The organism is Nocardioides sp. YIM 152588, from assembly GCF_040191335.1.
Lineage (GTDB): Bacteria > Actinomycetota > Actinomycetes > Propionibacteriales > Nocardioidaceae > Nocardioides.
In genome coordinates, this window is sequence record NZ_JBEGDJ010000032.1 from 1 (window position 1) to 47736 (window position 47736).

A 47736-nucleotide genomic window follows, 5' to 3' on the forward strand; every position below is an offset into this window, starting at 1 on the left:
CCTGAAATCACGAGCGGGCTACCAGTCAGCCAACCCCCGCGGTAGGAAAGTGTCCGCGATGTCTTGAGACATATGTGTCCGCGATGTCCCGAGACACAACACATCGGGATACGGGTGCGTGGGGCACACGACTCGCCCGCGGGTCGGGTCGTGTGCCCGACACCCCGGCATAGCGGTGCCTGGGGCACACGACCCCCATCACACGCGGCCCTCAGCACCCACCCCCGCAGACAGCACGACGCCGCCGCCCCGGATGACCCGGGGACGGCGGCGTTCGTCGCTACGCGGTGGGCGTCAGCTCGCGGCGCGCGCGGCCTCGGCCTCGGTGCGGGCACCGGTGGTCGACAGGTTGCCGCCCTTGTCCTCCAGGTGCGCGCGGATGAACCAGTGGAACAGCTCGAGCTGGTCGGTCTGGGAGATGAACATGTCCTCCGTGACCGGGTCGAGCTCACCGAGCTCCTTGATCCCGGCGCGGTAGGACTCGATCACGCCCTGGTAGACGAGGTCGAGCGCGCCCAGGTGCTCCTGGGTCGTGGCGCGACCGATCGAGTACTCGTCCCAGGTCCGGTCCGCGACCAGCGCGCCGGGCGTGCCCACCGGGCTGCCGCCCAGGGTGGCGATCCGCTCGGCGAGGTCGTCGGAGAACCCGCGCACGGCGTCGACCTGCGGGTCGAGCATCTCGTGGACGGCGATGAAGTGGGGACCGACCACGTTCCAGTGGACGTGCTTGAGCGTCAGGTGCAGGTCGGTCGTGGCGTTCAGCCGGTCCTGCAGGAGCTCGACGACGCGGACCGCGTCGGACTCGCTGAGGCCGGGGGTCGTGTAGTGCAGCTTCGTCTTCTTGGCCATGACCCACTCCTACCCGCGCGGCCCGACCTCAAACCCCCGCGCGGTCTGGTTTCCACGTCACCCACCTGCCCGAGCCCCGGTTCGGCGCGGCCCGAGCCCCGGTTCGGCGCGGCCCAAGCCCCGGTTCGGCGGGTCAGGAGCCGGAGGCGCGGCGGACGACCTCGCCCTTCGCGTGCGCGGCGGCCTTGAGGTCGGCCTGGAAGGCGGTCATCCGCGCCTGCAGGTCCGGGTCGCCGGCGCCCAGGATCCGTACGGCGAGCAGGCCGGCGTTGCGGGCGCCGCCCACCGCCACGGTCGCGACCGGCACGCCGGCCGGCATCTGCACGATGGAGAGCAGCGAGTCCATGCCGTCGAGGTACTTCAACGGCACCGGCACGCCGATCACCGGCAGCGGCGTCACCGAGGCGAGCATGCCGGGCAGGTGGGCCGCGCCGCCCGCGCCGGCGATGATCACCTCGAGGCCGCGGCCGTGCGCCTGCTTGCCGTAGTCGAGCATCTCCTCGGGCATCCGGTGCGCCGAGACGACGTCGGCCTCGAAGGCGATGTCGAACTCCGCCAGCGCCTGCGCCGCGGCCTCCATCACCGGCCAGTCGGAGTCCGAGCCCATCACGATGCCCACGCGCGCAGTCATGGTCCGCACCCTAGCCAGCGGCCTACTCGCTGTGGTTGCCGAGGTCGCCGCGGAACCAGGCGGCGGCGTGCCGCGCCCGCTCCAGGCAGTCCTCGAGGTCCTCGCCGTAGACGTTGACGTGCCCGACCTTGCGGCCGGGGCGCAGGCCCTTGCCGTACAGGTGCACCCGCAGCTTCGGGTCGCGGGCGAGGGCGTGCGGGTAGCCGTCGTAGAGGCGGCCCACGTCGGGGTTGTCGCCGCCGAGGATGTTGACCATCACCGACCACGTCGCCCGTGGCTCCGGCGAGCCGAGCGGCAGGTCCAGCACCGCGCGCAGGTGGTTCTCGAACTGCGAGGTGACCGCGCCGTCCTGGGTCCAGTGGCCGGTGTTGTGCGGGCGCATCGCCAGTTCGTTGACGAGCACCACCGTCTCGCCGGCGGCGTCGCGGGCCTCGAACAGCTCCACGGCCAGGATGCCGGTGACGCCGAGCTCGCCGGCGATCCGCAGCGCCAGCTGCTGCGCCCTCGCGGCCAGCTCGGGGGCGAGGTCGGGCGCGGGGGCGATCACCTCGTTGCAGACGCCGTCGACCTGGAGCGACGCGGCGACCGGGTACGCCGCGGCCTGGCCGCTCGGCGCGCGGGCGACCAGCGCCGACAGCTCGCGGCTGAAGTCGACGAGCTCCTCGGCCAGCAGCCGGACGCCGGTGCGCCCCGCGGCCGCCAGCGGCTCGTCGATGTCGTCGGCGGTACGGACCACCCACACGCCCTTGCCGTCATACCCGCCGCGGCTGACCTTGAGCACGCAGGGCAGCCCGAACGCCTCGACGTCGGCGTGCGTGGCGACCTCGGCCCACCGCGGCTGCGGCGCGCCGAGCCGGCTCATCGCCTCGCGCATCACGATCTTGTCCTGGGCGTGGACCAGCGCCTCGGGGCCCGGCCGGACGGCGAGCCCGTCCTCCTCCAGCGCGTGCAGGTGCTCGGTGGGCACGTGCTCGTGGTCGAAGGTCACCGCGGCGCAGCCCTCGGTGATCCGGCGCAGGGCGTCCAGGTCGCGGTAGTCGCCCACCTCGTGGTCGCCGATCACCTGGGCGGCGCTGACACCCTCGGCCTCCGCGAGGAGACGGAGCGGTACGCCGAGGGCGACCGCCGGCTGGGCCATCATGCGGGCGAGTTGTCCGCCGCCGATCACGGCGACGCGGGGGGCATGCTCGGACACGCCCGGAGACGCTACTAGAGCGAGGCCCCCACACCACGATCGGCGCCGCGGTCGGTCTCGAACCGCAGCCCGCGGCCCCGGATGGTGGTGATCAGCCGCGGGTCGCGGGTGTCGTCGCCGAGCTTGCGGCGGACCCAGCCGAGGTGCACGTCGATGGTCTTCGACGACGTCCAGAAGTTGACCTGCCAGACGTTGCGCATGAGCTCGTCGCGGGTGACCACGTCACCGGCTCGCTCGATCAGCGCCTGCAGCAGGTCGAACTCCTTGCGGGACAGGTCGAGCTCCCGGTCCGCACGCCACGCCCGGCGGGCGACCGGGTCGAGCCGGACGTCCTGGACCTCGATCACAGCCCACAAGGTAGGCATCGAGACAGCGTGTCGCGGGCGATTTGCAGAAAAGGTCGGCGCAGCAACAACTCACGGACGCCGTACGGCCACCGGCTCGACCACGCCGAAGCCCCGGACCGGCCGGGGCGGCAGCGGGCGGGACTCGATCTGGTCCCGCGGCAGCGCGGCGGCCGTCGCGGCGTCGACGATGATCCGGTTCCGCCGCGCCACGGCGGTCAGCCGCGAGGCCATGTTGACCGGCGGGCCGAAGACGTCGCCGAGCCGCAGCACCACCGAGCCGGTGGCCAGGCCGACCCGCACCTCGGGCATCCGCTTGTCGCGGCCGATCACGTTGATGATCCCCTCGGCGGTGGTGAAGGAACGCATCGGGTCGTCGTTGACGAAGAGCACCGCGTCGCCCATCGACTTGATCAGCCGGCCGTGGTGGCTGCTGATCACGTCGGCGCAGCGGGACTCGAACTTCTCGACGATGTCGCCGATGGCGTCGCGGCTCACCTCGTTGGACAGCGCGGTGAAGCCGACGATGTCGGCGAACCCGACCGTCAGGTGCGTGGTCCCCGGGTCCGCGTCCATCGCGCGGGTCGACTCCATCCGGGTGACCGCGGCCGCCAGGTGCCGCCGCCACGCGTAGGCCATCAGCATCTCGAACCGCGGCCCGTAGCGGGCGAACAGCAGGGACGCGGGCGTCTCGCCGTGGGTGGCCTCCGGGCCGGCCTCGCGGAACAGGTCGTCGGCGCGCCCGGTCAGGGCGCCGACCTCCCAGTCGGCCAGCCGGGCCATCGTGAGCCCGACGCCGCGGGCCACGTTGAGCGCGATGTCCAGGTCCAGCAGGCCCTCGTCGATCACCTCGCCGAGGGTCTGCAGCGCGACGACGTCGGCCTCGGTGTAGGCGCGCACCTCACCGCGGTCGGCGAAGCCGAGCGTGCGCCACAGCCGGCGCGCCTTCTCCACCGGCAGGCCGGCGCGCTCGGCCACCTCCTCCGCGGTGTAGACCGGCGCGGAGCCGAGGAACGTCGCGTCGATGTCCTCCTGGGACGGCCGGGGCACCTCCGTCACGCCGGGCCCCCGGCCCTTGCCGACCGCCGCATCGCCGCTCACACGCCCTCGCTGCCACCGCGGCCGGTGTGGAGCTGGTGCAGCAGCTCGTTGAGCTGGCGCTGGGTCGCCTCCACGTCGGGGATGTCGTTGAGCCGGACCAGCCCGTTCGTCGAGGCGTCGGCGACCAGCAGGCTGCCGCAGCCGAACGGGCGGTCGAGCAGGTGGATCTCGATGGACACGTCGCTGATCCGCGCGAGCGGGATGTCGTGGCCGCGGCGGGTCAGGATCCCGCGCCGGGTGATCAGCCGCCGGTCGGTGAAGGCGTGCACGCTGGTGAGCCAGGTCAGCAACGGCCGCACCGACCACCACAGGATGCCGAGCAGGCAGAGCACCCACACGGTCCTGCTCAGCCACGACTGGTCGACGCGCACCTGGACGAAGACGCCCAGGGCCAGGAACAGCACGAGCACCACGCCCGGCCAGATCAGGGCCTTCGGGTGCTGCCGGGTGCTGATCAGGAGCCGTTCGCCCGGGTTCAGCAGCTTCTTGGAGATCGCCACGGTGCTGATCATCCCACCTCGGCGAAGCCGCCGGCGGCTTCGCCGCCCTAAAGGCACGAAGCGGCTTCGCCGCCCCCAAAAGGCATGGAGCGGCTTCGCCGCGCTCATTGGGTGTTCCGCCCAACCAGGCTCGCTTCGCTCGCGGTGGGGCGGGCAAACGCTCGCAGGCTCGCGTTTGCTTGTCCGACTGGGCTCGGCCGGGCGGGCTCAGCCCCCGGGGCGAACGTGGATCACGTCCCCCGCTCCGACCCGCTCCACCCCTCCGGCGGTCTCCACGACCAGCCGCCCGTCGGGGTCGACGTCGGTGGCGCGACCGGTCAGCGCGCCGCCGCCGGGGAGCTCGACGCGTACGTCGGCGCCGACCGTCGCGCAGCGCCGCACGTAGGAGGCGCGCAGCCCCGCGGTGGCGATCTCGCCGCCGGCCTGCCACGCGTCGAAGCCCTCCCGGATCGCGAGGACCACGGCGGTGAGCACCCGGGTCCGGTCGGGGGCCGCGGCGGGCGCGCCGGCCTCGGCGCGGGCCAGTGCGAGGCTGGTCGCGGTCTCGACGGGCAGCTCCTCGGCGGCCGTCAGCACGTTGATCCCGACGCCGACCACGGCCGCCGCGCCGGACGGCGTCTCGACCCGCTCGACCAGGATGCCGGCGACCTTCCGGGTGCCGATCAGCACGTCGTTGGGCCACTTCACGGCGGCGTCGTACCCGAGCGAGACCAGCGCCTTCGCCACGTTGTGCCCGACCAGCAGCGGCAGCCAGGGCCAGGACGCCGGCGGCACGGTGGGGCGCAGCAGCAGGGAGAAGGTGACCGCGACCCCCGGCGGCGTCTGCCAGGTGCGGTCCAGGCGCCCGCGCCCGGCCGACTGGTGGTCGGCGACGACGAGCAGGCCCTCCGCGGCGCCCTCCCGGGCCCGGGCGGTGGCCACCGCGTTGGTCGACGGCGCCTCGGCGAGGAGCTCGACCTCGAGGTCGGGGTGCGTCGCGAACGCCGCCGCCACCCCCGCGGACTCGAACGGTGGGCGCGCGATCGGCTCGTCGGTCACGGGGACTACCCTGGCGCACGACCACTGAGGAGGCCAAGTGACTGCGCAGCCCGAAGCGACCGGGAACCCGAGCGAGATCGACATCCACACCACCGCCGGCAAGCTCGCCGACCTGGACCGACGTATCGACGAGGCGGTCCACGCGGGCTCGGCCAAGGCTGTCGAGAAGCAGCACGCGAAGGGGCGCCACACCGCTCGCGAGCGGATCGAGATGCTCTTCGACGAGGGTTCGTTCGTCGAGCTCGACGAGCTGGCGCGGCACCGCTCCACGGCGTTCGGGCTGGAGAAGAACCGCCCCTACGGCGACGGCGTGGTGACCGGCTACGGCACCGTCAACGGCCGCCAGGTGTGCGTCTTCTCCCAGGACTTCACCGTCTTCGGCGGCTCGCTGGGCGAGGTGTACGGCGAGAAGATCACCAAGGTCATGGACCTGGCGATCAAGACCGGCTCCCCGATCATCGGCATCAACGAGGGCGCCGGCGCGCGGATCCAGGAGGGCGTCGTCTCCCTGGGCCTGTACGGCGAGATCTTCAAGCGCAACGTGCACGCCTCCGGCGTGATCCCGCAGATCAGCATGATCATGGGCAACTGCGCCGGCGGCCACGTCTACTCCCCCGCGGTCACCGACTTCACGATCATGGTCGACCAGACCTCGGCGATGTTCATCACCGGCCCGGACGTCATCAAGACGGTCACCGGCGAGGACGTCTCCATGGAGGAGCTGGGCGGCGCGCGGACCCACAACACCAAGTCGGGCAACGCGCACTACATGGCCAGCGACGAGGCCGACGCCTTCGAGTACGTCAAGGCGCTGCTGAGCTTCCTGCCGCAGAACAACCTCGACGAGGCGCCGTCCTTCGACGACGTCGCCAACACCGCGGTCAACGACCTGGACCGGGCGCTCGACACGATCATCCCGGACTCGCCGAACCAGCCCTACGACATGCACGACGTGATCACCTCCGTCGTCGACGACGAGGACTTCGTCGAGGTCCAGGAGCTGTTCGCGCCCAACATCATCGTCGGCTTCGGCCGGGTCGAGGGCCAGTCGGTCGGCGTGGTCGCGAACCAGCCGATGCAGTTCGCCGGCACCCTGGACATCGACGCCTCGGAGAAGGCGGCCCGCTTCGTCCGCTTCTGCGACGCCTTCAACATCCCGGTGCTGACGTTCGTGGACGTCCCCGGCTTCCTCCCGGGCACCGACCAGGAGTGGACCGGCATCATCCGGCGCGGCGCGAAGCTGATCTACGCCTACGCCGAGGCCACCGTCCCGCTGGTCACGATCATCACCCGCAAGGCCTACGGCGGCGCCTACGACGTGATGGGCTCCAAGCACCTCGGCGCCGACATCAACCTGGCGTGGCCGACCGCGCAGATCGCGGTGATGGGCGCGCAGGGCGCGGCCAACATCGTGCACCGCAAGACGCTGGCCGCCGTCGAGGCCGAGGGCGGCGACGTCGAGGCCAAGCGCGCCGAGCTGATCGACGAGTACGAGACCACGCTGGCCAACCCCTACATCGCGGCCGAGCGGGGCTACGTCGACGCGGTCATCCAGCCGCACGAGACCCGGGTCGAGGTCGTCCGCGCGCTGCGCCTGCTGCGCACCAAGCGGGAGACCCTGCCGCCGAAGAAGCACGGGAACATCCCGCTGTGACCGACCATTCGCCGACGAAGGAGGCCTGAATGGTCGGAACAGAGGACAGCGCTCGCGAAGCGAGCCCGAAGCCCTTCCTGCACGTGGTGCAGCCCGACGCGACGCCGGAGGAGATCGCCGCCCTCGTCGCGGTCTTCTCCGCGATCGGCGGCGGCACCGTCGAGCCGCCGGCCCCGCGCTCGCTGTGGGCCTCCCCGGCCCGGCGGGTGCGGACGGCGCCCGGCGCCGGCATCGCGGCCGGGCGCGGCGCCTGGCGCGCCAGCGGCCTGCCCCGCTGACCCGGTCCGGCCACGTGGGACGGGGGTCCCGACCCCCTGGTCCGACGTGACCATCCGGACACCGTCGACCGAGCGGACTTGAGGCCACGGCCTCAAGTCCGTTCGTCGTCGCGCCGAAGTCTCCCCCGAGCACCATGGGGGGACTGCTGTGGCCGGACGCCGACTGACCTGCGCGATCGCGACGATCGCCGTGGCGTCGTACCCGCTGCTCTCCGCCGGCACCCCCGCCACCGCGCGCCCCAGCGAGGGGTTCTCCGCGCGGTTGGAGCGCGCCGCGCTGCTCACCGGGATCGACGTCACCGAGCTGCGGCGGCGCATGTCCGCCGACGTCACCCTCGGCGTCACCGAGGAGGGGCGGCTCCACTACACCGAGCCCGCGGCGAACGCCGCCGAGGCCGAGGCGCCCGCACCGGAGCCGCAGGCCGTGACCAGCCTGGCTTCCACCTTCACCCTGCACAGCAACCCCGGGGCGACCTACACGATCCTGCTCGACTTCGACGGCGAGCGGGTCGCCGGGACCGGGTGGAACTCCGCGGCGAAGCTGCCCGCGATGACGCACCCCGCCTGGGACCCGGCCGGCGACGGCCCGGCCTTCAGCGCCTCCGAGCGCACCCTCGTCCAGGACGTGTGGCGCCGGGTGGCCGAGGACTACGCCCCCTTCGACGTCGACGTCACCACCGAGGACCCCGGCGCGGCCGGGCTCGAGCGCGGCAGCAGCGCCGACACGACGTACGGCGTGCGGATGCTGATCTCGCCGTCGGACACCGCGGTGGAGACGCTGTGCACCTATTGCGGCGGCATCGCGTTCATGGACGTCTTCGACATGCTCAACAACGCCTACCGGATCGGCTGGGTCTTCCCGCAGGCCCTCTACGACAACCCGAAGTACATCGCCGACGCCGCCGCCCACGAGGCCGGCCACACCCTGGGCCTGGCCCACGACGGGCACGGCAGCGACGCGTACTACGAGGGCCACGACGCGTGGGGGCCGATCATGGGCGCGGGCTACCTGCGGCCGGTCACGCAGTTCAGCAAGGGCGACTACGCGAAGGCCACCAACACCGAGGACGACCTCGCGATCCTGACCGGGCTGCTCGGCCAGCGCCCCGACGAGGCCGGCACCGGCATCGCCGACGCCGCGCCGCTCGGCTCCGGCGCGGGCATCATCACGAACCGCAAGGACAAGGACACCTACGCGCTCGGCACCTGCACCGGCCCGCTGACGGTGACCGCGGTCCCCGGCGAGACCGGGGCCAACCTCGACATCGAGCTCACCCTGCTCGACGCCGCCGGGGCGGTCGTCGACTCCGACGACCCCGCCGTGGTGCGCCGCAGCACCGCCCAGGCGACCGGGCTGGACGCCGAGGTGGGCGTCGGCAGCGCGACCGGCGCCTACTACGTCCGCGTCGACGGCGTCGGCCACGGCACCGCGACCACCGGCTACAACGACTACGGCAGCATCGGCGCCTACCAGCTCACGGTCGACGGCACCTGCGCCGACTCCACCGACCCGGTCGACCCGACCGACCCGGGCGTCGAGGAGCCCGCGGAGGAGACCGACGGCACCGGCACGGCCGCCACCACGCAGGAGGTTGCCGGCGCGACGATCACCCTGAGCGCTCCGCGGCGGGCCCGGGCCGGGACGCGGCCGCGGGTGGTCGTCGAGGTCGAGCGGACCGCCACCGACGGCGTCGAGGACGCGCGGGGTCAGGTCCGGTTCCGGCTCGGCAAGCGCACGGTGCGCACGGTCCGGCTCTCCGACGGCACCGCCCGGATCCGGCTCCCCCGCCTGGCCCGCAGCCGCCCCACCCAGGTGCTGCGCGCGACCTACCGGGGCAACGCGCTGACCGAGTCGGCGCGGGCCCACCAGCGCCTCCGGATCCTGCGGCGACGCTGACGGCACGGCGCCCCTGGGACCTGTCGGCGGGGTCTCCTAGGCTGGCGCCATGACGCGACCAGTCGACGCCCGTAGCGACCAGTTCGTCGAGGACCTCTGCGCCCTCGACCCCGTGGCGGCGACCTTCGCCGGGATCCCCGGCAGCGACCACCTCCTGCCCGACCTCTCCCCCGACGGGTACGACGCGCGCGACGAGCTGCACCGCCGGGCGCTGGCCGACGTCGCCGCCCTGACCGCCACCGACGCCCGGGAGAAGGTCGCCCAGGACGCGTTCACCGAGCGCGTCGGGCTGACCGTGGAGCGCGCCGACCAGAAGGTCGACCGCAGCGAGGTCTCGGTGATCAGCAGCGCGCTGCACGAGATCCGCGAGGTCTTCGACCTGATGCCCACCGAGACCGCCGAGCAGTGGGACGCGATCGGCGAGCGGCTGGCCGCGATCCCGGCGGCGCTGGACGGCTACCGGACCACGCTCTCCGCCGAGGCGGACGCCGGCCGCGTCTCGGCGCGCCGCCAGTACCTGAAGGTGGCCGACCAGATCCGCGGCTGGACCGGGCAGCAGGGTGCCGGCGGCGACTTCTTCAAGAACCTCGTGGCGCCCGCCCCCGACGCTCAGCGCGAGCGGCTGCTCGCCGCCGCCGAGCAGGCCTCGGCGGCCTGCGCGGAGCTCGGCCGCTTCACCGAGACCGACCTGGCCCCGCGGGGCCGGGAGGTCGACGGCGTCGGCCGCGACCACTACGCGCTCGCCTCCCGCTACTTCCTCGGCGCCGAGGTCGACCTGGAGGAGACCTACCGCTGGGGCTGGGAGGAGCTCAAGCGGATCGAGGACGACATGGCCGCCACCGCCGGGCGGATCGTCACCGGCGGCTCGATCGACGACGCGGTCAAGGCGCTCGACGCCGACCCAGCCCGCGACCTGGGCAGCCGCGAGGCCTTCGAGGCCTGGATGCAGCGGAAGGCCGACGACATCCTGGCCAGCTTCGACGGCGTCCACTTCGACATCGCCGACCCGATCCGGACCATCGCCTGCAAGGTGGCCCCGATCAACGACGGCGGCGCCTGGTACACGCCGCCCTCGGAGGACTTCTCCCGGCCCGGCACCATGTGGTTCTCCTTCACCGACGACCACAAGATCTACTCGACGTGGCGCGAGACGACGACCGTGTTCCACGAGGGCGTCCCCGGCCACCACCTGCAGTGCGCGCAGGTGGTGCACCGCGCCGACCTGCTCAACCGCTGGCAGCGGCTGATGTGCTGGGTCAGCGGCCACGGCGAGGGCTGGGCGCTCTACTCCGAGCGCCTGATGGACGAGCTCGGCTACTTCGCCGACCCGGGCGACCGGCTCGGCTTCCTCGACATGCAGGGCTTCCGCGCCGCCCGGGTGGTCGTCGACATCGGCGTCCACCTCGGGCTGACCATCCCGACCGACAACCCGTTCGGCTGGCGCGGCGGCGAGACCTGGGACGCCGACCTGGTCTACGAGTTCATGCGCGCCCACTCCCGGATGGACGACGGCTCGCTGCGGTTCGAGGTGAACCGGTACCTCGGCTGGCCGGGCCAGGCGCCGTCGTACAAGGTCGGCGAGCGGATCTGGCTGCAGGCCCGCGACGAGGTGCGGGCCCGCAAGGGCGACGCGTTCGACCTCAAGCAGTTCCACACGGACGCGCTGAACCTCGGCTCGATCGGCCTGGACCCGCTCAAGGCCGCGCTCGCCCGCCTGTGAGCGGGGCGCCGTCACGATGGGCTCCGGACCGCGACGCCTGAGCCGCGCCGAGGCGCGCCGGGTCGCGGTCCGGGCCCAGCTGCTCGACGAGCCGCGGCCGGAGTCGCTGGTCGCGGTCGTCGACCACCTCACCGGGCTGCAGGTCGACCCCACCGCGGCGATCGCGCCCAACGTCGACCTGGTGGCGTGGAGCAGGCTCGGCGACGCCTACGCGCCCTCGGACCTCCGCTTCGCCCTGGAGGAGGAGCGCTCCCTGGCCGAGCACTTCTCGTTCGTCCGCCCGATGGCGGACGTCGGGCTGCTGCTGGCCACCGCCGACGACATCGTCCACCCCCGCGCCCGGGAGTGGCTGGCGGCCAACGCCGGCTTCCGCGCCGACGTGCTGGCGCTGCTGGCCGACGAGGGGCCGCTGACCGCGGCGCAGGTCCCCGACACCTGCCAGGTGCCGTGGGAGTCGTCGGGCTGGAACGACACGAAGAACGTCAACCGCCTCCTCGACCTGCTCTGCCGCACCGGCGAGGTGGCGGTCAGCGGCCGGCGCGGGCGGCTGCGCACCTGGGACCTGCCGGACCGGGTCTACCCGTCCGACCTGGTCGTCCCGCCGTACGACGTCGCGCGGGCCGAGCTGGACCGCCGCCGCCTCACCGCGACCGGGATCGCGCGGGAGCGGTCCGCGGGCAACACCGGCGAGGAGCTCGGGTCCGGCGGGCTCGGCGTGCCGTGCCTGGTCGAGGGCGCCTCGGGTGAGTGGCGGGTCGACCCGGAGGCCCTCGACGCGCTCGACGACCCCCACGACCCGTTCACCGGGCGCACCGCGCTGCTCTCCCCCTTCGACCGGCTGGTCTACGACCGGGACCGGGCGCTGGAGCTGTTCGACTTCGAGTACGTGCTGGAGATGTACAAGCCCGCGGCGAAGCGCCGCTGGGGCTACTTCGCGCTGCCCATCCTCGCCGGCGACCGCCTGGTCGGGAAGCTCGACGCCAAGGCGGACCGCAAGGCCGGGGTGCTGCGGGTCAACGCCGTGCACCAGGACGGGCCGTGGTCGCCGGAGACCGCCGATGCCGTGGACGCCGAGATCGCGGCGCTCGCGGAGTGGCTGGGCGCCGAGGTCGTCACCGGCTGATCCCGCCTACCTCGCCGGCCAGCTGCCCCACCCGCCACCGCCGAACATGCTGCGCCACAGGGTCGCGGGGTGGGTGTCGTCGACCAGCCAGACCGCAGGCATGCCGGAGCCGGGGTCCTCGAACCCGACGACCCGGGGCCCGACGCTGTCGGCGCTGCCGGTCGGCGAGCGGTGGGGGCGACCCAGGCTGTCCCCGTCGAGGACGTACACCCCCGTCTCGGTCTCGGTGCCGTCCGGCCCCAGCCGGCTCCCCTGGATCCGCAGCTCGCCCTCCCAGACGAAGCCGGCGCTGGCGTTCGCCGCCGCCGGGTACACCGTGACGGGGTCGCCGACCGGATCGACGGTCGCCCACGTCGTACCGCCCGGCTCCCAGCGGTGCACGGACAGGAGACGGTTGTCGACCACGTCGGTCTCCAGGACCACCAGCGGCTCCGACCCGCCGGTCGGGACCATCGAGAGACTGGTCAGCACGCCGGCCTCGACGGTCTCGGGGACCGCGGGCGTCCACGACCACTCCCCGCCACCGTCCTCCGACCAGGCGTAGCGCGTCCCCGCGCTGTCGGCGCTCCGCACCAGCGCACTGATCCGGCCCTCGCCGATCGCCACGGACTGGGCGCCCAGGCCCAGCGGCTCGTCCTCGCCCGGCAGGCTCACGGGGTGGCCGACGCCGGCGCCCGGGTCGACGGCCCACAGCACCTGACGCCCGTCGGCGACGCCCGCGACGGCCACCTCTCCGGCCTCGGCCGGGCCCGGCTCGTCCGCCAGGCCGACCTCCCGCACCGACCCGTCGACCTCGAGCAGCCAGGGGCCCCGACCTTCGTCGTCGGCGAAGGCGGGGCTGACCACGAAGGGCCCGTCGTCGCCGGCCGCGGTGACGTCCACCGTGGTCGGGAAGGCCACGACGGCCCGTGACTCGAACTCGTCGGCGGTCACCGCGACCACCATCGCCGAGCGGCCCTGCCACGCCACGGCGAGCGTGGACGGGGCCCCCGCCCCCGCGGCCACGGAGCGGACCCACGACCCGTCGGGCACCGTCCGCACGGCCCGGACCCCGTCGGCGTGTCCGGGCGCCGGCATCTGCGCCGGGGGCGGCATGGCACCGATCGTGCCCGAGAGCAGCTGCGCGACGCCGACGGCGCCGGCCACCACGAGTGCGGCCGCGCCCAGGGCCGCGGCTCGGCGGCGGATCCGCCGGCGATCGCCGCGAGCACGGACCGCGTCGAACGACGGGACGCGGGCCGCCCGAGCCGCCTCGGAGGCGGTCGCGCCGCCGTCGTCCGCGAGGCGCGCGTCGAGATCAGACATGGGTTCCTCCCACCGCGTCGGACTGCGGGCCGTTCTCGTTCTCGCCCGGTGTTCCCGGTCGGTCGCCCGGATCGTGGCCGGACGCGTCGAGCAGCGCGCCGAGCGCCGCGCGGCCCCGGCTCAGCCGGGCCTTGACGGTGCCTTCCGCGACCCCCAGCGTCGCGGCCACCTCCCGCACCGGGAGGTCGGCCAGGTAGTGCAGGGCGAGCGCCTCCCGCTGCCCTGCGGGCAGCCGGCGGAGCGCGGCGACCAGCGCCATCCGGTCGTCGCTGAGGCCGTCGCGGTGCTCGGCCGGCGGTGGCGGCGTGCGGCGCAGGATCCTGTCGCCGAGCTCGCGCCGCCGGTGCCGGCTGCGGGCGACGTTGACCGCGACGGTGCGCAGCCACGCCTCCGGGTTGTCCAGCCGCTCGAACGCCCGCCGTCGGTCCACGGCGCGCGCGAACGCCTCCGCCACCGCCTCCTCCGCCTCGCCCAGGTCCCCACAGACGCCGTACAGCTGGCCGACCAGGCGTCGGTAGCAGGCGTCGAAGCAGGTCCGGATCGGGTCGGGAGCACTCCCCGGTCCACCCTTCACACGTCCTCCTCGGCTCGTCCTCACCCCGTACGACCCACGGCGCCGCTGGGAGGTTGCACCGGGCTAACCGGGATCTCGGACACGGGTCACGCGGGCAGGTGCCGGGGCGGGACCGGCCGTGCGTAGGCTCGGCGCGTGCCGACCTTCGTCCTGGCCTCCGCCTCCCCCGCCCGACTCAAGGTGCTCCGGCAGGCGGGCCTGGACCCGCACGTCATCGTGTCGGGGGTGGACGAGTCGGTCCTCTCCGACCTGGCGCCCGCACCGCTGGCCCTCGGGCTGGCCGAGCTGAAGTGCGGCGCCGTCGCGTCGCTGCCGGAGGTGGCGGCGGGTGCGCTCGTGCTCGGCTGCGACTCGGTGCTCGAGCTCGACGGCGCGGCGCTGGGCAAGCCCGCGGACGACTCGGAGGCGGTCGCGCGCTGGCAGGCGATGCGCGGGCGCGCGGGCGTCCTGCACACCGGGCACTGCCTGCGGGTGGCCGGCAGCGACCAGGTCGCCACCGCCGTGGCGTCGACGACCGTCCGGTTCGCCGACGTCACCGACGCCGAGATCGCGGCGTACGTCGCCTCCGGGGAGCCGCTGCACGTCGCCGGCGCCTTCACGATCGACGGCCTGGGCGGCGCGTTCATCGACGGCATCGAGGGCGACCACCACAACGTGATCGGGGTCAGCCTGCCGCTGCTGCGGACGATGACCACGGTGCTCGGGTTCGCCTGGACGGACCTCTGGTCGGCGCCGGCGAGCTGATCCCAGGCGCCTCAGCGGTCACACCGGACAGGTGGTTCGGTTGCTTGACGGGCGCTGCAATGCCTGTCAAGCGTCGGAATCACCGGTCGACCGGTGATTCCGACGGCGCCCTCACTCGACCGGAAGCCCCAACCCCCGCGCGATCAGCATCCGCTGCACCTCGGACGTCCCCTCGCCGATCTCCAGGATCTTGGCGTCGCGGTAGAACCGCGCGACGGGGTACTCCTCCATGAAGCCGTAGCCACCGAAGACCTGGGTGGCGATCCGGGTGGCGGTGACGGCGGACTCCGAGGAGTAGAGCTTGGCGACCGAGGCGGCGCGCTTGAACTCGCCGACCGACGGCGCGGAGGAGTCGCCGCGCAGCATCGCGTCCTTCATCGCCGCGGCCTTGTAGGTGAGCAGGCGCGACGCCTGGAGCATCACCTCGAGGTCGGCGATCTGGAAGGCGACGCCCTGCTTGCGGCCGATCGGTCCGCCGAAGGTCTGCCGCTCGCCGGCGTACGCGACGCACTGGTCGAGGCAGGCCTGGATCAGGCCGACGGCGAGCGCGCTGATCGCGACCCGGCCGTCGTCGAGGGTGGCGAGGAACTGGGCGTAGCCGCGGCCGCGCTCGCCGAGCAGGTTCGTCCCCGGCACCCGGACGTCGGTGAGGGATAGCGGGTGGGTGTCGGAGATGTTCCAGCCGAGCTTGTCGTAGGCGGGCTCGGCGACGAAGCCGGGCGTGCCCGCCGGGACGATGATCGCGGAGATCTCCGGGGAGCCGTCCGCGCGGGTGCCGGTGCGCGCGGTGACGGTGACCACCGAGGTGATCTCGGAGCCGGAGTTGGTGATGAACTGCTTGCCACCGTTGACCACCCACTCCCCCGAGGCCGGGTCGAGCTCGGCGCGGGTGCGGGTGGCGCCGGCGTCGGAGCCCGCGCCCGGCTCGGTCAGCCCGAAGCCGGCGAGCCGCTGACCGGCGACCAGGTCGGGCAGCCAGGCCTTCCGCTGCTCGTCGGTGCCGTAGGTCAGGATCGGGTTGATGCCGAGGCCGACGGCGGCCTCCAGCGTGATGCCCAGGGACTGGTCGACGCGGCCGATCTCCTCGATCGCCACGCACAGCGAGGTGAAGTCCCCGTCCTCCCCGGCGCCGCCGTACTCCTCCGGCGCGGTGAGGCCCATCAGTCCGAGGGCACCCATCTTCTGCACCACGTCGACCGGGAAGTGGTGGGCGCGGTCCCACCCCGCGACGTGCGGGGCGATCTCCGCCTCGGCGAACTCCCGCACGCTGCGGCGGAACTCCTCGTGCTCACGGGACAGCTCGAACGCGCTCATGGAGGCATCGTAGCCACTTGGTTAGCGATTGTTAACCACCCGGGCGGTCGTCTCCCTCGCCCGCTCACTGGTCCCGCCGTCCACCGGCCACAGGGACCGCCTAGACTCCGCCACGGCGCTCCCTTCCCGGCCGTTCCAGCGGCCTGCGGCGGCGGAGCACCGACATCCACACCCCGTACGCCCGAGGAGTCTGTCGTGCCCCAACCCCTGCAGAAGGTGCTCATCGCCAACCGCGGTGAGATCGCGGTCCGTGTCATCCGCGCCTGCAAGGACGCCGGCATCGGCAGCGTTGCCGTCTACGCCGAGCCCGACCGCGACGCCCTCTTCGTCCGGCTGGCCGACGAGGCGTACTCCCTCAACGGCACCACCCCGGCCGACTCCTACCTGGACATCGCCAAGATCATCGACGTCGCGCAGCGCTCCGGCGCCGACTCGGTGCACCCGGGCTACGGCTTCCTCGCCGAGAACGCCCAGTTCGCCCAGGCCGTCCTCGACGCCGGGCTGATCTGGATCGGCCCCTCGCCCGAGGCGATCGACGCGCTGGGCGACAAGGCCAAGGCCAAGCACATCGCGCAGAAGGCCGAGGCGCCGCTCGCCCCGGGCACCAAGGACCCGGTCAAGGACGCCGACGAGGTCGTCGCCCTCGCCGAGGAGTACGGCCTGCCGATCGCCATCAAGGCCGTGTACGGCGGCGGCGGCCGCGGCCTCAAGGTCGCCCGCACGATGGAGGAGATCCCCGAGCTCTTCGAGTCGGCCACCCGCGAGGCGGTCGGCGCGTTCGGCCGCGGCGAGTGCCTGGTCGAGAAGTTCCTCGACCGCCCGCGCCACGTCGAGACCCAGTGCCTGGCCGACCAGCACGGCAACGTCGTGGTGGTCTCCACCCGCGACTGCTCGCTGCAGCGCCGCCACCAGAAGGTCGTCGAGGAGGCCCCCGCGCCGTTCCTCAGCGACGAGCAGCTCGAGCGCCTGTACTCCTCCTCCAAGGCGATCCTCAAGGAGGCCGGCTACGTCGGCGCCGGCACCTGCGAGTTCCTGGTCGCCGCCGACGGCACCATCTCCTTCCTCGAGGTCAACACCCGCCTCCAGGTCGAGCACTGCGTCTCCGAGGAGGTCACCGGCATCGACCTGGTCCGGGAGATGTTCCGCATCGCCGCCGGCGAGGAGCTCGGCTACGGCGACCCGGAGATCAAGGGCCACGCGATCGAGTACCGGATCAACGCCGAGGACGCCGGCCGCAACTTCATGCCCGCGCCGGGCACGCTGACCGAGTGGGCGCCGCCGAGCGGCCCGGGCATCCGCCTGGACTCCGGCTACGAGAAGGGCGAGACCATCCCCGGGGCGTTCGACTCCCTGGTGGCCAAGCTCATCGTCTCCGGCTCCGACCGCACCCAGGCGATCGCCCGCTCCAAGCGCGCGCTGAGCGAGTTCAAGGTCGACGGCATGCCGACGATCATCCCGTTCTTCGAGAAGGTCCTCGACGAGCCGGCGTACGTCGGCGCCTCGAACGCCACGGGCGAGGGCTCCTTCGACGTCTACACGACCTGGATCGAGAGCGAGTTCGTCAACGACATCGAGCCGTACGCCGGCGAGGCCGGCGAGGCCGAGGAGCCCGAGGAGCGGCAGAAGGTGACCGTCGAGGTCGGCGGCCGCCGCCTCGAGGTCGTGCTCCCCGGCGGCCTGGGCGGCATCGGCACCGCGCCCTCGAACGGCGGCGCGAAGAAGCCGAAGCGCGCCGGCGGCAAGAAGGCCGGCGGCGCCGTCTCCGGCGACGCCGTGGCCAGCCCGATGCAGGGCACCATCGTCAAGGTCGCCGTCGAGGACGGCCAGGAGGTCGCCGAGGGCGACATCGTGGTCGTCATGGAGGCGATGAAGATGGAGCAGCCGCTGAAGGCGCACAAGGCCGGCACCGTGACCGGCCTGGCGGCCGAGGTCGGCGCCACCGTCACCAACGGCCAGGTCATCTGCGAGCTCAAGGACTGACCACCCGGTCCCTGGACCGAGGCTCTTCGAGGCTCTTGCGGGCCGCGGGCGATCTCCTCGATCGCCCGCGGCCCGCGCCCATTTCCGCGAACCGGGGCTCAGGGCAGCGCGAGACGGGGCTTGGGGCGGCGCGAACAGGGGCTCAGGGCGGCCCCGCCGCGGCTCGGCTCGCCCTAACCCCCGGCTCGGCTCGGCGCGAGCCCCGGCTCGGCACGCCGCGAGCCCCGGCTCGGCACGCCGCGAGCCCCGGTTCGCGCTGCCCCCTAGGCTCGGGGCCGTGACCGACCTCAGGGACCCCGCGCACCACGTCAGCCCCCGCGCGCGCTGGATGTGGCTGGTCACGACCGCGGTGCAGGGCATGGTCGCGGTGGTTGTCGTCGGCGTGGTGGCGGTGCTGTGGATCCCGACCCCGTGGCGCTGGCTGGCGATGGCGGCGACGCTCGCGTGCGCGGTGGCGGCACTCGTCGCGGTGCCCCGGTGGCGCTACCTGGTGCACCGTTGGGAGGCCTCGACCACCGCCGTCTACACCCAGCGCGGCTGGTGGAGCCGGGAGCGGCGGATCGCGCCGATGTCGCGCGTGCAGACCGTCGACTTCGAGCAGGGGCCTCTGGCGCGGTTCTTCGGCCTGGCCAGCGTCACCGTCACGACGGCCTCGGCCGCGGGGCCGCTGCGCATCGACGGCCTCGACGCGCCGGTGGCGCTGCGACTGGTCGAGGAGCTGACCCGGAAGGCCGACCTGGCCGAGGGCGACGCCACGTGAGGCGCCGGGTGAGGCGCCGGGTGAGGTGCCGGATGATCCGCCCGGTGAGCGCCGCATGACCACCGGGATGGGCCCCGGGCCGTGGCAGTCCACCCCCGGGTGGCACCGGTTGGACCCGCGGATGCTGCTGGTGCAGCCGGCCCTGGAGCTGGGACGGTACTTCCCGGTGCTGGTGGGCCTGATCATCGCCGGCAGCGCGAGCGGCTTCGGGTCGTGGGTGGCCTTCGGCATCGCCCTGCCGGTCGTGCTGGGCGTGGCGCGCTACCTGACCACCGAGTACCGGATCACCGACGCGCGGATCGAGATCCGCAGCGGGCTGCTGCAGCGGCGCACCACCACCGCTCCGCTGGACCGGGTGCGCTCGGTGGACCTGACCGCGACCCTCGCCCACCGGGTCCTCGGGCTGTCCACGGTCGTCGTCGGCACCGGGGGCGCGGGGCAGGACGACCACCTGGCGCTGGACGGCCTGCCCACCGACCAGGCCGCCGCACTGCGGACCGCGCTGCTGCATCGTCGGGAAGCGGCGATGCCGTCGATGCCGGCGGCGCCGGCCGGCGCCGCCGACGCGGCCCCCTCCTCCCCCGCGCCACCGCCCATCACCCCCGCGCCTCGGGTCGTCGCCCGGTTCGAGCCGGCGTGGCTGGCGTACGCGCCGTTCACCGGGACCGGGTTGATCGCGGCCGGCGCCGTGGTCGGCGTCGGGATCCAGTCCGCGGACGCGCTCGACCTGCACCCGCACTGGGAACGGATCGACGTGCCGGGGTTCTCGGTCGCGCTGGTGGCCGGCATCGGGGTCGCGATCGTGCTGCTCGCCCTGGTGCTCACGCTGGTCGGCTACGTGGTGACCAACTTCGGCTTCACCCTCGCCCGCGACAGCCGCGCCTGGCACATCCGGCGCGGCCTGGTGACGACCCGGGAGACCAGCGTGGACGTCGAGCGCGTCGCCGGCGTGACGATCGGCGAGCCCGCCGCCATGCGGCTGGCCCGGGGCGGTCGGCTGAGCGCGATCGTGACCGGTCTCAGGCACTCCGGCGAGAGCTCCGCCGTGCTGGTGCCGCCGGCCCCCTGGCCCACGGTGCGCCGCGTCGCGGCCGCGGTGCTCGGCACGCCGGAGCCGGTCGACGCCCCGCTGCAGCCGCACGGGCCCGCGGCCGTCCGCCGGCGCTACTCCCGCGCGCTGATGGGCGGCGCGCTGCTGATCGCCGCCCCCGTGGTGCTGGTGGCAGCGGGCGGCCCGTGGTGGCCGTTGACGCTGGCGCCGGTCCTCGTCGCGGCCCTGCTGCTGCTCGCGCGCGACCGCGCCGCCGGCCTGGGCCACGCCTGGGTCGACGGGCACGTGGTGATGCGCTCCGGGTCGCTGGCGCGGCGTCGTACCGCCCTGGCGGGCGAGCACGTGATCGGCTGGAACCTGCGCGCCTCGTGGTTCCAGCGCCGCGCGGGCCTGGTCACCGTGGCCGCGACCACCGCGGGCGGCAGCGGCGCGACGGAGGTGTACGACGTCCCGGCCGCCGACGCCGAGCGGCTCGCGGAGCAGGCGACGCCGGGGCTGCTGGCGCAGTTCAGCGCCTGAGCGACCCTGGTGGTTTCGAGGCTCGCTCCGCTCGCACCTCAACCACCGGGACGGCTCGCTCCGCTCGCACCTCAACCACCGGGACGGCTCGCTCCGCTCGCACCTCAACCACCGGGACGGCTCGCTCCGCTCGCACCTCAACCACCGGCACGCAGCCCGAGGTCGTCGGCGAGCACCGCGAGGTGCCGTTCGAACAGCGCGTCGGGGTCGCCGAGCCGGTCGGGGCCGTACTGGCCGAAGACCTCGAAGCTGACGCACCCGAAGACCGCCGACCAGGCCAGCACGCCGCGCACCAGGAGGTCGTCGGGCAGGGCGACGTCGAACTGCTCGCGGATCGCGTCGAGCCCGACGCCGAGGGCGGCCGGGACGGGCTCGTCGACCGCGGGGGTCGGCTCGTCCAGCGCGCCGGCGGCCAGCGCGTCCGCGGCGATCCGGACCATCGTCCGGGGAACCCGGGTGCCGGGCTCGACGGTGCTCTCCTCGGGTGCGCGGTAGCCCGGCACCGGGGCGCCGTAGAGCAGCGCGTAGCGCGACGGCTCGGCGAGCGCCCAGGCGCGTACGGCGTGCCCGAGCGCGAGGAACCGGTCGCGGTGCCGGTCCGCCGGCACCCGCGCGACGGCCGCCTCGACCGCGTCGCCGAGCTCCCCGTAGGCGTCGACGAGCAGCAGCGTCAGGAGGTCGTCGCGGCTGGCGACGTAGCGGTAGACCGCCGAGGAGACGACGCCGAGGTCGCGGGCGACGGCGCGCAGCGAGAGCGCCGCCGCGCCGTGCTCGGCCAGGTGGACCCGGCCGATCCGGGTGATCTCCTCCATCGTCGCGGCGCGGGCGCGCTCCCTCGGGGTACCGACCATGCGGGCCATCCTGCAGCGAACCGAGATCACCGTCAACAAAAGTGAGCACCGCTCTTGCATTTAGGTCGCGGCGGTGCCACAGTCGAAAGCGAGAGCACCGCTCTCGCAATCGATCAGGACCTCCCGGAAGGAACCGCCATGACCTCCCCCACGCAGCAGCCCGGCCAGCCCGCCACCCACGTCGTCACCGGCGCCGGGCCCGTCGGCACCGGCGTCGCCCTGCACCTCGCCGACCTCGGCCACCCCGTACGCCTGCTGACCCGCTCCGGCAGCGGCCCCGAGCACCCGCTGGTCGAGCGCCGGCGCGTCGACGTCTCCCGCCGCGAGGGCCTGGCCGACGCGTTCGCCGGCGCGGCCGCCGTCCACCACTGCATCCACGGATCGCAGTACCGGGCATCGACCTGGGCGGCCGAGCTGCCGGTCGCCGAGCAGGCCGTCCTCGCCGCCGCGGGCGAGGTCGGCGCCGTCGCGGTCTTCCCCGAGAGCCTCTACTCCTACGGACGGGTGGACGGCCCCATCACCGAGGCGAGCCCGCGCACCGCCACCGGGGGCAAGCCCGGCGTGCGTTCCGCGCTGCTCGCCGCCCGCGCGGCCAGCCCGACGCCCACCGTCAGCGTCGTCGCCTCGGACTTCTTCGGGCCCCACGTCCGCAACGCCCACGCCGGGGAGCGGATGATCCCGACCGTCCTCGCCGGGCGCCGGATGCGCGTGCTGGCCGACCTCGACCAGCCCCACTCGTGGACCTACGTGCCCGACCTCGCCGCGGCGATGGTCCGCGCCGCCACCGACCCCTCCCTCTGGAACTCCGTGCTGCACGCCCCGACCGGCGCGCCCCTCACCCAGCGCGAGCTGATCGCCGCGGTCGCCGACGCCGCCGGCGTACCGATGCCGAAGACGGGCGCGATCCCCGCGTGGGCGCTGCGCGCGATCGGCCTGGTGCACACCGACACCCGGGAGCTGGCGGAGCTGAGCTACCAGTTCAGCCGGCCGTTCGTGATGGAGTCCGCGGAGAGCGAGCGGCTGCTCGGCCAGTCGCCGACCCCGATCGAGGTGGCCCTCAAGGAGACCGTCGCCTGGTGGCGCGCGCAGGGCGCCTGACCGGGAGCGGCCACCATCCGCTCTCATGCCGCGAACGAGTTCACGCGCCGGTGATCTGTCCCACCTAGGGTGATCGCATGTTCTCCAAGGTATTGGTGGCCAACCGGGGCGAGATCGCGATCCGAGCGTTCCGGGCGGCCTTCGAGATGGGCGCGCGGACCGTGGCGGTCTTCCCCTACGAGGACCGGGGCTCCGAGCACCGGCTGCGCGCGGACGAGGCGTACGAGATCGGCGAGCGCGGGCACCCCGTGCGCAGCTACCTCGATCCGCAGGGCATCGTCGAGGTCGCGGTGCGGGCGGGCGCGGACGCGATCTACCCCGGCTACGGCTTCCTCTCGGAGAACCCCGAGCTCGCCGAGGCGTGCGCCGCGGCCGGCATCACCTTCATCGGCCCCAGCGCCGAGGTGCTCGAGCTGACCGGCAACAAGGCCCGCGCGATCGCCGCCGCCAAGGCCGCCGGCGTGCCGACGCTGGCCAGCGTCCCCCCGTCCACCGACGTGGACGCGCTGGTCGAGGCCGCGTCCGCGCTCCCGTTCCCGCTCTTCGTCAAGGCGGTGGCCGGCGGCGGCGGCCGCGGCATGCGGCGCGTCGACGACCCGGCCACGCTGCGCGAGGCCATCGAGACCTGCATGCGCGAGGGCGAGGCCGCCTTCGGCGACCCCACCGTCTTCGTCGAGCAGGCCGTGATCGAGCCGCGCCACATCGAGGTCCAGATCCTCGCCGACGGCACCGGCAGCGAGGGCGGCGTGATCCACCTCTTCGAGCGCGACTGCTCGCTGCAGCGCCGGCACCAGAAGGTCATCGAGATCGCCCCGGCGCCGAACCTCGACCCGGAGCTGCGGGACCGGATGTGCGCCGACGCCGTCGCCTTCGCCCGCGCCATCGGCTACAAGAACGCCGGCACCGTGGAGTTCCTGCTCGACCCCAACGGCAACTACGTCTTCATCGAGATGAACCCGCGCATCCAGGTCGAGCACACGGTCACCGAGGAGGTGACCGACGTCGACCTGGTCCAGTCCCAGATGCGGATCGCCGCCGGCGAGACGCTCGCCGACCTCGGCCTGAGCCAGGAGACGGTCCGCCTGCGCGGCGCCGCGATGCAGTGCCGGATCACCACCGAGGACCCCGCCAACGGGTTCCGCCCCGACACCGGCAAGATCACCACCTACCGCTCCCCCGGCGGCCCCGGCGTCCGCATCGACGGCGGCACCACCTACACCGGCGCCGAGGTCAGCCCGCACTTCGACTCGATGCTGGCCAAGCTCACCTGCCGCGGGCGCACCCACGCGCTGGCCGCGGAGAAGGCGCGGCGCGCGGTGGCCGAGTTCCGGATCCGGGGCGTGGCCACCAACATCGGCTTCCTCCAGGCCGTGCTCGCCGACCCCGACTTCAACGCCGGCCGGGTGACCACCTCCTTCATCGAGACCCACCCCGAGCTGCTCGCCGCCCGGCCCGCCGCCGACCGTGGCTCCAAGCTGCTGCAGCACCTGGCCGACGTCACCGTCAACAAGCCGCACGGCGACCGGCCGGTCTCGATCGACCCCACGGACAAGCTGCCCACGATCGACCTGAAGGCGCCGCCGCCCGCGGGCTCGCGGCAGCTGCTCCAGGACGTCGGCCCCGAGGAGTTCGCCCGCCGGCTGCGCGCCCAGAAGGACGTGGCCGTCACCGACACCACGTTCCGCGACGCGCACCAGTCGCTGCTGGCCACCCGCGTCCGCACCGCCGACCTGGTCGGCGTCGCCGGGCACGTGGCGCGGATGACGCCCCAGCTGCTGTCGATGGAGGCCTGGGGCGGCGCCACCTACGACGTGGCGCTGCGGTTCCTCTCCGAGGACCCGTGGGAGCGACTCGCCAAGCTGCGCGAGGCGATGCCGAACATCTGCCTCCAGATGCTCCTGCGCGGGCGCAACACGGTCGGCTACACGCCGTACCCGACCGCCGTGACCGACGCCTTCGTCGAGGAGGCGGCGGCCACCGGGCTGGACGTCTTCCGGATCTTCGACGCCCTCAACGACGTCTCCCAGATGCGTCCGGCGATCGAGGCGGTCCGGGGCACCGGGACGGCGCTGGCGGAGGTGGCGCTGTGCTACACCGGCGACCTCAACGACCCCGGCGAGCGGATCTACACCCTCGACTACTACCTGCACCTGGCCGAGGAGATCGTCGAGGCCGGCGCGCACGTGCTGGCGATCAAGGACATGGCCGGGCTACTCCGTGCGCCGGCCGCGCGCCGTCTCGTCACCGCCCTGCGCGAGCGCTTCGACCTGCCGGTCCACCTGCACACCCACGACACCCCCGGCGGCCAGCTCGGCACGCTGCTCGCCGCGATCGACGCGGGCGTGGACGCGGTCGACGCCGCGACGGCGACGATGGCCGGCACCACCTCCCAGCCCTCCCTCACGGCGCTGGTGGCGGCCACCGACCACTCCGACCGGGAGACCGGGCTGGACCTGGCGGCGGTCAGCGCGCTGGAGCCGTACTGGGAGGCTGTGCGCCGCGTCTACGCGCCGTTCGAGTCCGGCCTCGCCTCGCCGACCGGGCGCGTCTACCGCCACGAGATCCCGGGCGGCCAGCTCTCCAACCTGCGCCAGCAGGCGATCGCGCTGGGCCTCGGCGAGAAGTTCGAGCAGGTCGAGGACATGTACGCCGCCGCGAACGACATCCTCGGCAACGTGCCGAAGGTGACGCCGAGCTCGAAGGTGATCGGCGACCTCGCGCTGGCACTGGTGGGCGCGGGCGCCGACCCGGCCGACTTCGCCGCCCACCCCGGCAAGTACGACATCCCGGCCTCGGTGATCGGCTTCCTCAACGGCGAGCTCGGCGACCCGCCGGGCGGCTGGCCGGAGCCGTTCCGGACCGAGGCGCTGGCCGGTCGCTCCTGGACCCCGCCCGCCGCCGACCTGACCGAGGAGCAGTCTGAGGGGCTCGCGTCGACGGACCGGCTGGAGCGGCGCCGCACCCTCAACCGGCTGCTCTTCCCCGGACCGACCAAGGAGTTCGAGGCGGCGCGGGAGACGTACGGCGACCTGTCGGTGCTGCCCACCACGGACTACCTCTACGGCCTGCACAGCGGCGAGGAGCACGAGGTCGACATCGAGGAGGGCAAGCGGCTGCTGCTCGGCGTGGAGGCGATCAGCCAGCCCGACGAGCGCGGCTACCGGACGGTGATGTGCACCATCAACGGCCAGCTGCGCCCGGTCAGCGTCCGCGACCGGTCCGTCTCCGCCGAGGTGGCCGCCGCGGAGAAGGCCGACCCGGGCAACCCGGGCCACGTCGCCGCCCCGTTCCAGGGCGCGGTCACCGTGACGGTCGCCGAGGGCGACACCGTCGAGGCGGGCGCCACCGTCGCGACCATCGAGGCGATGAAGATGGAGGCGGCGATCACGGCGCCGACCGGCGGCACGGTCCGCCGGATCGCGCTCAGCGGCACCAGCCCGGTCGAGGGCGGCGACCTCGTGCTGGTGATCGGCTGATCCACCGAACGCCGGAGCCGGCGGCCCGTGGGGTGGCCGGCGGCTCCGGTGGACCCGCGAGGGTCCGGTGGGCCCGCGAGGGTCCGGTGGGCCCGCGAGGGTCCGGTGGGCCCGCGAGGGTCCGGTCGTGTGCCCCAGGCATCGCCCAGAGCGGGCCTGGGGCACACGACGCCTGCCCGGCGGCCCGCCACGTGGCGAACCACGCGCGCGACCCGCTCGGTCGACTCAGGGCGTCGTGATGACGTTGACGGCCTCGAGGCCGTCCGGCCCGGCGGAGTAGGCGTGCGCCCGGTCGGCCGGGAACCGCAGGTGGTCGCCCGGACCCAGGGACGCCGGGCGGTCGCCGTACTCGACGGTGCAGGCGCCGGAGAGCACGATCAGCTGCTCCTCGACGCCGGCCACGTGCGGCGGCGAGGCGCGCCGTACGCCGGGGGCGAGCCGCAGCAGGTAGACCTCGACCGTGCGGTCCTCCTCCCGGACCAGGCGCACGCGGGTGGCGACCACGCCCTCGTCGGCGATGGTGGCGCCGTCGCGGTCGTCGAGCAGTGCGGCGAGCGGCACCCCGAGGGGGCGGGCGACGGCGTACAGGGTGTCGAGGGTCGGGTTGCGCCGGCCGGTCTCGAGCTCGGAGAGCGACCCCTTGCCGATGCCGGCGTCGGCGGCGAGCGCGGAGAGGGAGAGGCCGCGCGACTCGCGGAGCGCCCGGATCCGCGCGCCCACGTCCGCCCCCGCCGGCCTGCCGTCCGCCATCTCCGCTCCCGGTTCTGTTTACGGAACATCTCCCGTACTGTTCTGTCTACGGAACACTAGCCGGGTGCGGGCGCCCGGCCGAGCGGAAGGGCCGGCGATGACCGCCACCACGACCCCCGGGGCGACCTCCGGAGCCGACCACGGGACCTCCCAGGGGACCTCGCACGGGCCGGTGCTGGCCGGGCTCGTGACCGCCGTGGTCGGCTTCTCCAGCTCCTTCGTGGTCGTGCTCGCCGGGCTCACCGCCATGGGCGCCACACCGGCCCAGGCCGCCTCGGGCCTGCTCACGCTCTGCGTGGTGCAGGCGCTGGCGATGGCCTGGCTGAGCCTGCGGCACCGGATGCCGATCTCGATCGCCTGGTCGACGCCGGGCGCGGCGCTGCTCGCCACCTCGGCCGGTGCCGCCGGCGGCTGGCCGGTGGCGGTCGGCGCCTTCACGGTCACCGGCGCGCTCATCCTGGCCACGGCACTGCTCCCCCGGCTGGGCGACCTGGTCGCCGCGATCCCGACGACGCTGGCCCGGGCGATGCTGGCCGGCGTGCTGCTCCCGCTGTGCGTGGCGCCGGCCACCGCTCTGGTCGAGGAGCCGTGGGTGGTCGGTCCGGTGGTCGCGACGTGGCTCGTGCTGCTGCGCGTCGCCCGGCGGTGGGCGGTGCCGGGTGCGCTGCTGGTCGCGCTGAGCGCCGTGGTGCTGACCGCCGACGTCGCGCCGCACTCCTGGTGGCCGCAACTGGTCTGGACCACTCCGCACTGGACGGTCGCCGGCGCGATCGGCGTCGCGCTGCCGCTGTACGTGGTCACCATGGCCTCCCAGAACGTGCCGGGCGTGGCGGTGATGGCGAGCCTCGGCTACCGGGTGCCGTGGCGCGAGTCGCTGGCCGTGACGGGCCTGGGCACCATCGCCGGCGCCGGCACCGGTGGGCACGCGGTCAACCTCGGCGCGATCACCGCCGCGCTCGCGGCCGGCCCCGACGCCGGGCCCGACCGGAGCCGGCGCTGGATCGCCACGGTGACCGCCTCCGGGGCCTACCTGGTGCTCGCCGTCGCCAGCGCCGCCCTCGCCGCGCTGGTCGCCGCCGCCCCGGGCGGCGTCATGCAGGCCGCCGCCGGCCTCGCCCTGCTGGGCACCCTGGCCACCTCCCTCAGCGACGCCCTCGGCGACCCGACCGACCGTGAGGCCGCCGCGGCGACCCTGGTGGTGGCCGCCTCGGGGATCACCGTGCTGGGCATCGGCGCGGCCTTCTGGGCACTGCTGACCGGGCTGGCGGTGCGGGCGGTGCTGCGCGGGTGGGTCCGCCGGACGGCCGCTCCCGCGGGTCGTGTGCCCGAGAGCCCGGTATGACGATGCGTGGGGCACACGAGGCGCCAGCGGCCGGGACGTCGCTCGCGTCGTGTGCCCGACAACCCGTCATGACGCTGCCTCAGGCACACGACCCCGTCCAGTCGGGGCCCGCGCCACCGGTCTGGTCCGCGACTCCCGCAGGCACCACGCGTCACACCGGCGGAGGTCTTCTCGCGCTTGACAGGCATTGCAGCGCCCCCGAAGCGCAGGAATCACCGGTCAACCGGTGATTCCGACACCCAGACCTCTAGACCACCCGGAACCAGCTCGACCGCAACCCGAACACGGCCCGGAAGGTCTCACCGCTCACCACGGTCCTGCCCGCGGAGCCGACGATCCGGATCTTGAGCACCCGCCCGTTCCAGGCCCCGTGGCCGTCGCGCTTGCGCACCTTCACGCGCACGAAGCTGCCGATCCCCGGGTAGGCCGACTCGATCGCGGCCTTGGAGATCGTCTGCCTCCAGCTCGCGTACGGGTTGCCGGACCACCGGTCCCAGGTGTCGCGATGCGCCTGTTGGTAGGACAGCGAGCCGGCGACGGTCCAGCCCCCGTTGCTCGCCGAGAACTGGGTGAACGCCGGCTTCCCGCCGGAGCGGAGGACCGTGCGCCGGGTGGCCCGGATCGCGTCGTCCGAGGCGGGATGGGCGTCGTCGAGGCCGCCGTAGACCTGGCACGCCGAGGTGTCGCAGAGGTCGTAGGCGCGCCCCTTGTTCGCGGCGCGCTCGAACGCGGCGTACGTGCGGGCCGCCACCGCCTGCGCCCGCACCGCCTGCGGGTGCCACAGCGCAGGCACCTCGCGCGGCACCACGCCGCGCAGGTAGGCCTCGAGCGACACCACGTTGAGCGTGTCCCGCCCGCCCGAGCCCGGGATCGAGCGCAGCGACCCGGCATAGCGACGTACGCCGGACGACGTGACCAGCCGCAGCGGGCCGCCCTTGCGCGCGAACTCCACGGTGTCGGGCACCGTGCGCACCGTGTGCCACCCGCCGGCGAGGACCTGGAGCCGGCTCGCGCCGCCGGCGGCGCCGGTGATCCGCCAGCGCTTCGCGCCGGACCGCTTCAGGTTCCAGGTCCGGCCGTTCGAGACCCGACGCAGCTGCAGGCCGGATGCGTTCCGGACCACCAGCTTCGAGGTGGTGTCCACCGTCAGGAGGACGCGCAGGTCGCCGCGGGCCTTCCCCAGGTCCAGGCCCGGGTAGTAGAAGTCGAGGATCTGCCGGTAGGTCTTGCCGTGCTCGCTGGCCGCGCCCTGCGCGCCGTGCTGCGACATGCCCCGGCCGTGCCCGTAGCCGCGCCCCTCCAGCGTCACCCCGGCCGCCTCGGCCACCGTGGTCCCCTCGTCGCGGGCGGCCGCCGGGACCGGCGCCAGCATCACGCTGGTGGCCACGCCCAGCGCCGCCAGACCGGCGACGAGACCCGCCACGAGGCCGGCCGCGGGGTACGCGGCGGCACCGGTCCGGGAGACTCTGAACGCACGCACTCGCGCGATGGTAACCGGTCGAATTCGGGCGCGGACCAGCATCACTCTAGGATTTGGCACTATGACTGAGACCCAGGGCACCGAGACAGCGGAGACGACACCGGCCACGACGGCCCCCGTCGTCTCCGTACCGGACAAGCCCGCGCTCGAAGGTCTCGAGCAGAAGTGGGCCGAGCAGTGGAAGGCCGACAAGACCTACGCCTTCGACCGCACCCAGCCGCGGGAGAACGTCTACGCCATCGACACGCCGCCGCCGACCGTCTCCGGCAGCCTGCACGTCGGCCACGTCTTCTCCTACACCCACACCGACCTGATCGCCCGCTACCAGCGGATGCAGGGCAAGTCGGTCTTCTACCCGATGGGCTGGGACGACAACGGCCTGCCCACCGAGCGCCGGGTGCAGAACTACTTCGGCGTGCGCTGCGACCCGAGCCTGCCCTACGACCCCGACTTCACCCCGCCGGAGAAGCCGGACCCGAAGCGCCAGGTCCCGATCAGCCGACCCAACTTCATCGCGCTGTGCGAGCAGCTCGTGGAGGAGGACGAGAAGGTCTTCGAGTCGCTGTGGCGCACCCTCGGCCTGAGCGTCGACTGGGACACGACGTACACGACCATCGGCACCAAGGCCCAGTCGGTCAGCCAGCGCGCCTTCCTGCGCAACCTGTCGCGCGGCGAGGCCTACCTGCAGGAGGCGCCCACGCTGTGGGACGTCACCTTCCAGACCGCGGTCGCCCAGGCGGAGCTGGAGGCCCGTGAGTACGCCGGCGCGTACCACCGCGTCGCCTACCACCGCCCCGACGGCACCCCCGTCCACGTCGAGACCACCCGACCCGAGCTGATCGCCAGCGTGGTCGCGCTGATCGCGCACCCCGACGACGAGCGCTACGCCGAGCTGTTCGGCACCACCGTCACCTCGCCGGTCTTCGGCGTGGAGGTCCCCGTCCTCCCCCACCCCGCGGCGGAGATGGACAAGGGCGCCGGCATCGCGATGTGCTGCACGTTCGGCGACCTGACCGACGTGCAGTGGTGGCGCGAGCTGCAGCTGCCGGTGCGCACGGTGATCGGCCGCGACGGCCGGTTCTCCCGCGAGGTCCCGGAGTGGCTGGCCCACGAGCCCGCCGCGGCGGCGTACGCCGACCTGGCCGGCAAGACCGTCCACTCCGCGCGCGAGGGGATGGTCGCCAAGCTCAAGGAGTCCGGCGACCTGGACGGCGACCCGAAGCCGACCCAGCGGATGGCGAACTTCTACGAGAAGGGCGACAAGCCCCTCGAGATCGTCTCCACCCGCCAGTGGTACATCAAGAACGGCGGCCGCGAGGCCGACGTGCGCGACGCCATGCTGGCCCGCGGCGCCGAGATCGAGTGGCTCCCGGCCCACATGAAGCACCGCTTCGACAACTGGGTCGGCGGCCTGAACGGCGACTGGCTGATCTCGCGCCAGCGCTTCTTCGGCATCCCGTTCCCGGTCTGGTACCCGCTCGACGAGGACGGCGAGCCCGACTACGCGCGGCTCCTGCTGCCGACCGAGGCCGAGCTGCCCATCGACCCGTCGACGCAGGCGCCGACCGGCTACACCGAGGACCAGCGCGGCAAGCCCGGCGGCTTCATCGGCGACCCGGACGTGATGGACACCTGGGCCACCTCCTCGCTGACCCCGCACATCGCGGGCGGCTGGGAGTCCGACGAGGACCTGTGGGGCCGCGTCTTCCCGATGGACCTGTGCACCCACGCGCACGACATCATCCGCACCTGGCTGTTCTCCCGCGTGGTCCGCGCGCACTTCGAGAACGGCTCCGCGCCGTGGTCGCACGCGATGATCTCCGGGTTCATCGTCGACCCCGACCGCAAGAAGATGTCGAAGTCCAAGGGCAACGTGGTCGTGCCCAACCAGATCCTCGACAAGTACGGCGCCGACGCGGTCCGCTGGCGCGCCGCGATCGCCCGCCCCGGCCTGGACTCGCCGTTCGACGAGACCCAGATGAAGGTCGGCCGCCGGCTGGCGATGAAGGTCCTCAACGCCTCCAAGTTCGTGCTCGCGAGCGTCAAGGCCACCGAGCTGTCCAGCCTCGCGATCACCGAGAAGGTCGACTGCGCGCTGATCGGGCGGCTGGCGGGCGTGGTCACCAAGGCCACCGAGGCGTTCGAGCACTACGACTACACCTCCGCGCTCGAGGTCAGCGAGAAGTTCTTCTGGGAGTTCTGCGACGACTACCTGGAGCTGGTCAAGGAGCGCGCCTACGCCGAGGACGGCGGCCAGGCCACCGAGTCCGCCAAGGCCACCCTCGCGGTCGCCCTGGAGGTCCAGCTGCGGCTGCTGGCGCCGTTCCTGCCGTACGTGACCGAGGAGGTCTGGTCCTGGTGGCGCCCCGGCTCGGTGCACCACGCGTCCTGGCCGACGGCCGGCGCGCTGGGCTCGGCCGCGGCCGAGGACGGCCGGATCATCGACTCCGTCGCGGCGGCCCTGGCCGGCATCCGCGGCGCGAAGTCGCAGGCCAAGGTCAACATGAAGACCCCGCTGTCCTCCGTCACCATCGCCGGGCCGGCGAAGCTGGTCGGCGACGCCGAGGCCGCCACGACCGACCTGCGCAACGCGGGCAAGATCGTGGGCGATCTGACCTTCACCGTCGACGACGCGCTGACCGAGCTCGCGGTGACGGCGGAGATCGCGGAGCAGCCCGCCGAGTAGCCGCCGAACAGGCACGTGGGCCACGCCGAAACGGGGCTTAGGCCACGCCGAACAGGCACTTGGGCCACGCCGAAACGGTAGTTGGTCCGCTGCGAGCCGGTGGGCGCCCGATCATCGGGTGCCCTCCGGCTCGTCGCATGCTCGGCGGCGTCAGCTCCTGTGGGCCAGGCCCACAAGTCCCGGCTGGGCGCGCCCCGAGCCCCGGCTCGGCCTGCCCCGAGCCCCGGCTCGGCCTGCCCCGAGCCCCGGCTCGGCCTGCCCTAAGCCCCCGTTCGGCCTGCCCCGAGCCCCGGCTGGGCGTGCCCCTAGCCCCGGCTCGGCCTGCCCCGAGCCCCGGCTCGGCCTGCCCTGAGCCCCGGCTCGGCCTGCCCCAAGCCCCGACTCGCGGGTCGGGCGGGGAAGACGACGAAGGGCCCGGCCCCGGGATCATCCCGGACCGGGCCCTTCGTCGTTGCCCTTCTCGTAGCCCTCCGTCGTGCTCCCACGTCCCGCGGTTGCGGGGCGCGGGGTCAGCGGGTCAGGCGGACTTCTTCTTCTTGGTCTCGCGCAGCTCGAGCGTCGGCGCGACGTCGTCGTCGACGACCTCGCGGGTGACGATCACCTTCTCGACGTCGCCGCGCGACGGAACGTCGTACATGACGTGGAGGAGGACCTCCTCGATGATGGCGCGCAGGCCGCGGGCGCCGGTGCCGCGCTCCATCGCCTTGTCGGCGATGGCCTCGACGGCGTCGTCGGTGAACTCCAGCTCGACGCCGTCGAGCTCGAAGAGCTTGCGGTACTGCTTGACCAGCGCGTTGCGCGGCTCGGTGAGGATCTGCACCAGCGCGGCCCGGTCCAGCTTGCTGACGCTCGCGATCAGCGGCAGGCGGCCGATGAACTCGGGGATCAGGCCGAACTTGGTCAGGTCCTCGGGGCGCACCAGCTGCAGCAGGTCCTCGGCGTCGCGGTCGGACTGCGTCTTCACCTCGGCGGTGAAGCCGAGCGACTTCTTGCCGACCCGCTGCTCGATGATGTGCTCCAGGCCGGCGAACGCGCCGCCCACCACGAACAGGATGTTCGTGGTGTCGATCTGGATGAACTCCTGGTGCGGGTGCTTGCGCCCGCCCTGGGGCGGCACCGAGGCGGTGGTGCCCTCGATGATCTTCAGCAGCGCCTGCTGCACGCCCTCGCCGGAGACGTCGCGCGTGATCGACGGGTTCTCGGCCTTGCGGGCCACCTTGTCGATCTCGTCGATGTAGATGATCCCGGTCTCGGCCTTCTTGACGTCGTAGTCGGCCGCCTGGATGAGCTTGAGGAGGATGTTCTCGACGTCCTCGCCGACGTAGCCGGCCTCGGTCAGGGCGGTCGCGTCCGCGATCGCGAACGGCACGTTGAGCATCCGCGCCAGCGTCTGGGCGAGGTAGGTCTTGCCGCAGCCGGTGGGACCGATCACCAGGATGTTGGACTTGGCGACCTCGACGACCTCGTCCTTGCTGTGCTTGCCGGAGATCGGCTGCACGCCCGCCTGGACCCGCTTGTAGTGGTTGTAGACCGCCACCGCCAGCGACTTCTTCGCCTGCTCCTGGCCGATCACGTACGAGTTCAGGAACTCGAAGATCTCCTTGGGCTTCGGCAGCTCCGCGAGCTCGACCTCGGAGCCCTCGGCGAGCTCCTCCTCGATGATCTCGTTGCAGAGGTCGATGCACTCGTCGCAGATGTAGACGCCGGGGCCGGCGATGAGCTTCTTGACCTGCTTCTGGCTCTTTCCGCAGAACGAGCACTTCAGCAGGTCGCCTCCGTCACCGATGCGCGCCACGGGCGGTCCTCCTCTGGTGTGAACTCCCCGACGGTACCCCCGCCGCCCCCGGAACCGGGGGCGGACACGAGGGGTACGCCGGGGTCGTCATGATTCTTGTTCGGGCGGGGCCGCTCAGGCCAGCGCGGGGGTCTTCAGCGAGGCGAGCACGGAGTCGATCAGGCCGTACTCGATGGCCTGCTCCGCGGTGAGGATCTTGTCCCGCTCGATGTCCCGGCTGACCTCGTCGATCGGCTTGCCGCTGTGGTCGCTGATCATCTTCTCCAGCAGCTCGCGCATCCGGAGGATCTCGTTCGCCTGGATCTCGATGTCCGAGGTCTGGCCGAACGTGCCCTCGGTGTAGGGCTGGTGGATCAGGATCCGGCTGTTGGGCAGCGCCAGCCGCTTCCCGTTCGCGCCGGCCGCAAGGAGGATCGCCGCGGCCGAGGCGGCCTGCCCGATGCAGACGGTCTGCACGTCGGGCTTGATGAACTGGATGGTGTCGTAGATCGCGGTCAGCGCCGTGAACGAACCACCCGGGGAGTTGATGTAGATGCTGATGTCCTGGTCGGGGTTCATCGACTGCAGGCACAGCAGCTGGGCGATCACGGCGTTGGCGACCTCGTCGGAGATCGGCGTGCCGAGGTAGATGATCCGGTCCTCGAAGAGCTTGGCGTAGGGGTCGATGCGCCGGAAGCCGTAGGAGGTCCGCTCTTCCCACTGCGGGATGTAGTAGTTCATGCGTGGACCCTCCTCAGGCCTTCTTGTGGGCCGGGCGGCCCTCGCTGGACGCCTCGCGGGCGCTGGTGATGACCTGGTCGACGAGGCCGTACTCGAGGGCCTCCTGCGCGGTGAACCAGCGGTCGCGGTCCGCGTCCTCGGTCACCTGCTCGACGGTCTGGCCGGTGTGCTCGGCGATCAGGTCCAGCAGCACCTTCTTGATGTGCAGGGACTGCTGCGCCTGGATCTTGATGTCCGACGCGGAGCCGCCCATGCCCGAGGAGGGCTGGTGCATCATGATCCGCGCGTGCGGGAGGGCGTAGCGCTTGCCCTTCGCGCCGGCGCAGAGCAGGAACTGGCCCATCGAGGCGGCCAGGCCCATGCCGACCGTGGCGACGTCGTTGGGGATGTAGTTCATGGTGTCGTAGATCGCCATGCCGGCGTCCACGGAGCCACCCGGGCTGTTGATGTGCAGGAAGATGTCGGCCTCGGGGTCCTCCGCGGAGAGCAGCAGGAGCTGCGCGCAGATGGCGTTGGCGTTCTGGTCGCGGACCTCGGAGCCGAGGAACACGATCCGCTCGCGGAGCAGCCGACTGTAGATGTTGTCGTCGAGCAGGTTGAGGCCCGCCCCACCGTTCATCTGGGGCCGGGCCGTCTCGGGATTCGCAGTCACGTGGCGACCCTAGCCGCCGATCCGCCGCGAGCCACGCGATCCGCGCCTCTGTTCGCCGACAGCGGATTCGGTGGCGCGCCGGGCGCCACCGGGCCGCTCCTCAGGCCAGCCAGCGGCGCAGCGCGCCGAGGGCCTCGGGGTGGTTGAGCAGACCGAAGTGGTCCGTGCGCCCCAGGTGCAGCACCTCCGCGCCGGGGAACAGCTCGCGCCCCGACCGGTCCCGGCCGCGCGCCGACCCCGGCCGCACCAGGAGGTCGCCGAGCACGTGGCCGACCGGGTGCCGCGGCGAGGCGGTCAGCGTGCCGACCACCAGCCGGTACCGCGCGTGCGGCAGGGGCGGAACGTCGTCGGCCAGCCCGTCCGCCAGGTCACGGACACCGGCCGAGCTCGACGCCAGGAACCGGCCCAGCGCGGCGGCCTCAGGCAGCCGCCCGAGCGCCGAGCGCCCGCGCTCGAGGCCGCCGGCGACCGGGGCGCCGAGGTGCGGCGTGCCCAGGGTGACGACGTCGCTGACCCGGGCGGTCCACCCGGCGGCGGCGCCCTCGACGGAGACCGCGGCCGCGGCCCGGAGCAGCAGGCCGCCCATCGAGTGCCCGACCAGCGCGATCCGGGTGACCGGCACCGGCCACTCCTCGACCAGGCGCGCCAGCAGCGAGGCCACGGCGGCGCCGTTGGCCCGCAGCGGCAGGCCGGTGTTGACCCGCAGCGGGAGCGCCGACCAGCCGAGGTCGGTCACCGCCTCGGGATAGGTGACGCCGGTGCGCTCGCGGCCGAACTCCCAGCAGGTCTCGCTCTCGCACAGGCCGTGCACGAAGACGGCCAGCCGGCCCGAGGCGTCGGGGTAGGCCCGGGCCAGGTCGGCCGCGACCGGCGCGACGTCCCTGCCGTGGGCGCGGACCGCGACCGGGATCGCCCACCGGGGGCGCTCCTCGCTGAGCCGGTCCCCGATCAGCCCGTTGACCGCGGCGGTGACGAACCGGCCGCGGGGCGTCGCCTCGAGCGGGGCGCCGAGCCCCGCGGCCGCCGCACGGTCGAACCCGGCCGAGCAGGCGCGCAGGCCGATCCCGGCGCCGCCGTACGCCACGGTCGCGACGCCGGCGTGCGCCTTCCCTACCCAGCGCGCGGTCGGACCGGCGACGCGGTCGGCGGCGCCGTGGATGCGCCGCACCCAGGCCAGGTGGGTCTCCCGGGCCGCGGCGACGCCGAGGTCGGCGGCGACGTCGCTGAGCAGGGAGACGGCGTCGGTGGTGCGCGGGCCCGAGATCGTCATGCCGGCCACTCTAGGATTTCGAGTGCACATCTGTACACCCAAACTTTCCGGCCCCCCGGGCCCAGGAACGACGACGGCGCCGCTCCCCCACGGGGAACGGCGCCGTCGCACGGGCGCGGGCGAAGCTCAGGCCTCGGCCGGCTCCTCGGCGCTCTCCTCGGCGGCGGCCTCCTCGGCCACCGGCTCGGCGATGCTGCCGTCGGGCTGCAGGTTCTTCAGCTCGACCAGGGCGCCGGAGGCGTCCTTGACGGTCGCACCCTCGACGATCAGCGCCAGCGCCTTGCCGCGACGGATCTCGGAGACCAGCTCGGGCACGTGGTTGTGCTCGAGCATGTGGTTCACGAACTCCTGCGGGTCCTGGCCGGAGGCCTGGGCGCGGCGGATCATGTGCTGGGTCAGCTCGTTCTGGTCGACGCCGATCTCCTCCTTGACGGCGATCTCGTCGAGCAGGAACTGAGCGGCGACGGCGTCGCGGACCCGGCGCTCGAGGTCGGCCTCGAACTCCTCCTGGGTCTGACCCTCGTCCTCGAGGTACTTCTCCAGGGTGATGCCGGCGTAGGCGAGCTGCTGCTCGACGCTCTGGCGGCGGGCGTTGAGCTCCTCGGTGACCATGGTCTCCGGCAGCGGGATCTCGACCTGCTCCAGCAGGACCTCGAGCACGGCGTCGCGGGCGGCCGAGGCCTGCTCCAGGCGCTTGCCGCGGGCGAGGCGCTCGCGGACGTCCGCCGTCAGCTCGTCGAGGGTGTCGAACTCCGACGCCTCCTGGGCGAAGTCGTCGTCGAGCTCGGGCAGCTCCTGGACCTGCACCTGCTTGACGGTGACCGCGACCTGGACGTCCTGGCCGACGAGGTCGCCGCTGACCAGCTGCGAGGTGAAGGTGGTGGACTCGCCGGCGGACAGACCGGTCAGGGCCTCGTCGAGGCCCTCGATCATGCCGCCCTTGCCGACCTGGTACGAGAAGTCGGAGACCTCGGCGCCCTCGACGACCTCGTCGTCCTGCGAGGCGGCCAGGTCGATCACGACGAAGTCGTCGGTCTCGACCGCGCGCTCGACGTCGCTGAGCGTGCCGAACCGGGCGCGGAGCGCCTCGACCTGCTCGGTGACGTCCTCGTCGGTGACCTCGAGGTCCTCGACCGACGCCTCGACGGCGTCGTACGCCGGCACGTCGATCTCGGGCTTGACGTCGACCTCGGCGGTGAACTCGAGGCTGTCGTTGTCCTCGAGCTTGGTCACCTCGATCTCCGGCTGGGCCAGCGGGGTGAGGTCGTTCTCCTGGAGGGCCTCGGTGTAGGCCTTCGGGAGCACGGCGTTGATCGCCTCGTCGAGGACGACGCCGCGCCCGACCTGGCGGTCGATCACCTGCGGCGGAACCTTGCCGCGGCGGAAGCCGGGGATGTTGATCTGCTTCGCGATCTTCTGGTACGCCGCGTCGAGGCTCGGCTTGAGCTCCTCGAAGGGCACCTCGACGGTCAGCTTGGCCCGGGTCGGGCTCAAGGTCTCGACGGCGCTCTTCACAGGTGGTTCTCCTACGTGAGTCAGGGGGTTGTGCGGGGCGATCGGGTGTCGTCCGCGTCGGGGCGACAGGACTCGAACCTGCGGTCTCCTGCTCCCAAAGCAGGCGCGCTAGCCACTACGCTACGCCCCGCCAGAAGGACCGCGGGTGGCCCCTCTGAGAGGGGATGACGGGAATCGAACCCGCGTAATCAGTTTGGAAGACTGAGGCTCTACCATTGAGCTACATCCCCGCGTCACGCACGCGTCCGGGGCCACGGCCCAGGTCTCGCCCATGATGCGGGTGCCATGGTGCCACAGGTGACGGCGCCCGCCCCAACCGGCGCCCGCCGCCGGACCGGTCCGCGCCGCCGGGCGGATCCGGCTCAGCCGAGGCGGCGGTGGACCACCAGCAGCGCGCGGTCGTCGTCGGGCGAGCCGACCGAGGAGACCAGCCGGTCCGCGAAGCGGTCCCAGGAGCGCTTGATCAGCAGGCGCTCGGCCGCGCCGAGCATGGCGTCGATGCCGAGCTCGATGTCGCGGCGCGGTCGCTCGACCATGCCGTCGGTGTAGAGCAGCAGCGAGTCGCCGGCGTCCAGCCGGCCGCGGATCGGGGTGTAGACCAGGTCCGGCACCAGGCCCAGCACGGGGCCCTCGGTGCGCAGCGGCTCCCAGCGCCCCGAGCCCGCGTGGCGCTGCACGGCCGGCGGGTGGCCGGCGGTGCGGACCTCGAACGACCCCGTCTCCAGGTCCAGCGAGAGCTGGACGGCGGTGGCGAAGCCCTCCTCCCACTCCCGCTGCAGCAGGTACTCGTTGGCCGCCGGCAGGAACTCGGCCGCCGGGAGCGCGCCGATCAGCCCGCTCATCGCGCCGGAGAGCTGGAGCGCCCGGGTGCCGGCCCGCTCCCCCTTGCCGGAGACGTCGACCATCACCACCTCGAGCTTGCGGCCGAGGTGGCGGCGCGTGGCGACCACGAAGTCGCCGGCGAACGGCGACCCGCCGGCCGAGGAGAGGGCCGACTCGACCAGCCACTCCTCGGGCAGGGGCGGGATCTCGGCCTGCGCCAGGATCCGGTCGCGCAGGTCGACCAGCATCGACTCGCCCTGCAGCCGACCGACGCCGAGCCGCGCCCGGCGCCCGGTGACGACGACGGCCAGGCAGACGGCGTACATCACCCCCAGGGCGGCCACGATCCGCAGCTCGTAGGTCTGCTGCAGGATGGTCGCCGCCGTGAGGCAGAGGATCGTGAAGATCGCGAAGCCGACCATCCGCGCCCGGCTGAGCAGCAGGGTGCCGAGCAGCAGCGGCACCATCAGCGGCGTCACCGGGAAGTCCTGCGGGAAGAGCGCGACGCAGGCGACCAGCGCGATCGACGAGGCCCCGAGGAGGACGGTCAGCCCGGTGTCGGAGCGGAGGAAGCGCCAGCGGGCCCTCAAGTGGCCGCCGCCCGGGACCGGAACGTCGGCTGGCAGCCCGGGCACCAGAACAGGTTGCGCCCGCCGAGCACCTCGGTGCGGACGGCCCGCCCGCAGACGTGGCAGCCCTGGCCGGTCCTCCGGTAGACGTAGACCTCGCCGCCGTGGTCGTCCTTGCGCGGCGGACGCGCCATGGCCTCGGGCGTGTGCTCGGGCCGGACGGTGTCGATCCGCCCGGTGCGCACCCCCTCGGTCATCAGCACCACCAAATCGTCCCAGATCGAGCGCCACTGTGAGACCCGAAGCGTGCGACCGGGGCGCAGCGGGTGGATCCGGTGCCGAAACAGCACCTCGGCGCGGTAGACGTTGCCGACACCCGCCAGAACGGTCTGGTCCATCAGCAGCGTCCCGATGGGCGAGGCGCTCCGGCTGATCCGCGCCCAGGCCCGCTCGGGGTCCGCGTCCGGGCGCAGCGGGTCGGGGCCGGACCGGGCCACGACCGCCGCCCGCTCCGCGCCGGTGACCAGGGCGCAGGTCGTCGCCCCGCGCAGGTCGCCGTACGCCGGCGCGCCGGCCGCGTCCGCCGGCCGGACCAGCCGCAGGCGGACCTGGCCGACCGGCGCGGGCACCTCGTCGACCCCGTCGTGCACCGCGAAGGTGCCGTACAGGCCGAGGTGGACGTGGACGAACCGGTCCTCCGGCAGGCCGTCGCCCGCGAACCGGATGAAGAGCTGCTTGCCCCAGGCCTCGGCGTCGACCAGCGTCGTGCCGTCGACCAGGGCCGCGGAGTCGGCGAAGCGGCCCTGCGGGCTGCCCACGTGGACCCGGCGGCCGCCGAAGACGTCGGTCAGCTCGCGGGCGAGACGGTGGAGGGTGTGCCCCTCAGGCATTCGGCGCCGGCGGCGGGGCGTCGAGCGCCGAGGACGGCAGCGGCGGGAGCACCCGGGTGTCCTCGTAGGCCGCCATCTGGCCGATGCGGCGCACGTGCCGCTCGTCGCCGGGGAACGGGGTGGCCAGGAAGACCTCGACCAGGCGGGTCATCTCGTCCAGGGAGTGCATCCGGCCGCCGACGGCGACCACCCACGCGTCGTTGTGCTCGCGGGCCAGGCTCGCGGTCTCCTCCGACCAGGCGAGCGCCGCCCGGATGCCCTTCACCTTGTTGGCCGCGATCTGCTCGCCGTTGCCGGAGCCGCCGATGACGACGCCCAGGCTGTCCAGGCCGGCGGCGCGGTCCTCGGCCACACCCTCGGCCGCCCGCAGGCAGAAGACCGGGTAGTCGTCGACGGCGTCGTAGACGAACGGGCCGTGGTCGACGGGCTCGTAGCCGTGGTCGGTGAGCCAGCCGATGAGGTGGGACTTCAGTTCGAGGCCGGCGTGGTCGCAGCCGAGATGCACGCGCATGGCGTCATCCTCTCATCGGCCGCCGACGCCCCCGGACCGGCCCGGCCCCCGCCGGAACGGGCGCCGCGGCCCCGCGACCCCGGTTCCCCGGGACCCGGGCCTCAGAACTGGTGCAGGCGCCGGGCCGCCTCGGCGACCGACCCGCTCATCGACGGGTACACGGTGAACGCCTGCGCGAGCTGGTCGGCGGTCAGCGACTCGGCCACCGCCAGCGCCACCGGGTGGATCAGCTCGCTGGCCCGCGGCCCGACCACGACGCCCCCGACCACGATCCCGATGCCGGGCCGACAGAACAGCTTCACGAAGCCGTCGGTCACACCCTGCATCTTCGCCCGCGGGTTCCCGCGCAGCGGCAGCATCACCGTCTCGGCCTGGATCTCGCCGGCGTCGATCGCGCGCTGGGAGGCGCCGACCGTGGCGATCTCGGGGGCGGTGAAGACGTTGGAGGCCACGTTGCTCAGGTTGAGCGGCTGCACGGCGTCGCCGAGGAAGTGCCACATGGCGATCCGGCCCTGCATCGCGGCCACCGAGGCGAGCATCAGCACACCGGTGCAGTCGCCGGCGGCGTACACGCCGCGGGCGGAGGTGCGCGAGACCCGGTCGACGTTGATGAAGCCGCCGTCCTTGAGGATCACGCCGGCCTCCTCCAGGCCGATCCCCGCGGTGTTGGGGATCGACCCCAGCGCCAGGACGCAGTGCGAGCCGGTCACCTTCCGGCCGTCGGAGAGGGTCACCGTGACCACGTCGCCGTCGCGGGTCACCGACTGCATCCGCGACCGCGACAGCACGGTCATGCCGCGCCGCCGCAGCACGTCCTCCAGCACCTGCGCGGCGTCGGCGTCCTCGCCGGGCAGCACGCGGTCGCGCGAGGAGACCAGGGTGACCGGGATGCCGAGGGACTGGTAGGCGCTGGCGAACTCCGCGCCGGTGACGCCCGAGCCGACCACGATCAGCTCGCTGGGCGTCTCGTCGAGGTCGTAGACCTGCTCCCAGGTGAGGATCCGCTCGCCGTCGGGCATCGCGGTCGGCAGCACCCGCGGCGACGCGCCGGTGGCGACCAGGACCGCGTCGGCCTCCAGCCGCTCCTCGCCGCCGTCCGGGGTCGCCGCGACCACCGTGCCCGGACCGTCGAGGCGGCCCAGGCCGGGCAGCACCCGCACGCCCTCGCGCTCCACCCGGCGCGCGATGTCGGCCGACTGCTGCTCGGCCAGCCGCTTCACCCGCTCGTTGACGCCCTTCAGGTCCACCCGCGCCGTCGCCGGGTCGCCCTCCGCGTCGCGGAAGCCGATCCCCAGCTCGTGGGCCTCCTGCATCTCCGCCATCAGCTCGGCCGTGGCGATCAGCGTCTTGCTCGGGACGCAGTCGGTGAGCACCGCCGAGCCGCCGAGGCCGTCGCGGTCCACGATGGTGACCTCGGCGCCCAGCTGCCGGGCGACCAGCGCCGACTCGTACCCGCCGGGGCCGCCCCCGATGATGACCACCCGCGACGGCGTCTCGGCGTGCGTGCTCGACATGGCGGGCGTCCTCCTGGGCGGCGCGGGTACGGCGGGTGCTGCGGGTGGGTCAGAGGTTGATCATGTGGCCGGCGATCCCGTGGATCGCCTCCTTGACCGCCTCGGAGAGGGTCGGGTGCGCGAAGACGTTGCGCCCGATCTCGTCCGCGGTCAGGTCCCACTTCTGCGCCAGCGTCAGCGCGGGCAGCAGCTCGGTCACGTCCGGGCCGATCATGTGCGCGCCGAGGATCTCGTTGTGTTCGGCGTCGGCGACGATCTTCACGAAGCCGACGGCCTCGCCCAGGCCCTGCGCCTTGCCGTTGGCCGAGAACGGGAACGTCGAGGTCTTGACGTCGTACCCGAGGTCCTTGGCCTGCTGCTCGCTGTAGCCGAAGGAGCCGATCTGCGGCTGGCAGTAGGTCGCGCGCGGCACGAAGTCGTACTCGACCGGCATGGTCTCGGCGCCGGACATGGTCTCGGCGGCGACGATGCCCATCGCCTCGGCGACGTGGGCCAGCATCATCTTCGAGGTGACGTCGCCGATGGCGTAGACGCCCTCGACGTTGGTGCGGCAGTACTCGTCGATCGCGATCGCGCCGCGCTCGGTCAGCTGGACGCCGGTGGCCTCCAGGCCGTAGCCCTCGGTGCGCGGCGCGAAGCCGAACGCGGCCAGGAACTTGTCGGCCTCGAGCACCTGCTCCTCGCCGCCGGCGGCGGGCGCGACGCGGACCTTCACGCCGGAACCGGTGTCCTCGACGCCCTTCACCGCCGTGGAGGTCATCACCTTCACGCCGAGCTTCTTGTAGTGCTTGGCCAGCTCCTTGGAGACGGCCGCGTCCTCGGTCGGGACCATCCGGTCCAGGAACTCCACGATCGTGACGTCGACGCCGAAGTTCTTCATCACGTAGGCGAACTCGACGCCGATCGCGCCGGAGCCGCCGATGATGACCGAGCCGGGCAGGTTCTCGTCGAGGATCTGCTCCTCGTAGCTGACGATGTTCCTGCCGTTGACCTCGACGCCCGGGACGGTGCGGACCGTCGCGCCGGTGGCGATGATCATGTTGTCGCAGCTGTAGGAGGCGACGGAGCCGTCGTCGCCCTTCACGTCGACCGACTTCGGGCCGGTCAGGGTGCCCCAGCCGTCGATCTCGGTGATCTTGTTCTTCTTCATCAGGTAGTGGACGCCCTTGACGATCCCGGCGCTGACCTGGCGCGAGCGCGCGTGGGTCGGGCCGAACGCCATCGTCGCGTCGCCCTCGATGCCGTACTTGGCCTTCTCGTGGGTGAGCGTGTGCGCCAGCTCCGCGTTCTTCAGCAGCGCCTTGGACGGGATGCATCCGACGTTGAGGCAGACACCGCCCCAGTACTTCTTCTCGATCACGGCGACGGACTTGCCGAGCTGTGCGGCGCGGATCGCGGCGACGTACCCACCGGGGCCGGCACCGAGGACGAGGACATCGAAGTGGGTCACGGTCCACAGCCTAGTCAGCCCGGTCCCGTCGTACGGATGTGCAGGGGGCACTAACCTGACGCCGTGACCGTCTACGCCGCCTACGGGACCAACCTCGATCCCGCCCGGATGGGCGAGCGCTGTCCCCACTCCCCGCTCCAGACCACCGGCTGGCTGACCGGCTGGCGGCTCACCTTCGGCGGCGAGGAGCACGGCTGGGACGGCGCGCTGGCCACCATCGTCCCGGACCCGCTGGAACAGGTCTTCGTCGCCGTGTACGACGTCACGCCGGCCGACGAGGGCGCGCTGGACCGGTGGGAGGCCGCCGACTCCGGGCTCTACCGGAAGACCAAGGTGCGGATCTCCACGCTGGCCGGCGAGGTCGTGGCGTGGACCTACGTGCTGGACGCCTACGAGGGCGGCCTGCCCTCCGCGTCCTACCTGGGCGTGCTCGCCGACGCGGCCGAGGCCGCCGACGCGCCGGCCGACTACGTGGCCGCGATGCGCCGCCGGGCCTGCCGCTCGACCGGGCTCTGAGCGCGGGGCCGACCCACACGCCGCGACGTGGCCGGTCCGGTCACGCGGGACTAGAGTCGAGGATCGTGACCGAGCAGACCTCGCCGTACGCCCTGGCCGACCAGGCCGCCGCCCGCCTCGCCGAGCTGACCGGCGTGGCCCGCCACGACGTGGCTCTCGTGCTGGGATCGGGGTGGCTGCCGGCGGTGGACGCCCTGGGCGAGCCGACCGCCGAGATCTCGACCACCGACCTGCCCGGGTTCAGCGCAGCGGCGGTGGCCGGGCACAGCGGCAAGATCCGCTCCGTGCGCGCCGGCGACCGCAACCTGCTGGTCTTCCTCAGCCGCACCCACTACTACGAGGGCAAGGGCGTGGCCGCGGTCGTGCACGGGGTGCGGACCGCGGCCGCCGCCGGCTGCCGGGCGATCGTGCTGACCAACGGCTGCGGCGGGCTCAAGGAGACCTGGAGCCCCGGGCAGCCGGTGCTGATCAGCGACCACATCAACCTGACCGGCCGCTCCCCCATCGTCGGCGCGAACTTCGTCGACCTCACCGACCTGTACTCCGCCCGGCTGCGGGAGATGTGCCGCGAGGTCGACCCGACGCTCGACGAGGGCGTCTACGTGCAGTTCCCCGGCCCCCACTACGAGACCCCGGCCGAGGTCCGGATGGCCGGCATCATCGGCGGCCACCTGGTCGGGATGAGCACCACGCTGGAGGCGATCGCCGCCCGCGAGGCCGCGATGGAGGTGCTCGGCATCAGCCTGGTCACCAACATGGCCGCGGGCATCACCGGGGAGCCCCTCAGCCACGACGAGGTGATGGAGGCCGGCCGCGCCGCCGCCAGCCGGATGGGCGACCTGCTCGGGCGGATCGTGCCGCGCATCTGAACCCCGATTGCCGAGTTGGGGGAAAACGACCTCCGAGTTGCGGCGCAGCGACGGCCTGGCCGTCGCTGCGCCGCAACTCGGAGGTCGTTTTCCCCCAACTCGGCTGATGGGTGTCAGTCGGCCGAGCGCGCGGCGGCGCTAGCCTGACCCGGTGCCGAAGATCGTCGGGAGCTCACTCGCGGACCACCGCGAGCAGGTGCGCCAGCGGATCTTCGACGCCTTCGCCGAGGCGATGGCCGAGCGCAGCTTCGACGCGATCTCGATGGCCGACCTGGCCCAGCGGGCGGAGATCGGCCGCACCGCGATCTACCACCACTTCCCCGACCGGGAGGCGGTGCTGGTCGCGTTCGCCTCCCACGAGACCGACGCGTACGTCGACGAGCTGACCGCCGCGATCGCGGAGGCCGACGACCCGGAGTCGATGCTGCGCACCTACGTGCGCCACCACCTCGCGGCCGGCGAGAAGTTCCACATGGGGCTCGGTCCCAGCCTGGCCGGCCACCTCTCGGAGGACTCGCGGCTGGAGATCCGGCAGCACGTGCGCGCCGTCGAGGACGTGCTGCGCGGGATCGTGGTGGCCGGCCGGGACGCCGGCGCGTTCCGGGTCGAGGACGTCGACGCCACGCTCTCCCTCGTCCATGCATGCCTGAACCCCCGGCACCTCCCGCCCGCAGCGATCGAGGAGTTCGTGCTGCGGGCGGTCGGCGCCGGGGGTCCGGCGTAGCCCCGACATCCGGGGCGTCAGCGGGGTCAGCGGGTCACTTGCGGACCTTGAAGGTGCGCGTCAGCTTCGCGGCCTCGAACCCGGCGTTGCCCAGGTAGCGCACGCTCAGCGTCGCCTTGCCCTTCTTCGACCGCGGGAGCCTCACCGTGACCTCACCACCGCGGACCACCTTGGTGACGACCTTCTTCGGGGCGCCCTTGGCCTGGTAGGAGACGCGGACCTTGCCCTTCGGCGTCGCCGAGGCGCAGGTGGAGCGGACCTTGGCGAGGACCGAGCCGGCCTTCATGACGCGGGGACGCTTGACCGTGGCGCGCAGCCCGACCGGCGACTTGCTGGTCAGCGCCGCGGTGTCGATCGCGAGCGGGGTCTCCGTGTCCTGCGTGGCGTTGGAGTGGGCGTGCGCCTGCCAGGTGTAGACGGCGTAGTCGGTGGCCGGGTCGACGTCGGCCGGGTCGACGGTGAGCGCGCTCGTGAACGCGCCGCCCACGATCCGCGACGGCATCACCCAGTCGGTGGCCAGGAACGCGCTCTCCTCCTCGCGGGAGTCGACCTCCGGCAGGCCGCCGGCCGGCGCGACGCCGACGTAGACGCCGGCGTCGCCGGGGTTGGTGACCGCACGGAAGCCGTCGCCCGTGGCGAGGACCTCGACGCCCTTGACCGAGGTGCAGGTCGTGGCGACCTCGACCGACGGCGTCGCGGTCTCGACCGCGAAGCTGAACGGCGACGGGGTGCGGTCGGCCTCCTCGTTGATCTGCGTGACGTAGGGGAACGCCGGGACCGCCGAGTCGGCCTCGTCGTCGCCGTCCACGAAGTCGATGAGCTCGGCGGCCCAGGTGCCGTCGAGGCCGGTCCAGGTGACGCCGGCGCCCTCGGCGACACGGTCCCCGGCGGAGTTGCCGGCGAGGTCGACCAGGTCGACCCGCTCGGGCGCCCGGTGGGTCACGCTGTCGTCGTACGCGATCGGGTAGCTGCCCGGCGCCATGCCGTAGCTGACCAGCCCACTCACGGTGCCGTTGCCGTCGGCGTCCAGCTCGGCGTGGAGGTCGCCGATCTTGAGCCACGAGCCGCTGGTGGTGGCGAAGTTCACCGAGGTGCCGGAGAACTCCAGGTCCGCCGAGCCGTCGGCGTGCACGGCGCCGCCGGTGGCCGCCCAGGAGCTGATCCGGGTCTCGGCGTCGAACGCCGCCGGTGCTCCGTAGCCGGCCGCGTAGGGGTTCGGCCGACCCATGCTCGCGGAGTTCAGGTAGGTGGAGACACCCCAGGAGGCGGTGCCGGCGACGACGTCGTCGGTGACGGCGGCCTGCGCCGGGGCGGTCGGCAGCAGTGCCAGGCCGGCGGCGGTCAGGCCGGCCGCGGTGGTGGCGGCGACGGCGCGCCGCGGGAGCGAGCGGCGCTCGGTGGTGCTGGACATGGTGGTGATTCCCTTCTCGTGGGGTGCCCGGTTCGGCAGGCAGGAGCGGTGCCCGCGAACGCGGGCGGAGGGTGGTTCAGGGGCGCCGGGCCGTGGCGCCGGCGGGGACCAGGAGCAGGCCGGCGGCCGCGAGCAGCAGCCCGCCGCCGACCCACCACATCCAGGCCCGCGGATCGGCTGCGTCCGGTACGGCGACGCGCGCGCCGGCCAGGCGGACCTCGGTGGTCACCGGGCGCGGCCCGGCGCCG

39 protein-coding genes, 2 tRNA genes and 1 pseudogene are annotated in these 47736 nt (G+C 73.3%); 16 read left to right on the forward strand and 26 right to left on the reverse strand.

The window, feature by feature from the left end:
- Positions 1-294: 294 nt before the first annotated feature.
- The 7 genes from dps to ABLM29_RS14950 form a co-directional block, all read right to left on the reverse strand.
- On the reverse strand, positions 295-849 hold the full coding sequence (gene dps, locus ABLM29_RS14920; RefSeq protein ID WP_349714917.1) for a DNA starvation/stationary phase protection protein Dps: 555 nt from the start codon (positions 847-849) through the stop codon (positions 295-297).
- 133 nt (positions 850-982) lie between these two features.
- Positions 983-1480 carry a 5-(carboxyamino)imidazole ribonucleotide mutase gene (gene purE / locus ABLM29_RS14925; RefSeq protein ID WP_349714918.1) on the reverse strand — a complete coding sequence of 166 codons (498 nt, stop codon included), beginning with the start codon at positions 1478-1480 and terminating at the stop codon, positions 983-985.
- Positions 1481-1502: 22 nt separating this feature from the next.
- Positions 1503-2675, reverse strand: coding sequence for a 5-(carboxyamino)imidazole ribonucleotide synthase (locus ABLM29_RS14930; protein ID WP_349714920.1), 1173 nt, complete (start codon positions 2673-2675; stop codon positions 1503-1505).
- A gap of 14 nt (positions 2676-2689) precedes the next feature.
- On the reverse strand, positions 2690-3022 hold the full coding sequence (locus ABLM29_RS14935) for a winged helix-turn-helix domain-containing protein (protein WP_349714921.1): 333 nt from the start codon (positions 3020-3022) through the stop codon (positions 2690-2692).
- A gap of 69 nt (positions 3023-3091) precedes the next feature.
- Entirely contained in the window at positions 3092-4120 is a 1029-nt protein-coding gene (locus ABLM29_RS14940; protein ID WP_349714923.1) for an adenylate/guanylate cyclase domain-containing protein, read from the reverse strand.
- Entirely contained in the window at positions 4117-4632 is a 516-nt protein-coding gene (locus ABLM29_RS14945) for a PH domain-containing protein (protein WP_349714924.1), read from the reverse strand. Before ABLM29_RS14945 ends, ABLM29_RS14940 begins: the two co-directional genes overlap by 4 nt.
- A gap of 195 nt (positions 4633-4827) precedes the next feature.
- Positions 4828-5658, reverse strand: a complete 831-nt coding sequence (locus ABLM29_RS14950; RefSeq protein WP_349714925.1) for a biotin--[acetyl-CoA-carboxylase] ligase — start codon at positions 5656-5658, stop codon at positions 4828-4830.
- Between the two features lie 37 nt (positions 5659-5695).
- Here ABLM29_RS14950 and ABLM29_RS14955 point away from each other — a divergent pair, with 37 nt between their 5' ends.
- From ABLM29_RS14955 to ABLM29_RS14975, 5 genes are all read left to right on the forward strand, one after another.
- Positions 5696-7312, forward strand: a complete 1617-nt coding sequence (locus ABLM29_RS14955; protein WP_349714926.1) for an acyl-CoA carboxylase subunit beta — start codon at positions 5696-5698, stop codon at positions 7310-7312.
- Between the two features lie 29 nt (positions 7313-7341).
- Complete coding sequence (locus ABLM29_RS14960) at positions 7342-7590, forward strand: acyl-CoA carboxylase subunit epsilon (protein WP_349714927.1); 249 nt, start codon at positions 7342-7344, stop codon at positions 7588-7590.
- Positions 7591-7738: 148 nt separating this feature from the next.
- Positions 7739-9487 carry a zinc metalloprotease gene (locus ABLM29_RS14965; protein WP_349714928.1) on the forward strand — a complete coding sequence of 583 codons (1749 nt, stop codon included), beginning with the start codon at positions 7739-7741 and terminating at the stop codon, positions 9485-9487.
- A gap of 49 nt (positions 9488-9536) precedes the next feature.
- A complete protein-coding gene (locus tag ABLM29_RS14970; RefSeq protein WP_349714929.1) occupies positions 9537-11207 on the forward strand; it encodes a DUF885 domain-containing protein in 1671 nt (556 codons plus the stop codon).
- Positions 11208-11223: 16 nt separating this feature from the next.
- Positions 11224-12330, forward strand: a complete 1107-nt coding sequence (locus tag ABLM29_RS14975) for a DNA glycosylase AlkZ-like family protein (protein WP_349714930.1) — start codon at positions 11224-11226, stop codon at positions 12328-12330.
- Positions 12331-12336: 6 nt separating this feature from the next.
- Here the strand turns inward: ABLM29_RS14975 and ABLM29_RS14980 are convergent, their stop codons facing one another.
- Positions 12337-13635 (reverse strand): hypothetical protein, encoded by a 1299-nt coding sequence (locus tag ABLM29_RS14980; RefSeq protein WP_349714931.1) that lies wholly within the window; start codon positions 13633-13635, stop codon positions 12337-12339.
- Entirely contained in the window at positions 13628-14209 is a 582-nt protein-coding gene (locus tag ABLM29_RS14985) for a sigma-70 family RNA polymerase sigma factor (protein WP_349714932.1), read from the reverse strand. The genes ABLM29_RS14980 and ABLM29_RS14985 overlap by 8 nt, the downstream gene beginning before the upstream one ends.
- A 135-nt stretch (positions 14210-14344) precedes the next feature.
- Between ABLM29_RS14985 and ABLM29_RS14990 the strand changes: the two genes are divergently transcribed.
- Positions 14345-14953 (forward strand): Maf family protein, encoded by a 609-nt coding sequence (locus ABLM29_RS14990; RefSeq protein WP_349714933.1) that lies wholly within the window; start codon positions 14345-14347, stop codon positions 14951-14953.
- Between the two features lie 111 nt (positions 14954-15064).
- Here ABLM29_RS14990 and ABLM29_RS14995 read toward each other — a convergent pair whose 3' ends face one another.
- Positions 15065-16267, reverse strand: a complete 1203-nt coding sequence (locus tag ABLM29_RS14995; protein ID WP_349714934.1) for an acyl-CoA dehydrogenase family protein — start codon at positions 16265-16267, stop codon at positions 15065-15067.
- A 195-nt stretch (positions 16268-16462) separates the two neighbouring features.
- Here ABLM29_RS14995 and ABLM29_RS15000 point away from each other — a divergent pair, with 195 nt between their 5' ends.
- The 3 genes from ABLM29_RS15000 (at position 16463) to ABLM29_RS15010 (ending at position 20577) form a co-directional block, all read left to right on the forward strand.
- The gene (locus ABLM29_RS15000) at positions 16463-18247 is read left to right on the forward strand and encodes an acetyl/propionyl/methylcrotonyl-CoA carboxylase subunit alpha (protein WP_349714935.1); all 1785 of its coding nucleotides are present in this window, start codon (positions 16463-16465) and stop codon (positions 18245-18247) included.
- Positions 18248-18524: 277 nt separating this feature from the next.
- Entirely contained in the window at positions 18525-19007 is a 483-nt protein-coding gene (locus ABLM29_RS15005; RefSeq protein WP_349714936.1) for a PH domain-containing protein, read from the forward strand.
- A 55-nt stretch (positions 19008-19062) separates the two neighbouring features.
- Positions 19063-20577: a PH domain-containing protein gene (locus ABLM29_RS15010; protein ID WP_349714937.1), complete on the forward strand. Its 1515-nt coding sequence runs from the start codon at positions 19063-19065 to the stop codon at positions 20575-20577.
- A gap of 137 nt (positions 20578-20714) precedes the next feature.
- Here ABLM29_RS15010 and ABLM29_RS15015 read toward each other — a convergent pair whose 3' ends face one another.
- Positions 20715-21428 carry a TetR/AcrR family transcriptional regulator gene (locus ABLM29_RS15015; protein ID WP_349714938.1) on the reverse strand — a complete coding sequence of 238 codons (714 nt, stop codon included), beginning with the start codon at positions 21426-21428 and terminating at the stop codon, positions 20715-20717.
- A gap of 138 nt (positions 21429-21566) precedes the next feature.
- Here ABLM29_RS15015 and ABLM29_RS15020 point away from each other — a divergent pair, with 138 nt between their 5' ends.
- The gene (locus ABLM29_RS15020) at positions 21567-22526 is read left to right on the forward strand and encodes an NAD-dependent epimerase/dehydratase family protein (protein ID WP_349714939.1); all 960 of its coding nucleotides are present in this window, start codon (positions 21567-21569) and stop codon (positions 22524-22526) included.
- Between the two features lie 77 nt (positions 22527-22603).
- Entirely contained in the window at positions 22604-26002 is a 3399-nt protein-coding gene (locus tag ABLM29_RS15025; protein WP_349714940.1) for a pyruvate carboxylase, read from the forward strand.
- Between the two features lie 225 nt (positions 26003-26227).
- Here the strand turns inward: ABLM29_RS15025 and ABLM29_RS15030 are convergent, their stop codons facing one another.
- Positions 26228-26752: a helix-turn-helix domain-containing protein gene (locus ABLM29_RS15030; RefSeq protein ID WP_349714941.1), complete on the reverse strand. Its 525-nt coding sequence runs from the start codon at positions 26750-26752 to the stop codon at positions 26228-26230.
- Between the two features lie 97 nt (positions 26753-26849).
- On the opposite strand from ABLM29_RS15030, the gene ABLM29_RS15035 reads away from it, so the two are divergent.
- The gene (locus ABLM29_RS15035) at positions 26850-28094 is read left to right on the forward strand and encodes a benzoate/H(+) symporter BenE family transporter (protein WP_349714942.1); all 1245 of its coding nucleotides are present in this window, start codon (positions 26850-26852) and stop codon (positions 28092-28094) included.
- A gap of 247 nt (positions 28095-28341) precedes the next feature.
- On the opposite strand, the gene ABLM29_RS15040 is transcribed toward ABLM29_RS15035, so the two are convergent.
- A complete protein-coding gene (locus ABLM29_RS15040; protein ID WP_349714943.1) occupies positions 28342-29574 on the reverse strand; it encodes a SpoIID/LytB domain-containing protein in 1233 nt (410 codons plus the stop codon).
- 61 nt (positions 29575-29635) lie between these two features.
- Between ABLM29_RS15040 and valS the strand changes: the two genes are divergently transcribed.
- Positions 29636-32260 carry a valine--tRNA ligase gene (gene valS, locus ABLM29_RS15045; RefSeq protein ID WP_349714944.1) on the forward strand — a complete coding sequence of 875 codons (2625 nt, stop codon included), beginning with the start codon at positions 29636-29638 and terminating at the stop codon, positions 32258-32260.
- A 517-nt stretch (positions 32261-32777) separates the two neighbouring features.
- Here the strand turns inward: valS and clpX are convergent.
- The 12 genes and pseudogenes from clpX to lpdA all read right to left on the reverse strand — a co-directional run bounded on the left by clpX (position 32778) and on the right by lpdA (position 43968).
- Positions 32778-34055 carry an ATP-dependent Clp protease ATP-binding subunit ClpX gene (gene clpX / locus ABLM29_RS15050; protein ID WP_349714945.1) on the reverse strand — a complete coding sequence of 426 codons (1278 nt, stop codon included), beginning with the start codon at positions 34053-34055 and terminating at the stop codon, positions 32778-32780.
- 114 nt (positions 34056-34169) lie between these two features.
- Positions 34170-34781 (reverse strand): annotated as a pseudogene (locus ABLM29_RS15055) (ATP-dependent Clp protease proteolytic subunit); the annotation flags it as partial.
- Between the two features lie 7 nt (positions 34782-34788).
- Entirely contained in the window at positions 34789-35394 is a 606-nt protein-coding gene (locus ABLM29_RS15060) for an ATP-dependent Clp protease proteolytic subunit (protein ID WP_349714963.1), read from the reverse strand.
- Positions 35395-35527: 133 nt separating this feature from the next.
- Positions 35528-36697 carry an alpha/beta hydrolase gene (locus tag ABLM29_RS15065; protein ID WP_349714946.1) on the reverse strand — a complete coding sequence of 390 codons (1170 nt, stop codon included), beginning with the start codon at positions 36695-36697 and terminating at the stop codon, positions 35528-35530.
- 126 nt (positions 36698-36823) lie between these two features.
- The gene (gene tig / locus ABLM29_RS15070; protein ID WP_349714948.1) at positions 36824-38212 is read right to left on the reverse strand and encodes a trigger factor; all 1389 of its coding nucleotides are present in this window, start codon (positions 38210-38212) and stop codon (positions 36824-36826) included.
- A gap of 57 nt (positions 38213-38269) precedes the next feature.
- Positions 38270-38342, reverse strand: a tRNA-Pro gene (locus tag ABLM29_RS15075).
- A gap of 29 nt (positions 38343-38371) precedes the next feature.
- A tRNA-Gly gene (locus ABLM29_RS15080) sits at positions 38372-38442 on the reverse strand.
- A gap of 132 nt (positions 38443-38574) precedes the next feature.
- Complete coding sequence (locus ABLM29_RS15085) at positions 38575-39669, reverse strand: PP2C family protein-serine/threonine phosphatase (RefSeq protein WP_349714950.1); 1095 nt, start codon at positions 39667-39669, stop codon at positions 38575-38577.
- Positions 39621-40493 carry an Fpg/Nei family DNA glycosylase gene (locus tag ABLM29_RS15090; RefSeq protein WP_349714952.1) on the reverse strand — a complete coding sequence of 291 codons (873 nt, stop codon included), beginning with the start codon at positions 40491-40493 and terminating at the stop codon, positions 39621-39623. Before ABLM29_RS15090 ends, ABLM29_RS15085 begins: the two co-directional genes overlap by 49 nt.
- Positions 40486-41004, reverse strand: coding sequence for a ribose-5-phosphate isomerase (locus tag ABLM29_RS15095; protein ID WP_349714953.1), 519 nt, complete (start codon positions 41002-41004; stop codon positions 40486-40488). Before ABLM29_RS15095 ends, ABLM29_RS15090 begins: the two co-directional genes overlap by 8 nt.
- Positions 41005-41105: 101 nt before the next feature.
- The gene (locus ABLM29_RS15100; protein ID WP_349714954.1) at positions 41106-42518 is read right to left on the reverse strand and encodes an NAD(P)H-quinone dehydrogenase; all 1413 of its coding nucleotides are present in this window, start codon (positions 42516-42518) and stop codon (positions 41106-41108) included.
- Positions 42519-42567: 49 nt separating this feature from the next.
- The gene (gene lpdA / locus ABLM29_RS15105; RefSeq protein WP_349714955.1) at positions 42568-43968 is read right to left on the reverse strand and encodes a dihydrolipoyl dehydrogenase; all 1401 of its coding nucleotides are present in this window, start codon (positions 43966-43968) and stop codon (positions 42568-42570) included.
- Positions 43969-44031: 63 nt separating this feature from the next.
- Here lpdA and ABLM29_RS15110 point away from each other — a divergent pair, with 63 nt between their 5' ends.
- The 3 genes from ABLM29_RS15110 (at position 44032) to ABLM29_RS15120 (ending at position 46077) form a co-directional block, all read left to right on the forward strand.
- Positions 44032-44484, forward strand: a complete 453-nt coding sequence (locus ABLM29_RS15110) for a gamma-glutamylcyclotransferase family protein (RefSeq protein ID WP_349714957.1) — start codon at positions 44032-44034, stop codon at positions 44482-44484.
- 65 nt (positions 44485-44549) lie between these two features.
- The gene (locus ABLM29_RS15115) at positions 44550-45353 is read left to right on the forward strand and encodes a purine-nucleoside phosphorylase (RefSeq protein ID WP_349714958.1); all 804 of its coding nucleotides are present in this window, start codon (positions 44550-44552) and stop codon (positions 45351-45353) included.
- 151 nt (positions 45354-45504) lie between these two features.
- Complete coding sequence (locus tag ABLM29_RS15120) at positions 45505-46077, forward strand: TetR/AcrR family transcriptional regulator (protein WP_349714960.1); 573 nt, start codon at positions 45505-45507, stop codon at positions 46075-46077.
- A gap of 34 nt (positions 46078-46111) precedes the next feature.
- On the opposite strand, the gene ABLM29_RS15125 is transcribed toward ABLM29_RS15120, so the two are convergent.
- Entirely contained in the window at positions 46112-47488 is a 1377-nt protein-coding gene (locus tag ABLM29_RS15125; RefSeq protein WP_349714962.1) for a hypothetical protein, read from the reverse strand.
- Positions 47489-47736 lie beyond the last annotated feature (248 nt).

Excerpts from the sequence above, each read along its gene's own strand:
- dps (WP_349714917.1), bottom strand. The coding sequence starts at position 849 with ATGGCCAAGAAGACGAAGCTGCACTACACGACCCCCGGCCTCAGCGAG.
- purE (WP_349714918.1), bottom strand. The coding sequence starts at position 1,480 with ATGACTGCGCGCGTGGGCATCGTGATGGGCTCGGACTCCGACTGGCCG.
- ABLM29_RS14945 (WP_349714924.1), bottom strand. The coding sequence starts at position 4,632 with ATGATCAGCACCGTGGCGATCTCCAAGAAGCTGCTGAACCCGGGCGAA.
- ABLM29_RS14960 (WP_349714927.1), top strand. The coding sequence starts at position 7,342 with ATGGTCGGAACAGAGGACAGCGCTCGCGAAGCGAGCCCGAAGCCCTTC.
- ABLM29_RS14970 (WP_349714929.1), top strand. The coding sequence starts at position 9,537 with ATGACGCGACCAGTCGACGCCCGTAGCGACCAGTTCGTCGAGGACCTC.
- ABLM29_RS14975 (WP_349714930.1), top strand. The coding sequence starts at position 11,224 with ATGGGCTCCGGACCGCGACGCCTGAGCCGCGCCGAGGCGCGCCGGGTC.
- ABLM29_RS14980 (WP_349714931.1), bottom strand. The coding sequence starts at position 13,635 with ATGTCTGATCTCGACGCGCGCCTCGCGGACGACGGCGGCGCGACCGCC.
- ABLM29_RS14995 (WP_349714934.1), bottom strand. The coding sequence starts at position 16,267 with ATGAGCGCGTTCGAGCTGTCCCGTGAGCACGAGGAGTTCCGCCGCAGC.
- ABLM29_RS15010 (WP_349714937.1), top strand. The coding sequence starts at position 19,063 with ATGACCACCGGGATGGGCCCCGGGCCGTGGCAGTCCACCCCCGGGTGG.
- ABLM29_RS15015 (WP_349714938.1), bottom strand. The coding sequence starts at position 21,428 with ATGGTCGGTACCCCGAGGGAGCGCGCCCGCGCCGCGACGATGGAGGAG.
- ABLM29_RS15020 (WP_349714939.1), top strand. The coding sequence starts at position 21,567 with ATGACCTCCCCCACGCAGCAGCCCGGCCAGCCCGCCACCCACGTCGTC.
- ABLM29_RS15025 (WP_349714940.1), top strand. The coding sequence starts at position 22,604 with ATGTTCTCCAAGGTATTGGTGGCCAACCGGGGCGAGATCGCGATCCGA.
- ABLM29_RS15030 (WP_349714941.1), bottom strand. The coding sequence starts at position 26,752 with ATGGCGGACGGCAGGCCGGCGGGGGCGGACGTGGGCGCGCGGATCCGG.
- ABLM29_RS15035 (WP_349714942.1), top strand. The coding sequence starts at position 26,850 with ATGACCGCCACCACGACCCCCGGGGCGACCTCCGGAGCCGACCACGGG.
- valS (WP_349714944.1), top strand. The coding sequence starts at position 29,636 with ATGACTGAGACCCAGGGCACCGAGACAGCGGAGACGACACCGGCCACG.
- ABLM29_RS15060 (WP_349714963.1), bottom strand. The coding sequence starts at position 35,394 with ATGAACGGTGGGGCGGGCCTCAACCTGCTCGACGACAACATCTACAGT.
- ABLM29_RS15065 (WP_349714946.1), bottom strand. The coding sequence starts at position 36,697 with ATGACGATCTCGGGCCCGCGCACCACCGACGCCGTCTCCCTGCTCAGC.
- ABLM29_RS15090 (WP_349714952.1), bottom strand. The coding sequence starts at position 40,493 with ATGCCTGAGGGGCACACCCTCCACCGTCTCGCCCGCGAGCTGACCGAC.
- ABLM29_RS15095 (WP_349714953.1), bottom strand. The coding sequence starts at position 41,004 with ATGCGCGTGCATCTCGGCTGCGACCACGCCGGCCTCGAACTGAAGTCC.
- ABLM29_RS15100 (WP_349714954.1), bottom strand. The coding sequence starts at position 42,518 with ATGTCGAGCACGCACGCCGAGACGCCGTCGCGGGTGGTCATCATCGGG.
- ABLM29_RS15125 (WP_349714962.1), bottom strand. The coding sequence starts at position 47,488 with ATGTCCAGCACCACCGAGCGCCGCTCGCTCCCGCGGCGCGCCGTCGCC.